Source organism: Rhizobium sp. AB2/73 (assembly GCF_020871915.1).
Taxonomy (GTDB): domain Bacteria; phylum Pseudomonadota; class Alphaproteobacteria; order Rhizobiales; family Rhizobiaceae; genus Rhizobium; species Rhizobium dioscoreae.
The window spans coordinates 288,357-346,027 of the sequence record NZ_CP067074.1 but is presented as its reverse complement, the minus strand read 5'-3'; the positions used below and the strand labels follow the sequence as shown (position 1 = coordinate 346,027).

50 protein-coding genes and 3 pseudogenes (2 of these 53 cut by a window edge) are annotated in these 57,671 nt (G+C 56.3%); 31 read left to right on the top strand and 22 right to left on the bottom strand.

Annotated elements, in window-relative coordinates:
• Both I8E17_RS32630 and I8E17_RS32625 read right to left on the bottom strand, forming a co-directional pair.
• Positions 1 to 193, bottom strand: partial view of a hypothetical protein gene (locus tag I8E17_RS32630; RefSeq protein ID WP_219256753.1) — the beginning only. Its footprint begins 347 nt before the window's first position; 193 of the gene's 540 nt are visible here — the first part of the coding sequence; its start codon is at positions 191 to 193; its stop codon lies off the left edge, out of view.
• A gap of 142 nt (positions 194 to 335) precedes the next feature.
• Entirely contained in the window at positions 336 to 1,313 is a 978-nt protein-coding gene (locus I8E17_RS32625; RefSeq protein WP_209159785.1) for a class I SAM-dependent methyltransferase, read from the bottom strand.
• A 257-nt stretch (positions 1,314 to 1,570) separates the two neighbouring features.
• Between I8E17_RS32625 and I8E17_RS32620 the strand changes: the two genes are divergently transcribed.
• From I8E17_RS32620 to I8E17_RS32580, 9 genes are all read left to right on the top strand, one after another.
• Positions 1,571 to 2,452: an AraC family transcriptional regulator gene (locus I8E17_RS32620; RefSeq protein ID WP_209159784.1), complete on the top strand. Its 882-nt coding sequence runs from the start codon at positions 1,571 to 1,573 to the stop codon at positions 2,450 to 2,452.
• 83 nt (positions 2,453 to 2,535) lie between these two features.
• Positions 2,536 to 3,723 (top strand): MFS transporter, encoded by a 1,188-nt coding sequence (locus I8E17_RS32615; RefSeq protein WP_209159783.1) that lies wholly within the window; start codon positions 2,536 to 2,538, stop codon positions 3,721 to 3,723.
• Positions 3,724 to 4,091: 368 nt separating this feature from the next.
• The gene (locus I8E17_RS32610) at positions 4,092 to 4,565 is read left to right on the top strand and encodes a helix-turn-helix transcriptional regulator (RefSeq protein WP_229002284.1); all 474 of its coding nucleotides are present in this window, start codon (positions 4,092 to 4,094) and stop codon (positions 4,563 to 4,565) included.
• A gap of 554 nt (positions 4,566 to 5,119) precedes the next feature.
• Positions 5,120 to 6,004: an AraC family transcriptional regulator gene (locus I8E17_RS32605; protein WP_209159782.1), complete on the top strand. Its 885-nt coding sequence runs from the start codon at positions 5,120 to 5,122 to the stop codon at positions 6,002 to 6,004.
• A gap of 138 nt (positions 6,005 to 6,142) precedes the next feature.
• Positions 6,143 to 6,904, top strand: a complete 762-nt coding sequence (locus tag I8E17_RS32600) for an ATP-binding cassette domain-containing protein (protein WP_209159874.1) — start codon at positions 6,143 to 6,145, stop codon at positions 6,902 to 6,904.
• 1 nt (position 6,905) lies between these two features.
• Positions 6,906 to 7,595: an ABC transporter permease gene (locus I8E17_RS32595; RefSeq protein WP_209159781.1), complete on the top strand. Its 690-nt coding sequence runs from the start codon at positions 6,906 to 6,908 to the stop codon at positions 7,593 to 7,595.
• Positions 7,595 to 8,332, top strand: a complete 738-nt coding sequence (locus I8E17_RS32590; protein ID WP_209159780.1) for an ABC transporter permease — start codon at positions 7,595 to 7,597, stop codon at positions 8,330 to 8,332. The genes I8E17_RS32595 and I8E17_RS32590 overlap by 1 nt, the downstream gene beginning before the upstream one ends.
• A complete protein-coding gene (gene alr / locus I8E17_RS32585) occupies positions 8,332 to 9,480 on the top strand; it encodes an alanine racemase (protein WP_209159779.1) in 1,149 nt (382 codons plus the stop codon). Before I8E17_RS32590 ends, alr begins: the two co-directional genes overlap by 1 nt.
• 26 nt (positions 9,481 to 9,506) lie before the next feature.
• Entirely contained in the window at positions 9,507 to 10,349 is an 843-nt protein-coding gene (locus I8E17_RS32580; RefSeq protein WP_209159778.1) for a transporter substrate-binding domain-containing protein, read from the top strand.
• A gap of 144 nt (positions 10,350 to 10,493) precedes the next feature.
• Here the strand turns inward: I8E17_RS32580 and I8E17_RS32575 are convergent.
• The 3 genes and pseudogenes from I8E17_RS32575 to I8E17_RS32565 form a co-directional block, all read right to left on the bottom strand.
• A protein-coding gene (locus tag I8E17_RS32575) for an IS3 family transposase (RefSeq protein ID WP_104679491.1) occupies positions 10,494 to 11,596 on the bottom strand; the annotation gives its coding sequence in 2 pieces (ribosomal slippage) (positions 10,494 to 11,335 and positions 11,335 to 11,596; 1,104 coding nt in all).
• Positions 11,597 to 12,031: 435 nt separating this feature from the next.
• A pseudogene (locus tag I8E17_RS32570) lies at positions 12,032 to 12,511 on the bottom strand (efflux RND transporter permease subunit); the annotation flags it as partial.
• Positions 12,512 to 12,550: 39 nt separating this feature from the next.
• Positions 12,551 to 12,760: pseudogene (locus I8E17_RS32565) on the bottom strand (recombinase family protein); the annotation flags it as partial.
• On the opposite strand from I8E17_RS32565, the gene I8E17_RS32560 reads away from it, so the two are divergent.
• The 10 genes from I8E17_RS32560 (at position 12,671) to I8E17_RS32515 (ending at position 24,854) form a co-directional block, all read left to right on the top strand.
• Complete coding sequence (locus I8E17_RS32560) at positions 12,671 to 13,384, top strand: IS110 family transposase (RefSeq protein WP_247750051.1); 714 nt, start codon at positions 12,671 to 12,673, stop codon at positions 13,382 to 13,384. The pseudogene I8E17_RS32565 and the gene I8E17_RS32560 overlap by 90 nt on opposite strands.
• Before the next feature lie 502 nt (positions 13,385 to 13,886).
• Complete coding sequence (gene sbnA / locus I8E17_RS32555; RefSeq protein WP_209160445.1) at positions 13,887 to 14,900, top strand: 2,3-diaminopropionate biosynthesis protein SbnA; 1,014 nt, start codon at positions 13,887 to 13,889, stop codon at positions 14,898 to 14,900.
• A 39-nt stretch (positions 14,901 to 14,939) separates the two neighbouring features.
• On the top strand, positions 14,940 to 15,983 hold the full coding sequence (gene sbnB, locus I8E17_RS32550; protein WP_209160443.1) for a 2,3-diaminopropionate biosynthesis protein SbnB: 1,044 nt from the start codon (positions 14,940 to 14,942) through the stop codon (positions 15,981 to 15,983).
• Positions 15,984 to 16,078: 95 nt separating this feature from the next.
• Positions 16,079 to 17,746 (top strand): IucA/IucC family protein, encoded by a 1,668-nt coding sequence (locus I8E17_RS32545; RefSeq protein WP_219511832.1) that lies wholly within the window; start codon positions 16,079 to 16,081, stop codon positions 17,744 to 17,746.
• Positions 17,747 to 17,750: 4 nt separating this feature from the next.
• Entirely contained in the window at positions 17,751 to 18,923 is a 1,173-nt protein-coding gene (locus I8E17_RS32540) for an MFS transporter (protein ID WP_209160439.1), read from the top strand.
• A complete protein-coding gene (locus tag I8E17_RS32535) occupies positions 18,910 to 20,628 on the top strand; it encodes an IucA/IucC family protein (protein WP_209160437.1) in 1,719 nt (572 codons plus the stop codon). Before I8E17_RS32540 ends, I8E17_RS32535 begins: the two co-directional genes overlap by 14 nt.
• Complete coding sequence (locus I8E17_RS32530; protein WP_209160435.1) at positions 20,625 to 22,424, top strand: IucA/IucC family protein; 1,800 nt, start codon at positions 20,625 to 20,627, stop codon at positions 22,422 to 22,424. The genes I8E17_RS32535 and I8E17_RS32530 overlap by 4 nt, the downstream gene beginning before the upstream one ends.
• Positions 22,418 to 23,227, top strand: a complete 810-nt coding sequence (locus tag I8E17_RS32525; protein WP_209160433.1) for an aldolase/citrate lyase family protein — start codon at positions 22,418 to 22,420, stop codon at positions 23,225 to 23,227. The genes I8E17_RS32530 and I8E17_RS32525 overlap by 7 nt, the downstream gene beginning before the upstream one ends.
• The gene (locus tag I8E17_RS32520) at positions 23,224 to 24,447 is read left to right on the top strand and encodes a type III PLP-dependent enzyme (protein WP_209160431.1); all 1,224 of its coding nucleotides are present in this window, start codon (positions 23,224 to 23,226) and stop codon (positions 24,445 to 24,447) included. Before I8E17_RS32525 ends, I8E17_RS32520 begins: the two co-directional genes overlap by 4 nt.
• Positions 24,444 to 24,854, top strand: coding sequence for a ParB N-terminal domain-containing protein (locus I8E17_RS32515; protein WP_209160429.1), 411 nt, complete (start codon positions 24,444 to 24,446; stop codon positions 24,852 to 24,854). The genes I8E17_RS32520 and I8E17_RS32515 overlap by 4 nt, the downstream gene beginning before the upstream one ends.
• Here I8E17_RS32515 and I8E17_RS32510 read toward each other — a convergent pair.
• The 6 genes from I8E17_RS32510 to I8E17_RS32485 all read right to left on the bottom strand — a co-directional run bounded on the left by I8E17_RS32510 (position 24,826) and on the right by I8E17_RS32485 (position 32,470).
• The gene (locus I8E17_RS32510; RefSeq protein ID WP_229002283.1) at positions 24,826 to 26,847 is read right to left on the bottom strand and encodes an iron ABC transporter permease; all 2,022 of its coding nucleotides are present in this window, start codon (positions 26,845 to 26,847) and stop codon (positions 24,826 to 24,828) included. The two genes, I8E17_RS32515 and I8E17_RS32510, sit on opposite strands and share 29 nt — an antisense overlap.
• Positions 26,844 to 27,761: an iron-siderophore ABC transporter substrate-binding protein gene (locus I8E17_RS32505; protein WP_209160425.1), complete on the bottom strand. Its 918-nt coding sequence runs from the start codon at positions 27,759 to 27,761 to the stop codon at positions 26,844 to 26,846. The genes I8E17_RS32510 and I8E17_RS32505 overlap by 4 nt, the downstream gene beginning before the upstream one ends.
• Complete coding sequence (locus tag I8E17_RS32500; RefSeq protein WP_209160423.1) at positions 27,758 to 28,612, bottom strand: ABC transporter ATP-binding protein; 855 nt, start codon at positions 28,610 to 28,612, stop codon at positions 27,758 to 27,760. Before I8E17_RS32500 ends, I8E17_RS32505 begins: the two co-directional genes overlap by 4 nt.
• Positions 28,606 to 30,762 (bottom strand): TonB-dependent receptor, encoded by a 2,157-nt coding sequence (locus I8E17_RS32495; RefSeq protein WP_219511839.1) that lies wholly within the window; start codon positions 30,760 to 30,762, stop codon positions 28,606 to 28,608. Before I8E17_RS32495 ends, I8E17_RS32500 begins: the two co-directional genes overlap by 7 nt.
• Positions 30,763 to 30,790: 28 nt before the next feature.
• The gene (locus tag I8E17_RS32490; protein ID WP_196379981.1) at positions 30,791 to 31,399 is read right to left on the bottom strand and encodes a nitroreductase; all 609 of its coding nucleotides are present in this window, start codon (positions 31,397 to 31,399) and stop codon (positions 30,791 to 30,793) included.
• Positions 31,400 to 31,708: 309 nt separating this feature from the next.
• Positions 31,709 to 32,470 carry a hypothetical protein gene (locus tag I8E17_RS32485; RefSeq protein ID WP_209160419.1) on the bottom strand — a complete coding sequence of 254 codons (762 nt, stop codon included), beginning with the start codon at positions 32,468 to 32,470 and terminating at the stop codon, positions 31,709 to 31,711.
• 448 nt (positions 32,471 to 32,918) lie between these two features.
• Between I8E17_RS32485 and I8E17_RS32480 the strand changes: the two genes are divergently transcribed.
• On the top strand, positions 32,919 to 34,175 hold the full coding sequence (locus I8E17_RS32480; RefSeq protein ID WP_209160459.1) for an ATP-binding protein: 1,257 nt from the start codon (positions 32,919 to 32,921) through the stop codon (positions 34,173 to 34,175).
• 373 nt (positions 34,176 to 34,548) lie between these two features.
• Here the strand turns inward: I8E17_RS32480 and I8E17_RS32475 are convergent, their stop codons facing one another.
• Positions 34,549 to 35,712: an epoxide hydrolase family protein gene (locus I8E17_RS32475; RefSeq protein WP_209160417.1), complete on the bottom strand. Its 1,164-nt coding sequence runs from the start codon at positions 35,710 to 35,712 to the stop codon at positions 34,549 to 34,551.
• Between the two features lie 220 nt (positions 35,713 to 35,932).
• Here I8E17_RS32475 and I8E17_RS32470 point away from each other — a divergent pair, with 220 nt between their 5' ends.
• The 6 genes and pseudogenes from I8E17_RS32470 (at position 35,933) to I8E17_RS32445 (ending at position 42,591) form a co-directional block, all read left to right on the top strand.
• Entirely contained in the window at positions 35,933 to 36,088 is a 156-nt protein-coding gene (locus tag I8E17_RS32470) for a hypothetical protein (protein WP_209160461.1), read from the top strand.
• A gap of 458 nt (positions 36,089 to 36,546) precedes the next feature.
• Positions 36,547 to 36,928, top strand: a pseudogene (locus I8E17_RS32465) (NAD(P)(+) transhydrogenase (Re/Si-specific) subunit alpha); the annotation flags it as partial.
• Between the two features lie 339 nt (positions 36,929 to 37,267).
• Positions 37,268 to 38,461 carry an efflux RND transporter periplasmic adaptor subunit gene (locus I8E17_RS32460; protein WP_209160415.1) on the top strand — a complete coding sequence of 398 codons (1,194 nt, stop codon included), beginning with the start codon at positions 37,268 to 37,270 and terminating at the stop codon, positions 38,459 to 38,461.
• Between the two features lie 11 nt (positions 38,462 to 38,472).
• Positions 38,473 to 41,625: an efflux RND transporter permease subunit gene (locus I8E17_RS32455; RefSeq protein WP_209160413.1), complete on the top strand. Its 3,153-nt coding sequence runs from the start codon at positions 38,473 to 38,475 to the stop codon at positions 41,623 to 41,625.
• A 106-nt stretch (positions 41,626 to 41,731) separates the two neighbouring features.
• Positions 41,732 to 42,100, top strand: coding sequence for a hypothetical protein (locus I8E17_RS32450; RefSeq protein WP_209160411.1), 369 nt, complete (start codon positions 41,732 to 41,734; stop codon positions 42,098 to 42,100).
• 299 nt (positions 42,101 to 42,399) lie between these two features.
• A complete protein-coding gene (locus tag I8E17_RS32445; RefSeq protein WP_209160408.1) occupies positions 42,400 to 42,591 on the top strand; it encodes a hypothetical protein in 192 nt (63 codons plus the stop codon).
• Between the two features lie 48 nt (positions 42,592 to 42,639).
• Here the strand turns inward: I8E17_RS32445 and soxR are convergent, their stop codons facing one another.
• The gene (soxR, locus tag I8E17_RS32440; RefSeq protein WP_209160406.1) at positions 42,640 to 43,086 is read right to left on the bottom strand and encodes a redox-sensitive transcriptional activator SoxR; all 447 of its coding nucleotides are present in this window, start codon (positions 43,084 to 43,086) and stop codon (positions 42,640 to 42,642) included.
• A 106-nt stretch (positions 43,087 to 43,192) separates the two neighbouring features.
• Here soxR and I8E17_RS32435 point away from each other — a divergent pair, with 106 nt between their 5' ends.
• The 4 genes from I8E17_RS32435 (at position 43,193) to I8E17_RS32420 (ending at position 45,184) form a co-directional block, all read left to right on the top strand.
• Complete coding sequence (locus I8E17_RS32435; protein ID WP_209160404.1) at positions 43,193 to 43,795, top strand: superoxide dismutase; 603 nt, start codon at positions 43,193 to 43,195, stop codon at positions 43,793 to 43,795.
• 107 nt (positions 43,796 to 43,902) lie between these two features.
• Entirely contained in the window at positions 43,903 to 44,238 is a 336-nt protein-coding gene (gene fdxA / locus I8E17_RS32430) for a ferredoxin FdxA (protein WP_209160402.1), read from the top strand.
• A gap of 12 nt (positions 44,239 to 44,250) precedes the next feature.
• On the top strand, positions 44,251 to 44,826 hold the full coding sequence (locus I8E17_RS32425; RefSeq protein ID WP_209160400.1) for a flavin reductase family protein: 576 nt from the start codon (positions 44,251 to 44,253) through the stop codon (positions 44,824 to 44,826).
• Positions 44,827 to 44,830: 4 nt separating this feature from the next.
• Positions 44,831 to 45,184, top strand: coding sequence for a DoxX family protein (locus tag I8E17_RS32420; protein ID WP_209160398.1), 354 nt, complete (start codon positions 44,831 to 44,833; stop codon positions 45,182 to 45,184).
• A 98-nt stretch (positions 45,185 to 45,282) separates the two neighbouring features.
• Here the strand turns inward: I8E17_RS32420 and I8E17_RS32415 are convergent, their stop codons facing one another.
• The 5 genes from I8E17_RS32415 to I8E17_RS32395 all read right to left on the bottom strand — a co-directional run bounded on the left by I8E17_RS32415 (position 45,283) and on the right by I8E17_RS32395 (position 51,669).
• Positions 45,283 to 46,263, bottom strand: coding sequence for an ABC transporter ATP-binding protein (locus I8E17_RS32415; protein ID WP_209160396.1), 981 nt, complete (start codon positions 46,261 to 46,263; stop codon positions 45,283 to 45,285).
• 3 nt (positions 46,264 to 46,266) lie between these two features.
• Positions 46,267 to 47,091: a carbohydrate ABC transporter permease gene (locus tag I8E17_RS32410; RefSeq protein WP_209160394.1), complete on the bottom strand. Its 825-nt coding sequence runs from the start codon at positions 47,089 to 47,091 to the stop codon at positions 46,267 to 46,269.
• A complete protein-coding gene (locus I8E17_RS32405) occupies positions 47,088 to 47,951 on the bottom strand; it encodes a sugar ABC transporter permease (RefSeq protein WP_209160392.1) in 864 nt (287 codons plus the stop codon). Before I8E17_RS32405 ends, I8E17_RS32410 begins: the two co-directional genes overlap by 4 nt.
• Positions 47,952 to 48,005: 54 nt before the next feature.
• The gene (locus tag I8E17_RS32400) at positions 48,006 to 49,280 is read right to left on the bottom strand and encodes an extracellular solute-binding protein (protein WP_209160390.1); all 1,275 of its coding nucleotides are present in this window, start codon (positions 49,278 to 49,280) and stop codon (positions 48,006 to 48,008) included.
• A gap of 67 nt (positions 49,281 to 49,347) precedes the next feature.
• On the bottom strand, positions 49,348 to 51,669 hold the full coding sequence (locus I8E17_RS32395; protein ID WP_229002318.1) for an alpha-L-rhamnosidase: 2,322 nt from the start codon (positions 51,667 to 51,669) through the stop codon (positions 49,348 to 49,350).
• 135 nt (positions 51,670 to 51,804) lie between these two features.
• On the opposite strand from I8E17_RS32395, the gene I8E17_RS32390 reads away from it, so the two are divergent.
• Positions 51,805 to 52,827 carry a LacI family DNA-binding transcriptional regulator gene (locus I8E17_RS32390; protein ID WP_209160388.1) on the top strand — a complete coding sequence of 341 codons (1,023 nt, stop codon included), beginning with the start codon at positions 51,805 to 51,807 and terminating at the stop codon, positions 52,825 to 52,827.
• 3 nt (positions 52,828 to 52,830) lie between these two features.
• On the opposite strand, the gene I8E17_RS32385 is transcribed toward I8E17_RS32390, so the two are convergent.
• The 4 genes in view from I8E17_RS32385 to I8E17_RS32370 are tightly spaced (at most 11 nt apart) and all read right to left on the bottom strand, a layout consistent with a single transcriptional unit that may run on beyond the window.
• Positions 52,831 to 53,985 (bottom strand): mandelate racemase/muconate lactonizing enzyme family protein, encoded by a 1,155-nt coding sequence (locus tag I8E17_RS32385; RefSeq protein WP_209160386.1) that lies wholly within the window; start codon positions 53,983 to 53,985, stop codon positions 52,831 to 52,833.
• An 11-nt stretch (positions 53,986 to 53,996) separates the two neighbouring features.
• On the bottom strand, positions 53,997 to 55,205 hold the full coding sequence (gene manD / locus I8E17_RS32380) for a D-mannonate dehydratase ManD (RefSeq protein ID WP_209160384.1): 1,209 nt from the start codon (positions 55,203 to 55,205) through the stop codon (positions 53,997 to 53,999).
• Between the two features lie 3 nt (positions 55,206 to 55,208).
• The gene (locus I8E17_RS32375; RefSeq protein WP_209160382.1) at positions 55,209 to 56,909 is read right to left on the bottom strand and encodes an ABC transporter ATP-binding protein; all 1,701 of its coding nucleotides are present in this window, start codon (positions 56,907 to 56,909) and stop codon (positions 55,209 to 55,211) included.
• Positions 56,906 to 57,671 carry the 3' portion of an ABC transporter permease gene (locus I8E17_RS32370; RefSeq protein WP_209160380.1) on the bottom strand. 389 nt of this gene lie beyond the right edge of the window, so 766 of the gene's 1,155 nt are visible here — the last part of the coding sequence; the start codon falls outside the window, past its right edge; it ends in the stop codon at positions 56,906 to 56,908. Before I8E17_RS32370 ends, I8E17_RS32375 begins: the two co-directional genes overlap by 4 nt.

Genomic DNA, 57,671 nt, shown 5'->3' with positions numbered 1-57,671 from the left:
AGCCGAAGCGGACGTCTTTTTGACGAAGTTGCTGTAGCATCTGGACAAAGATGGTGTTGATGTCTCCGAGCGTGAAATCTCTGGGAGGGATAGATCGTCTCAAAAGGATGCCATCTCTCTCGAAAATGACGAGGCCTCTCGAACCGATTTTTCGGAATGTGCACTCAATGGTATCCATCGGCAGACGATCCAAGCTGGGACACGTTCGTTATTCAGAAATATGAGTGTCCGAAGAGTCACATTTCTGACCAGTTGATTGCGACCCTCCAATATTCACGAGCGGAATAGATATGGCTGTCCAGAACATGCGCGAGTGTTTGGTGAGGAAGCTAATTTTAGCGGACGGGAAGAAAGGGGGCGGGCACTTCGCCATACGAGTATTCAGACGGAATAGCCGCAGGTCCGAAGCAGGAGACAAACAAATCCAGATTTCTCAGGCTGTTGCTTGCCGCAATCGAGTAGAAGTTTCCGCTGTTCCAGATGATATATGCGTATGAGAATACTTCTCTCAAAACGGAGCGCATTTCGTCGAGAGTGACTTCATTGAGGTTCATGGTTTCCAAAACATTTATCTTTTTGCGGTTTATTTCGGCCTCGCTGAAATATCGGACCTTAAAGCCGTGATCCTTTTGAAGTTCTCTCCTTCGATACTCTTCGACATCTTGGCTGCGGAACTTCTCAAGAAAAATCATCAATCCTTTTGCCTTGAGATTACGTCGGACAAAAGCGATCTGCTGCTGGCGGTTCGGCGAGTACATTTGAAATGTGGTATCTTCGAAGATAATATCAAAACCTGACGCAAAGTCCTGAAGCCCAGGTGTATGGCTGAGCGATTCCGGTGACAGTTTATTAAAGGGGCCAAGGAAGAATTGGGCATGCTTTGGGACGCCCCAAGCGTAGAAGCTTTCCTGGTTTTCGATGGTTGGGCTGCAGGACAGCGACAGGATTTGCCCGTCGGCAAGCTCGCTGATGGTTCGCGCCATCGTTCCTTCCGCCGTTCCCAAGCTATAGAGGGTTAGGGGAGACTGACGTGCGGACGAATATCGGAGTATGGCCGTCCCTAGTCTTATCTCCTCTTCATATCGGTAAGGAATGCTGCTCAGGTAATGCTGATCGAACGGTCCCTGTCTGACTGCGTGTAGCGCGGCAAACCGCTCAGTCTCGGGGTTGCGTTCCAAAAGCCGGAAATCAAGAGAGGGCCGGCGAATAGGAACTCCCGCCCGCCCTGCTGCAGTGGACGAAAAGAAATCGGCCAATTCGTTTAAGCGGGCTCCCCGCTCGCACTCTTCGTGAAACTGCGCGAAGTCTTGCATCTAATGCCTCTCGATAGCATTGCCAATCCAGTTCTGCAGGATCCGGTCAGTTGACGATTCCACGGAACCGTGAGACGCAAACCTGACTGCTGGGCTCAGCTATCGTGCGGGGCTAGGCGCAAACGTTCATTCAGAAATTTGATATGTTTTCAAGAATATGATGCATTTTTCTGCTTGCGATTAGATGTGTTTGCCTGACCTCTTTGGGTGGCTTACTCTTTTAGCTGAGTAACAAGTTTGTGCGGGAGATAATGGGATTGCCATTACTTAGCCACCGACGCATTTTGCCGGAAAATTCCGAAAGTGCGGTCGTCTCACAAAAGCAAGCGCAATGGGATGAATTCTGTGTCGGGCTCGTTCGAAGAAAAGGTGTCAGACGCCAGCAGATCGATTTCAAAAGCCACACGCATTCGCTTTTCCTTAACCTGGAAGGGGCAGCGAGATCCGGAGAGACATTTCTCGACGGTCGTCGGTATGCGTTCGCAGCGCGGCCACAAGGATCATTGGTCTACATCCCGCCCGGCGTCATGTGGCATGGATGGGATGAAGGCGACCAAAACGCGGCCTATCTCCTGATTTCCGCCGAAGAAAGATTTGCTGACAAAGTTTTTGGCGATGACCCAGTCCCCGCACTATTTGTCCCGAATATGTCGTTTCAGGACGTAGGGATTGAGCATGCGGCTCGAAAAATTTATTTGGAGCTTGCCCAGTTGGATTCCGCAAGTGGACTCATAGTTGAAGGGCAGCTCACCACTATCTTCGGGCACTTATTGCGGCGTTCAAGGCTCTTCGACAAACACCGCAAAGGCGGCCTCGCGCCTGCTGTGCTTAAACGCATCACTCAGCGTATTGACGCGGCGCTGGAGGAGAAAGTCAGCTTGGCAGCGATCGCGCAAGAGTTCGGGTATAGTGCGGCGCACTTGTCCCGCGCGTTCAAGCAGTCGACCGGTCTTTCTCCACAAGCTCATTTCAACAAGGTGCGCCTCGACCGGGCGAGCGAGTTGCTGCGTACAACAAGTAAATCGGTGACCGAGATCGCACATTCTTGCGGTTACTCCAGCGGCAGTCATCTCTCATCGAGCTTTCACAAGGCTTTTGGTATCTCTCCGATCGCGTACCGCGCTCTTTGGGCAGAATAAAAATATCAAAAACATGAAAGCCTGGATGCTTTTGGGGCCTTAGAATCTTGATGCTGCGGTTAAGGCAGACTCGAGGGAAGTCCATGAGCATGACGACACCGCGTACGTCACATTGTCATTATCTTTTATGCGTGACGGCTTCGGCGGTCGGACGCAACATATACTTCATCGTTGTCGCCTGGCTGATGATGAAATACACTGCGGATCCGTCCGCCATCGCGATGTTGCTCGCGGCCGGGAGTTGCGCCGAGTTCTTGACAACGAACCTTGGTGGGGTAGTCACTGATCGCTATCGGCCGCAACTGACCTGCCTAGTCTGTGACGGATTTCGTATCCTAACCATGGCAGCGGCGACTGCCGGAATAATGTTGGGTTACCCGGTCCAGTCGCTCGTCGCGTCTTGGGTGCTATATGCTGTATTGGACCGAACGTATCTCACTGCGCTGCAGGCCATGATACCCGGAATGGTGGATGCGGCGCGGCTCCTATCCTTCAATTCTACGGCATATGTGTGGATGCAGATCGGTAATTTCTGCGCCGCCGTCGCCGGAGGATTGCTGCTGGCCTTCACACCGGACTACCTGAGCCTCATGGCACCGCTGTCATGCTTTTTATTGTCGTTCGGCTCATCCTTTGCCAGAAGAGAGGTATATTTTGATCGGCCTGGGAATGCCGAGCCGGTCACCTTCCTGCGGCGCGAATTGTTTCCCGGGTTGCCGCAGCGAAGTCTTGTGCTTCCCTCTGTTGTTTACGCCTTCATTTACGCGGCCGGAATGATGGTAAGCGTTCTTGGTTCGGCTCTTGTGATGGGAGAATTTGGGAGAAGCGCCTTGGCCTTCGGCTTTGTGGAGGCCGGATGGGCTGCTGGGTCCGTCCTGGGATGTCTGTGGCTGCTGTGTCGGTCAGCGAAATCAGATGCCCTTTTGTGGCACCTTCTCGGGACAGGTGTGATCCTCACGAATTTCCTGGTGTTCCAGAATCTTTTTGCAGCGCTCCTTCAGATGATGGGACTTGGGCTAACCTACAACAGTGCACGGATTCTAATCGATGTTGAAATTCAGCGATCTTTTCCCATAAGCCAGCTTGGTCGGGCCAGGAGTCAGGTTCATACCGTGTGTATGGCAGTGTCTCTGTCGGTATACGGCGTCGTGGCGCTTATCGGAAATGCTTTGGCGCCGTCCGTCATTTTCGGCTGGTTTGGATTAGTAGCGCTGTTTACCGGAACTGTATTCTGGGCGTGCTTCCGGCGCGATCTGCTGGCTGTTAGGTAACAGGGCCGTAGATTGTAAAAACGTGAGCCTTGCCCACATAAGTATAACAACTTGCGGGAGCCGCTCGCCGGCGGACACGTGGTACATCTTGTGCGTACTCGATCTTGATAAATTGTGCTAGCGGCACTAGTTAGATTTTAAGGCAGTACGCGCTGCCTCGGGGCTTGATAACCCCTACGTGCGGTTGATGCTGGCCGAGACAGCATCACACTCCTTGACCTTTGGTCGGGGAGCCTGTGGCGTATGTCCAGGTTCGCCCGAACTAAAGGCCACAGGGCCGTCACGTACGGTTATCAACTCCCCGCCACGGGTTAAGTGAGTTCTTCAAGCGGGGGCGCACCGCTTGAACTCTTACCTCGGGAGTTCATATGGCGACGTCTACCCCACTGAAGGCGACAGAACCGAATGTTCCACCAGCTTATTCTCACGTTGACGCGCATGTGGGCAGGCAAATCCGCGTTTGGAGACTATTGGCCAGAAAGTCGCGAACCGAACTGGCTGCGGCCGTAGGTGTCAGCCGCCAGCAAATTCAAAAATATGAGACGGGTCGAAACTGTGTGCGAGCCTCGACACTTTACGCGATTGCCGGCGCGTTGAACGTAACTGTTGGCCAACTGTTCGATGGTCTTCCTCCGACAAAGGATCTCGGATCGCTCTTCGCTACAGAAGAAGTAACAGATCCGCCGAGCGAAGTGCGATTCCTGCTGGGCCACCTGATGCGGCTGTCGCCGCGTCTTCGTGGACGAGTAGCGGCGCTCATTCATGCGCTCGCACGAGATGAAGAGCGTAGCGACGGAGCTGGTAGCAGATTCTTTCCTCTGAGAAATCGCGCCTGCCAGTAATCAATCTCACAGGAGCAGAGAAGTCCTTAATCTCCGGCTGCGATGTACGGGCAACCAACTGGCGCGCTCGTTCCGTCAGAATCTGAATGAACTCGGACGTGTAGGCCCGACACTGTACGCTAGGTGCCTCACGCAGGCAGTCCGTTCTCCGAAAACAAAAATGAACGTCTTGGCAGTGACGACACACTTTTGGTTGTCGGTTCATTGTGTTCCGGGCGTGACCATGCCACGCCAATTTCGAGCATCTGGACAGGTGTTTTTATCCTTGACGCGGTACAAAAAACTAGCGAGCGCGCGTCTTATCCTCTATCCTAAGCGGTGAGGCAGCACGTACTGCCTTGGGGCGTGGAAACCCCTACGAGCGACTGATGTTGGTCGATTCAACATCATACTCTCTGACCTTTTCGGTCGGGGAGCCTGTGGCGTATGTCCAGGTTCCCCGGAACTAAAGGCCACAGGGCTGTCTCGTACAGTTTCCAACTCCCCGATCATTCGGAGGTTTAGTGAGTCATTCGCGGGGACGTACCGCGGTAACTCATTTCGGAGACTGGCCGTTGAAACTTCAACCCCATGTTTTTAAACAGGGTCAATGCCGGGTAACTTCTCATCAGCAGAGAACCTGGCGCACTGCCCGGGTCGACTTGGTCCGACGAACAGGGCTTGACAAGGAAGAGACGGCGATGGTCTCTGACCACCATCTGTTGCTTCTTAACCTACGTGGCAATTCAGAGCGCGGCGACTATTTTCTCGACAACAGGAGGGCCGGTTTCGTTGCGCGAAAGCCTGGCGCGATCCTGTTCATTCCAGCAGGTTGCAGTTGGCATGGCTGGGAAATTGGCGCGTCCACGGCGGCTTACTTGTCTATAATGGTTCAACCGGCACAACTTACCAGCCTTACGGCCTCGCCTATCACCTTGCCGACGTTGTCGCCGGATCTTGGCTTCGAAGATCAGGTCATCATGAATGCTGCCCGCGGGATAGGCGCTGAAATCTGCGAACGGAACTCCTTGAGCGGAATGTTGATCGAAGCTTACGTGGCAACGATTTTCGTACAAATGATGCGTCGGCAGGAGCGCTTTCAAAATTTCTTCAAAGGCGGACTGGCTGCGGCGGATTTGAGCCGCGTGGTTCAAAAGATCGAGGAGCGGCTGGCTGAAAATGTGACCCTGAGCCAGCTTGCGGCAGTCGCAGGCATAAGTGTTCCGCACTTTTGTCGTGCGTTCAAACGAAGCTTCGGCTGCCCGCCCTATGAATTTATCATCAGGCGGCGTATCGAGCGTGCCAAGGAACATCTCCGTCATTCCGAAATGACCATCACCGATATTGCCCTAGCATGTGGCTTTTCAACATCGAGCCATTTCGCAAACAGTTTTCGCCGGCAGGTCGGCACGACTCCGCAAATGTACAGGGCGGCCTGGTCGAACAAGGCTTTTGGTTGAATTTGCGATAAAATCGCGCACGATCATCAACATTCTGCAAGTTTTGCTCGGTACACCTCGACATTCTCGGTTTGGTAAGCAGCCGAGGACAAGCCATTGCATCCATACCAGCTCCCAGCGCAACATCCGCCTATCTGTATTGAGAAATCAGCCGCTCTGAAGGTTGTGGACCTCAAGAAGAGCTACGGGCACTTCGAAATTCTCAAAGGGATCTCCCTGACCGCCAACGCCGGCGACGTTATTTCAATCCTTGGGGCCAGCGGCTCGGGAAAAAGCACCTTCCTGAGATGCCTGAACTTTTTAGAAGAGCCGACAGACGGGCAGGTTTGGCTGTCGGGGCATCGTGTCGAGATGCGCCCAGGCATGGCTGGTCGAAAAGCGATCAACGCGCTGCGCGCCAGGCTTGGTATGGTCTTTCAGAACTTCAATCTCTGGTCCCACAAAACGGTTTTGGAAAACATCACGGAGGCTCCGATCCATGTCAGGGGCTTGACCAAGGCAGATGCCCGTCAAAGCGCGGAGGAACTGCTTGCAAAGGTTGGGCTTGCAGACAAGCGGAATTCCTATCCCGCCCATCTGTCCGGCGGGCAGCAGCAACGCGTAGCGATTGCCCGCGCCTTGGCTATGGAGCCCGAGATCCTTCTCTTTGACGAGCCGACATCCGCATTGGATCCGGAGCTTGTGGGCGAGGTGCTTAAGGTCATTCAGTCTCTTGCTGGTGAGGGTCGCACGATGTTGATCGTGACGCACGAACTTACCTTCGCGCGGCAAGTGTCGACCCGTACGATTTTCTTGCAGGAGGGTTCGATCGATGAAGAAGGCCCACCGGACGTTGTCTTTGGCAGCCCTTCTTCATCTTCGCTGAGACGGTTTTTATCCTCCCACATTGGAGGGCGATGAGATGCTTTCCGTCCACGGATTCGGTGAACAGATGCTGACCGGCGCCATCACAACCCTTCAAGTGGCATTCGCAAGTCTTGCTTTCGGCATCGTCGTTGGATGGTGCGGCGCCTTGGCGAAGCGCAGCCAAAGCAGGAGCGTCCGGTGGGTGGCGAATGGTTACACCACTGTTATCAGGGGTGTTCCCGAGCTGCTGCTCATTCTCATGTTGTATTATGGAGGCACTGTCGCGCTCACGGCGTTGTTTGGTCGATACGTTGAAATTGATGCGTTCTCGGCCGGTGTTCTCGCTCTGACGGTCGTGTTCGGTGCTTATGCAACCGAGGTACTCCGGGCGGCTATTCAGGCAGTGCCCGCGGGTCAAATTGAGGCAGCTCGCGCACTGGGGTTCTCAAATCTGTCCGTGTGGCGTCTTGTGATCATGCCGCAGATGTGGCGGCATGCTCTGCCCGGTCTTGGAAATCTATGGCTGACGTTATTGAAAGATTCGGCGCTAATTTCGGTTGTCGGGCTCGAAGACCTGATGCGGAAGGCGAGCATCGCCGCTGGCGCCACACACGATCCCCTGAAGTTCTATTCTGTGGCTGCGTGCCTTTATCTCATGTTCACCTCGATTTCGCTCGCGGCACTTGCTGCCCTGGAGCGTCGAACTGACCGCGGGCTGTGCATCTCCCCCAAAGGAGGTTTCTGATGGATGTGACGTTGATTGTGCAGACACTTCCGCAGCTTTTGAATGGCCTAGCTCTCACTGTTCTCCTGACGATAGCGTCGGTTGTCGCAGGGTCATTCATTGCGATCCCCCTGGCTCTCGCCGGGGCATCAGGTGGCAGAGTAATTTCCCTGCCGGTTCGGGCGTACGCATTCGTGTTTCGCGGCACGCCACTACTGGTGCAACTATTTCTGGTCTACTACGGCCTTGGCCAGTTGGAATGGGTGCGGGCAAGTGTGGCTTGGCCCATGCTCCGCGATCCGTTCTGGTGCGCGCTCGTTGCGTTTTCGCTGAACAATTCCGCCTACACAACAGAGATTCTACGCGGCGGCCTTCGCGCCGTACCACCAGGCGAAATTGAAGCAGCCAAGGCGTTGGGAATGCCGCTTCTCCTTCGTATCCGACGAATCATACTGCCGATCGCTTTCCGGCTTTCGCTGTCGGCCTATGGGAACGAGGTCATTCTGATGCTGAAAGCCAGCTCGCTAGCAAGCACCATCACCATTATGGAGTTGACAGGGGCCGCCAGAAAGATCGTTGCTCAGACATTCGCGCCCTACGAAGTCTTCGTAGCCGCCGCTCTTCTCTATCTCACCGTGACCTTTCTCTTCACAAGTGCCTTTGGCCTGATCGAGCTTCGCTTGTCGAAACATCATCGCCGTATTGACAAGCAGAGGAAGGCCGCCGAACCGGCGCGGCTGTCAAGGGAGTTGGCATAATGAGTATCACGGCTTTCCCACGTCCGCCTGTCAGCATCTCGTCGGCAGAATTACGCGGGAATTGGTATGAGATCGATCTAGAGGCCATTCGTCACAATTACCGGCAAATTCGGGCGCATCTTCACGAACACGTGGCGGTCTACGCATGCCTGAAACGCAATGCCTATGGCTGCGGAGCAGGTCTTGTTGCAAAGGCCTTGGCTGCCGAAAATGTGTACGGATTCGCCGTCGCGTCGTTGCTTGACGCGATTGCCATCCGTCGCGAAGGGATTTCGAATCCGGTACTCCTTTACCCCGGCGCTCTGCCTGTCGCAGCTGCCACGATAGAAGCGCTTGACCTGATTGTTACCGTATCGAGCATCGCGGAGTTAAGGCAATGGCGCACGAGCGTGTCAAATCTGCGGATATTCATCAAAGTTGATCTGGGTTTCTTTCGCGCTGGGGCAACGCCAGCGCAGTTGGTCGATTTGCTCGCTGAGGCCGCTCAGGACCGAACAGTTCGGGTTGAAGGCATCTACGCCCACTTGAGTGAACTGCCCGGCTCCGGTCCAGAACTCGCTCACAGCCAACGAACGAAGATGAACGACATTCTAAGACAAATGCGGTCGCTGGGCATCAGCGTTCCGGTCGTCATGATGTCAAGCACTGAGGGAGTTTTGAACTACCCGGACATGGACTTTGATGCAGTCGATCCCGGAGCACTGTTTGTCGGTATTTCTGACGTCGAGAAGCCCGTTCGTGACCTGCACCTGCGACCGGCGTTGACGGCGATCTCGACAACACTCATTTCCGTTAAACGTCTCGATCAATCTCTCGATCCACCCGACAGCATTTCGTGGATACGCCCGAACATGGTTCTGGGCGTGATTGGAATGGGATGGGGGGATGGTCTGCCCAGAGCTCTGCCGGAGCGGGCGGTCGGGCTGGTACGCGGCAAACGCGCAAAACTTCTTCCGCCGTCCCATCTTGAGCATATCCGCATCGACCTTAGTCATATCCCGGAGGCCCGCTTTGGGGATCAGGTAGTCCTGCTAGGACGCCAGGGCGCCGAACAGATCAGCATTGAGGAGCTCGCGAGCACCCGAGGCACCGACGCGATTGGGATTTATGGCGACCTTCGTGACCACATCCCACGCCTCTACATCTAAACCGAAAAGCAAAGAAGGGGAATAATATGAAAGTCTCGCAACTGCTGTGCTTCTTGCCGATTCTTGCGGTACTTGTTGGTCACGCAAACGCCCAAGAATCGAAGACAGTTACTATTGCTACCGAGGGGGCTTTCCCTCCCTGGAATTCCGTCAACTCCTCTGGCGAGGTTGAAGGCTTTGACGTGGATGTTGGGAAGGCGTTGTGCGAGCGGGCGGAAATCTCTTGCCGGTTTGTCGCTCAGGCCTGGGACGGGATCATTCCGGGACTGACGGTCGGCAAATATGATGCGGTCATGGCCGGAATGTCGATCACTGAAAAAAGAAAGAAAGTCATAGCTTTCTCCGAACCTTACGCGCTGACCTCCAACTATTTCGTTGTCGCGAACTCAGCTAGCCTTCCCGCGATGGACCCGGCTACCGTAGTCGATCTTTCCTCGGATGATTCCGCAAACAGACTGCTTCTCGAGACTCTGAGGTCGAACTTGAAGGGCCGAGTATTGGGTGTGCAAGGGGCAACGAATGCTGAGGCATTTGTGAGGGAGGTGCTCGGGGACAACGTCGAGATCAGGACCTATGACAAGCAGGATAATCTGAACCTAGATCTGCTTGCCGGCCGGATTGATGGCGGACTGGCGGATTATTCGGTTTGGAAAGCATTCCTTGACGCTGACGGCGGGAAGGTCGCATCGCTCTATGGTCCCCGGATTTCGGGTGGCGTCTTTGGCCCAGGTGTCGGTATCGGCCTTCGGAAAAATGACAGCAATCTAATAAGCCTCTTCAACCGAGCAATCCTGGCGATGAAGCAAGATGGGACATTAAAGTCTGTCAGCATCAAGTGGTTCGGCATTGACATGGTCTCAACGCCATAAAGGCTTGGACATAGCGAATTTTACTGGGGGCTGGTTGCCGATGACCTGCCACTGAAGTTTCATCCGGCTGCGATTAGAGCCTCGGCGGCGTTTGAACCGCCCCAGGTTTCTGGACCATCTGAGGCTAGAGTTTTCCGGCTTCATTCAGGGAGGCGGGCTGGTTGAGCCTCCTGATTTCATCAGCGAGATCGGTACCTTATTGCCGATCGCACCATGCGGCCGAAACTCATTATAGTCTATACGCCAATCCTCCATCTTTTCGCGGGCATCCGCAAGGGTCAGGAACCAGTGCTGATTCAGACATTCGGCGCGGAAGCGGCCATTGAACGCTTCAATGAACGCATTGTCGGTCGGCTTGCCCGGGCGTGAGAAGTCCAAGGTGACGCCTTTGGCGTAGGCCCAAAGGTCAAGATCGCGAGACACGAACTCAGTCCCCTGATCGACACGGATCGTCTTCGGGTAGCCAACTTTCCGGCATACCCGTTCCAAGGTTTGCACGACATCTTCACCTCGATAGCTGTGACGTGGATCAAGCACCGGCACATAGCGCGAGAAGGTGTCGACCACCGTGAGCACCCGCAGTTTCTTGCCGGTCGCGAGTTGGTCGTGAACGAAGTCCATCGCCCAGACATCGTTCGGTCCAACGGCCATTTGCCGATCTTCCCGCAGCTTGGCTTTGACCCGTCGCTTCGGCGTCTTGTTACGCAGTTGCAGGCCCAAGTCTCTGTAAATGCGATAGGTTCGCTTGATGTTGGTCCCCCAACCCTCGCGCTCCAACAATACATGCACGCGACGATAGCCGTAGCGAACACGTATCTCGCAGATCTCACGAATACGACGTTCCAGACCGGCCTGATCGGCACGGCGAGAGGTGTAATGGTAGGTCGACCGATCGAAGTTCAGTGCCCCACAGGCACGCCGGATCGAGATCATCCAATCCCGGCACATGCCTTTCACCATCTCGCGTTTCCGAGCAGGCCTTAGAGCTTTCGCCGAATGACATCCTGCAACATCTCACGGTCCAGCGTCAGGTCCGCGACGATCTTCTTCAACCGCGCATTCTCGTCCTCGAGCTGCTTCAGCTTCTTCATCTCCGGCGGCAGCATGCCCGCGTATTTTTTCTTCCAGTTGAAATAGGTCGCCTGGCTGATCCCCGCCTTCCGGCAGATCTCCGCAACCGACACTCCTTCATCACCCTGCTTCAGAATGAACGCCTTCTGTGCGTCCGAAAACTGTGATGCTTTCATCGTCTTCCGTTCCTTTCCCAGCCAGGAAAATGCACCGGAAAACTCTAACCAAAAACGGTCCAGTTTGAAGGGTTCAGATCAGCGCGATGGCACTTTGTTCGAAACATAAGATGAGGTAAAACCTGTTGCCAGCGGTGAAGCCGGATAGCTGATCCGAGGGCGGTGTCCTGAGAGGGAACGCAGGGACGAATGATCTGCGAAGGTTAGCGGATGGGCCAGAGAGCCCGCATCGAGTCAATGCAACATTCGACCTTGTGAAACCCGATACAGCACGATCGCTGCTTGCAGCCATCAGTGCGGACAGATCTTTGAAACCCTCAAGGGAAACACCGCCAAGCTCTGCAAATTACAGATCCGCGCCTTAGCTAAAGCGATCGCCCAGAAAGCGGAAGTTGCGCTTTCTGGGCGATCCACAGGCACGTTCCACAGGGCTGGCTATGCAGTGGCCGTCTTGCTTGCGCGATTGAAAATCTTGTTCACGACCACGAAAAACACCGGAACAAAAATTACGGCAAGTACTGTACCTGTCACTGTTCCAAAGAATGTTGCATAGCCGATTGCATGCCTGGCACCAGCCCCCGCTCCACTTGAGATGATGAGCGGTACAACCCCAAGACCGAACGCCAGAGACGTCATCAGAATTGGGCGGAAACGAAGCTTTGCTGCTTCAAGAACAGCGTCGACGGCATTTCCCCCAGTGTGTGCCATTCGCTCCCGCGCAAATTCTACAATCATGATGCCGTTCTTGCCTGTCAGGCCGACGACGGTCAAAAGTCCGACCTGAAAGTAAACGCCGTTTGTCTGATCGCCAATCACAGCGCCCAGGAGTGCTCCAAGAACGCCAACGGGCATCGCAAGCAAGACTGCAATAGGGATTGTCCAGCTTTCGTAAAGAGCGGCAAGGCACAAGGCGACCCCGCGTATCTTCAGATCCTCTACGATCCGGATCAGGTGGGAGAGTGACCGGCCCAGACGGTCGAGCTTCCAAACGACCAGCACGTCACCTTCGCACAATTCTGTAAGGCAAGCCTTCAGGCCCGGCCGATCGTCGCGCGCGCCCGAAGCACGATCCTGATGCAGGTGACGCTGATCGACCCCGGCCGCAAGCAGAGCATCGCGCTGCAAGGCAACCGACTGCCGCTCATCACCGCTCGATACCCGCATGTAACCGATCAACATGCACGACAAACCTCAAATTCCGAGTTGCCGCACAGTCTCACATTCGTTGCCCAAGGCCCTGCCAATCTCGGTGCGGTTGCAAGCATACTGGCTGAGGAAGCTGTTGATCTGCCGGATGGAGTTCGAGTGATAGGCCAGCTCTACCTGGATCAGATCGGGATGCTCAGCGAAAAGATCGACGAACTAAGCCTGAATCTTCGCGAGGCCACGAAGTCGAATGAGGACATGCGACGTCTCTGCACTGTTCCTGGCGTGGGCCCTGTGACCGCCGGCGCGATCCTTGCCTTCGCACCCGATCTTCGTGCTTTCAAGAGCGGCCGAAACTTTGCCGCCTGGCTCGGCCTCGTTCCAAGACAGCACTCGACGGGTGGAAAGACCCGTCTGGGCGGTGTCAGCAAAATGGGGCAAACAGATATTCGCAGATTACTGATCGTTGGGGCCATGAGCCTTATTCGATGGATCGTCCGCAAAGGCGTGTTTCCAGATAATTGGCTCGGCCACATTCTCGGGCGGAAACCGAGAATGGTTGCCGCCGTCGCACTCGCCAACAAGATGGCGCGCATCATATGGGCGATGATGACAAGAGAGCAGAATTACAGGATGGCGTGATCCGCTGCCTCCTTTGGGCGGCAATGCGGAAAATGCCTGGGGTGATGAGCCCCGGTGAGAAGATCGACTGACGGAACGATGCGGAAAGGACTTCAATGTTCACAATGGGGTAAGCCAGTCCCGGGGCTCGAGCCAACCAAGCTCTCTGAACCGATGTGGACCCTGTTTTTCGAACTGCATCCCGGCCCGTGGCTACTTCAGGCCACATTATGAGGCCTGACACACGACCGATAGAATTCCTCGTCCGCAGACAGTCGTTAGAAAATTCTTCTTGCCAAACCGGGGGCATCCACACACGACCCCAATACGCAATTCGTTTCTTAGCGACTGACAACAACATGTATCTCATTGAGACACGCTTAGGCGTTGATTAACGAAAAACTCAATGCAACACAAACATGACAATTTTACTCCTGTTAATTTCTCATTGTTGGTGCAATGATGAAATGCAACGTAAACATGTATTTTTCGTGCTTGTACGGTTGATAGTCAGGAGACGCGCATGAAGCCAAATCTTTCTGAATTTATTGGAAATACCCCCTTGGTTGAGCTGGAACTACCTTTTTCTAGCGACAAGCTTCGTATCTTTGCGAAGCTGGAAATGTTCAACCCAGGTGGAAGCATCAAAGATCGTCCCGCCCTGCATATGGTAAGCCAAGCTATCCAGTCCGGGAAAATCAATCAAAGCGTGCATCTTATCGAGAGCTCGTCTGGCAATCTGGCGATCGCGATGGCGATGATCGCGCAACAGATGAAGCTCAAGTTCACGGCGGTTATTGACCCCAATATCACCAGTACCAATCGAGCCCTGATAGAATCGTATGGAGCGTTCACAGAACTTGTCACGGAGACAGACGAGGAGGGTGGTTATCTTCATACCAGAATTCGGCGCGTTCAGACGTTGCTGCGAGAGGTGCCAAATTCGGTCTGGCTCAACCAGTATGCCAATCCCGATAACCCTGCTGCCCACTACCATGGCGCTGGAGCGGAAATCGTCGGCGAAATGCCTGTCGAACCGACGCATGCCTTCATATGCGTCAGCACCTGCGGTACTATCATGGGCCTTACCCGTCGGCTGCGCGAGGCCTGGCCGAAAATCCGGATCATCGCCGTGGACATTGCAGGTTCCGTCATTTTCGGTCCTTCGCGCGATCGCAGGCGCATTCCAGGGATCGGGGCCAGTCGTGTTCCTGAGCAACTGGAGCTCAGTGAGATAGATGAAGTCGTTCTCGTCAACGATTTCGAATCTGTCGAGGCATGCCGTCTCCTTGTTCGGGAAGAGGGCCTGCTCGCCGGAGGATCTTCGGGTTCGGTTATTGCGGCAATTCAGAAACTGGCTCCGCAGTTACCGAGTAACGCAGTTGTCGTGACCGTCCTGCCGGATCGGGGTGAGCGCTATCTTGACAGTGTCTACAATCCGGATTGGTTGCCCGCACGAGAACGGGTTCATCGCCCCCTTGAATCATCCCACGTCGTCCTGAGACGGGATCCGGTTCTCTTACAAAACGCCTCCTGACCGGCGGCATCTGCGTCCTAAATCTACCAGGAGACCAAAATGAACATGATTGAAACCATCCGGTCACGGGAGGGCGTCAGCGCTCGTCTTCGCTTCCTGTCACGACGGGATATTGCTGCGGTTGGCGGCGACCGCTCGGATCTTTATATGGAAGCCGTCGAAGAAGGCTTCCGCCTCCACGCCAAAGGTGACTACGCTCAACCTTTGAAACCTTATCTCCGCAACCCGAACTCCGGGCACATCGCCGATCGCATCATCGCCATGCCAGCCTGGATTGGCGGCGGAGATCCCATTTCCGGGCTGAAATGGATCGGCTCGAAACACGATAATCCATCTCGGCGCTCCATTGATCGGGCAAGTGCTGTGATTGTGCTAAACGACAATGAAACGCATTTCCCGATTGCCGTCCTGGAAGCGGCCCGCATCAGCGCGCTGCGTACCGCTGCGGTAACCGGGGTCGCTGCCAGGCATCTGGCGCGGCCGAATTTCACCGACGTGACGGTCATCGGTTGCGGACCAATCGGGCGTACGCAAATCCAGATGTTCTGCGAGCAATTCGCGAATGTCAGGCGAATCCATATCTTTGATCGTCAGCCTGAGGCAATGGCCGGATTGACCGAGTGGTTGGCCGAAGCTTTTCCTGTGGTGCAGGCCGTTCCGCATCCCGACGCACGCTCCGCGGTCGAGGCGGCCAACGTCGTCGTCACCGCGACGGTCACCGATCAGCCTTATCTCAGGTTCGAATGGCTTAGACCGGGTACATTTCTTTCCAATATCTCCATCATGGATGTTGAAAAGGAGGTCTTCTTACGCGCGGACAAGGTGGTCGTGGACGACTGGGACCAGTGTAATCGTGAAAAGAAGATCATCAACCAGCTTGTCGAGGAAGGCTCTTTCTCTCGCAAAAAGCTGCATGCCGAAATCGGGGAAATCGTCAGCGGCCACAAACCGGGCAGGGAAAATGATCACGAGATCATCCTTCTCAATCCGATGGGGATGGCGATCGACGATATCGTCTGCGCCCGCGCCATTCTGCGTCGGGCGGAGGTTGCCGATGCAGGGATACTGGTGGATCTATTTTGATGAACTACATAGCCCAGATTCCCAAACACAAAGAGGATCGCAATGCGATCCTCGACGATCTCCTCGATCTGCTCTGGACGGAAGATGTCGCCGGTTTGCGCAGCCACGCTCTTTCATCGCGGCAAGATCGTCATGCCACAGTTGCTATCGGCGGGAAGGAAATCACAATCCGCCTGCAACCCGATCGCTGGCGCGGCGGGTGGCGGCCGCTGAGCATTGAGCATGCGCAGACGTGCAACACCCTCGATCCCTGCGAGTTGCTCTGGCTGGTCCTGAACGCTCTTCCGGAAGTTGGTGTGCCGGTCCTTGACAGGACGATGAGGCAACTCAGCCAAAGTGAGAAGAATGCAGATCTCGTTCAGGCCACAGGTTCGTCCCTTTCAAATGCGGGCAGGCAGGCCGGTGCGCTGGAGAACGATCTCCTATGGGAGCGAATGGCAGCGTGGCGGGATCGCCCCTTCCATCCCCTGGCACATTGCCGCGGTCGCTGGGGAGCCCGAGAGATCGAGGACTATGGCGCCGAATTTGGCAGGTATTTCCCGTTGCGCTGGTGCGCCGTGGAGAAAAGTCATGTTTTTGCGTCGCCGCGTGTTGAGAGGGGTGGGCCTTCCGCCGCCCTTCTGGACGCCACCCAGTTGGCCCTGCTTGGTCTGGAACTGGCCCGTCTGGGAATAGACACGACACACGAAGCCTTACCACTCCATCCTTGGCAAGCCGACCATATCGTTCCGCGAGAATTTTCTGAGGAACTCGCCGATGGACGGATCACCATGCTGGATTTTCAAGGCCCCCTGGTTGCTGCGACGTCGTCGCTGCGGAGCGTCACGATTCCAGGCAAGCCCGGATGCCATCTGAAGCTCCCTCTTGATGTAGAAACCCTGGGTGTTCGCAGGTTGCTGAGCGCCCAGTCCCTTTGCAATGGCCTGAAGGGGGCGGACCTCCTGACCCTGGCGCTGGCAACCCGGCCCGGTCTTGGCCGGGTAGCGCGGCTTGCCGACGAAACGCAGTTCTGGACTTTCTCCGAATTGTCGGGAGATGTCCTGGAACCCAGGACCGCTTATCTTGGCTGTGCGGTCCGCATCTTCCCGATCATCGACGGTGCGAGTCTCATCCCCCTTGCCGCGTTTGCAGTTGCGCCAGCCGGCGGAATTCCTCCCGCTATCGAAGCCGTTCTGCAAGCCCGTCGCGACAATACGCTCGAGGGTTTCGTCATCGAACTCTTCGACCTCCTGACCGGGTTTGCAATTGAAGCGCTCGCCAGCGGCTTCATTCCCGAAATGCACGGGCAAAACGTGCTCGTGGAGATTTCGAACGGACGGCCCTCGGGAGTGATCCTACGCGATCACGATACAGTGCGGTGCCATGCCGCAGGTCTTGCAGAGTGCGGACTTCCGGTTCCCGATTACATCATTAAAGATCCACGCCGTGCAACCATGTTACTATCGCAGCCCGAAGACCTCATTGCATACGGTCAAACCCTGCTGTTCGACGTGGCCTTGCGTGCGATTTGTACGGAGCTGGACCGGACCGGTGCACTCGAACTCTCAAAATCACGCCGCCTGCTGCGCACGAGCGTAGAGCATCATCTCAAGCACATCGAAATGCCGTCCGAGATGCGGGATCGGCTGAGATTTAGCTTGCTCGAGCAGCCTGACTGGCCATTCAAGCAGATACTGACCCCATTGCTCGCGATGACAGAGCTCGGACTTGGCATGCCGAGCCGCCTGGGTCTCGCCGGCAATCCGCTTCGCGATTTCGAGTGAACCGATGATCGCAACCAGATTCAAGCGGGCATCCTGGTGGCTTGTGCTCGCCGTACAGTTTGCGACCGTCGCTGCGCCTCTGGCCGTGCTGCCGTTCCTGTCCCTGCACCTCCAGCGACTATCGGGGGCAGGGACCAAAGATATTGCACTCTGGGCCGCGGCGATCGCGGCCGCCCCCGCGGTCGGTGCAATTTTGTCTACGCCCGTCTGGGCTCACTTCGCCTCCTCCTATCCCCTCGGCAGACTGATGGGTCTGTCATGCCTGCTGAATGCGCTCAGCGCTTTCCTCCAGGCGCAGGCAGGCACTGTGGTGCTTTTTGCGCTAGGCCGCGGCATCCAGGGACTGACCGGGATCGGTGTCCTTCTGCTTCTTGCGGTTGAGCATAACCGTACGACCGGCCGAAAAGGCTATTCGGGTTTGCAGCAGGCATTGGCTGCAGGCTGCATAGCCGGACCCCTCCTGGGAGGATGGGCATTTGAGCATGATGCGCTTCAGGGTCTTTTGATGGGGTTTGGCATATTGCTTGTCGCCCTGAGCATTTTATGCGGACGTGCGTTCCATGATGCAGGACTTGTCGAGGATGACACGCGCTCCCCTGCTCTTAACGGGCGGCTGCCACCAACTGCCAGCCGTACGCTTGTCCTTTCCGGTCTTCTTGCAACCGCCGGCGCTTTCGGCTTCATGCCGTTTTTCGCCGACTGGGCGCTGGAGCGGGAAAGCGCGGTTCTGACGGCAAGCCTGGTCGGTTTGCTTCATGCCGGAAGCTGGGCAGCGGCATTTGTCGTGCTTCCGCTGTGGGGACGCTGGATCGATGCGGGCCGGGAAAGAGCGGTCATGCGCCTGTCCACCGCGGGCTCCCTGGTTGCGCTTCTCTCATTGCTTGCAGGATCGACCATTGTTTCGATCTTCATGTCGCGGATCGCTCACGGAGCCTTCAACGCGGGCCTGGCTCCGTCGCTTTTTTCTTCTCTTGGACGCTCCAGGCATCGCGTCCTCAATCTTGCGGCGGGGCGCACCGCCATTACTCTTGGCCAGGTCATCGGTCCGGCGATCTGCGGGCTCGCCGTATTTGCTGCCGGGAACGACGGCGCATTGCTCGCTGCGGCTCTACTTACTCTTCTCGCATCAATTCTTCTCTACCTACAGCCGGAGGCTAGACGCCATGACGTTGAATGACATGACGATCAGACTTGCAATGCACCGTGAGCGCAACAGGCTTCTCAACACGTGGTTACGGGAGTTTCGGCCCGACCTTCTCCAGACGATCCGCGTCGGGAACGAGGTCGAAATCGCCGCTGGCGATGTGGTGATCACCGCGAAATGCGAGCATTTCTCGCCGGCTGGTTTTCATCGCTTCGGCGAGCGGGTTACCGTCAACGACCAGAGCGGATTGCGAGTGATTGAAGACGCCTCCGAGCTCGCTGCCATTCTTTTGAAGACGCAGCGAGGCGCATCGAGCGAAGACATCGAAGATATCCTTTATCGGATCGGCCGCTCTTCGTTAGCAAGCCGCGAGCATGCGATCTTTCTGTCGACCGCAAAGGCCGGCATCTCTGCGGTCGCACTGGAGCAATCGCTGTGGTTTGGGCATCCGTTTCATCCGCTTGCGAAAAGCGTAGGTGGTTTCACGAAAGCCGACACGGAAAAATATGCGCCTGAGCGCGCAACCCGCTTCCAGCTTCGCTGGCTGCTGGTGAAGCGTCGTCATGTTGCGGAATTCGAGAGTGACCGCCAGCGCCTCGCTCCCATGGATTTACGCCTGCGGGCTGCCTCGGGCCTGTCGGCAAGCGACATGCGCGACGATATCCTCTTTCCATGTCATCCCTGGCAGGCAGCGCGCCTGGAAGGAAACCCGGACTTTGCAGACCGGATACGATCGGGGGAAATCAGGATCACGCAAGCCACGGGCGATGCGGCCGCTCCGACCTCTTCGGTGCGTACTGTTTGGTTTTCGGATCAAAATCTCTTCGTCAAACTGCCAATCGAGGCACGGATTACGAACTTTCCTCGTGTAAATACCGATGAGCAAATCGCTCGCAGCGTGGCAGGCGCACGGGCAATTGCAGCGGTCGGGCCAGCCGTCGCGCGGGCCGGATTAACTGTGCTGGACGAGCCGGTCGGGCGTATTGTGCAGAGCTGCAAGGCAGGTGGTGGTTTCCGGTATCATCCCGAGACGGGATATTTGCTAAGGGACGCTGATTTTGGCAAAGGCCCGTCCCCTCTAGTTGTTGCCGGCCTCCTGGAGGCCAACCCGGCTAACGGCAAGCCAAATCTGGCAGAAGTCAGCGGACATTACCTGCAGGACCGCGAAAGCACTCATCGCTGGCTGACGGCGTATATGCGGATATCGCTCATCCCCTTGCTGCGCCTTTTCAGCGATACCGGCATCGCGCTGGAGGCGCATAGCCAAAACAGTCTTGTGCGCTTCGTGGATGGTTGGCCAGACCATCTCTTCATCCGCGATCTGGAGGGTATCGCGGTCGATCGGAGTGCGTTCGAACGCCGCTTCAGCGGCGAAGACGCTGCGCTTTTGGATCATGCCCTCTTCTATGATCGCAAGACGGTCTGGAGACGGTTCCTCTACTACGTGGTCGTCAACCATTTCTCCCACGTCGTCGCAACGGCAGCCGAGGTTTCCGGCATTGACGAAAGCGATCTATGGGGCAAGGCGAGGCGGGTTCTGGAAGAGGTTTCCGACTTGGCGGCCATCGGCGAACTTCTGGCGAGCAGCCAACTCCCTGCGAAAGCCAACCTGTTGAGTTGCCTCGGTGGATACGCCGATACGCCGAGTTACGTCCCTGTACCCAATCCCTTGCTGACAGGGAAGACCACAGCACCTTCCGATATCCGTCACACTATATTTGAGGAGGCGACCCCATGACGATCCAGTTCCAGGCGAAAACAGCACAAGTCTCCGCCCATGCCTTGCCGGATGCCCTGCATGCTGCGGGGAGCCGGGTTGTGTCGCAGACGCTGAGCGCATTTCTCACCGAAGGCCTCTTGCCGGATGCCGCGATTTTAGTCGCTCCCGCAACCGGCGGGACAGGGGAAGTATCGATACAGGCTTCCGACGGGGTGATCGTCTATCGCGCTCTTGTCAGGAGAACCGTCGCCTATGACCGATGGCTGGTGGAGGACGGCAGTGTCTGGCGGCTGAAATCGCAAGACGGCACCCGCTGCGACGATCCTCTGCTGCTTCTGGATGACCTGTTGCCTCTCGTCGTCGGCGACGCTTCGACCCACGAACGCTTCCGCGACGAAATCCGCAGGACATTTCTCAACCACACCGAAGCGTTGATTGCCAGTCGGCGTCGGGGAGGAGCGCTTGCCTCGCAAAGTTATGACGCAGCGGAGGCCAATCTTACCGATGGCCATCGCTATCATCCCAGCTTCAAATCCCGAACAGGTTTTTCACCCAAGGAAAACAGAAGCTACGGTCCGGAGTTTGCCAACGCTATCAAGCCGGTCTGGCTGGGAGTGCACAGGGACTTTTGCGCCAGCTCGTCCATTGCTGTGCCTGGAAACCAGGACCGACTTTTGCTCGCTTCCGCAGATGCACCCATGCTTGATGAGGATTTTCACATCCTGCCGGTTCATCCATGGCAATGGGAACGGGTGATCGAAGCTGCAACGATTGTCGCACGTGCCACTGGCCAGATCGTCTTTCTTGGAGAAGCACGGCACGACTATCTGGCTCAGCAGTCGATCCGGACCCTTGCCGATCAGACTTTGCCGGGGGCTTCCTCCCTCAAGCTTGCGCTTTCCATTCGCAATACCTCGACGGCGCGGACGCTGGCCGCTCACACCGTCCTTAATGCTCCGATCATCAGCGCCTGGCTGGAAGATGTTTTGCGCGGTGATCCATATCTTGATGCTTCGGGCACGATTCTTCTGCTGGAGCGTATGGGGACGACGGTGACCGCGCCGCTTGTGCTGGACAGGGGCGGAGATCTTCGCGGCGGTATGGCGGCGATCTGGCGGGATCCGGTACATAAATATCTTCGCGTGGAAACCGAAGCGGCATCGCCCTTTTCGATGCTGACCCATCTCGACGTTGACGGTCGCCCCTCCATCAAGCCTTGGATTGACGCCTTTGGCATGGAGAACTGGACACGTGAATTGTTGCGTGTTTCGGCAGTCCCCGTTGTGCATCTGCTGACGGCCCATGGCATCGCCTTGGAGAGCCACCAGCAGAACATGCTCCTGGTTCATCGAAACGGCTGGCCCGTGAGAGTTGCTCTCAAGGACTTCCATGATGGTGTTCGCTTCATACCGGAACGGCTGCGTGCCCGAGCGCCGGCCCTGGTTGCGACGCCAGCCGAACATGCCATGGTCAATCCAAATTCATATGTCGAGGCAAAAGATCCCAGCGACGTGCGTGACTTCATGTTCGATGCGCTCTTCGGGGTCAATCTCGCCGAGCTGGCATTCTTTCTCGAAAGACACTTCGAATTTAACGAACGCGCGTTCTGGCGCATGGCTGCCGGTGTCATCCATGAACACCTTCAAAATAACGAATCGGCAGGCAAAGGTGCAGTTTCGTTTGGCCTGTTTGACGATGAAGTCCTTGTAGAAGATCTGGCGCGACGCCGGCTCGATACCGGACAAGTCCCCCCTCGAAGCGTTCCGAACCCACTGATCCATGCTGGTGCAAGCGGTGAGGACGCGCGATGCTGACCGGGCGAACAAGGTTGCGCAATCTCCTAGATAACGGCAAAGCGGCGGGCGGGTTGTTCCTGTCGGTCCCCGCACCGACCATCGTTGAGGTGGCTGCTGTCGCAGGATTTGATTTCGTCCTCATCGATCTCGAACATACGCTGATCGACGGTCGAGAGCTTGAATTCCTGCTGGCAGCAGCGGACCGATCGGGCATCAGCGCGTTGGTACGCGTTCCGGACGCGCGCTCGGATCGCATCTTGCAGGTTCTTGATGCCGGGGCGGCTGGGATCGTGGTGCCACGATGCTCCAGCGTTGAAGATGCCAGGTCGGCGGTGGCACGAGCACGCTACGCGCCGCTCGGCTCGCGTGGTCTCAATGCGGGCCGTCTGGGCCGGTTTGGAGATTGCGACCTCGTGGAGTTTATCAACAAGCTGGATCGCGAGACCTTGATCATCGCGATGATCGAGGACAGGTCGGGTCTGGACGCCGTGGACGATATCGCGCGGATTGAAGGCATCGACGCAATCCTTCTCGGGGCCGCTGACTATTCTCAATCCATCGGCCTTCCGTGGCAGACAACCGCTCCGGAAGTCATTGACGCCGAGGCAAAGGTGGCTGGCGCAGTGAAAGCCGCAGGCAAGCATTTCTTCGTCATTCCTCGCCGTGACGAGGACGTGGAGCGTCAACTCACCCAAGGCGCGCTGGGTATTGTCGCGGCCAATGATCGCGGAATTTTGCGCCAGGCATTGACGCGGTCCGATCGGAGTTGGCGCAGCAAGTGCCTCTCACAGGCTCAAATTTCCAAGGAGAACGTATCGTGACGTATTTCAACCCTTCGCTTCAGCTTGTCGAGTCGCTGGTCAGGCAGGACCTTCCCGCCTGCGCCTATATCCACGATCTGGACGGGCTGGCGAGGCACGCCCGCGACATCGTGTCGAACCTGCCAGCGCAGAGCGAGTTCTTTTACGCCATCAAGGCGAATAGCGATCCGGCGGTACTTTCGACGCTGGCGCCGATCGTCGCCGGCTTCGAAGTCGCTTCGGCAGGAGAAATCCGCAAAGTGCGGCAAACCGCCGGCCCAAAGGTCCGTATCATCATGGGCGGTCCGGGGCGAACGGAAACTGATTTCATCGCCGCAATCGATCATGGAGTCGAGCGGGTCCATATCGAGAGTCTTCATCTCCTCCATCTGGCGGACATGGTGGCGGCTCGGGCCGGCATAAGGCTTCCAGTTCTGTTGAGAATCAACATGGCCGGCCCCGTTCCGGGCGCCACGATTACGATGGGAGGGCAGCCGACGCAATTCGGCATCGATGAGGCGCAGGTCGATGAGGCGCTTCAGCTCGTCAAGTCATGCCGGCACCTGCGCTTCGATGGCTTCCATCTCCACACCATCTCCAACAATCTGGATGCCGATGCGCATGCCATCTTCTGCAAGGAGGCGTTATTGAGGGCGCGCGATTGGGCCATACGAAATGGGCTTGAGGCGCGCGTCATCAATCTCGGTGGCGGCTGGGGAGTGGACTATGCCAATCTTGACCGAAGATTCGACTTCCGCCACCTCACTGAACAGCTTGCCGGCAGCATCCCTGCCGATAACACCGTGCTGCAGTTCGAATGCGGGCGCATCGTCGTCGCCTATTGCACGGTCTACGTTGCCGAGGTCATAGATGTGAAGACAACTCATGGTGAAACTTTTGCGTTGCTGCGGGGTGGTTCACATCATTTCAGGCTCCCCTCGGCCTGGCAGCATCGCCACCCGCACAAAATTTTCAACGGTCGCGCCTGGCGACGATCATGGCCGCGTCCCACGACCGGGAAAGCAGTTGTGACGTTTACCGGTGAACTGTGCACGCCGAAGGACGTCTTGCTGCGAAATGAAGAGGTTCACGACCTTGGCGTCGGCGATATCGTCTGCTTTCTGGCCGCAGGTGCCTATGGTTGGGACATTTCCCACCATGACTTCCTGAGCAATGCTCATCCGGAAAGGATATTCCTGAACGAGTCTGTCTCCAACGGTGACGAAAGGCTGATTGCATGACCTATTCAGAGTTGCTCCTGGTGCCACCATCGACCCTTTCTCCCCATGAGGAAATCATTCCCGATCGCGTCGCTGAAGTGACCGATCTTCTGATCCGGGATCAAAGCTGGACCAGCCCGATCTGCATTGAGCGCACAAGCCGATGCATCATGGACGGGCACCATCGTCACGCCGCAGCGTTACGTCTCGGACTAGCGCTCGTGCCGGTCGTCACGTTCGACTATGAGAACGTGCGGCTGGGGAGCTGGCGGCCCGACATGTCATTCGAACCCGACGAGATCGTCGAGCGCGCCCGGCGCGGCATTCTGTTTCCGCATAAATCGACGCGCCATGTGTTTCCACCGGTTCGGGTCGTGCCGGTTCCGTTGCATCAGCTTGTCATGCCCGGCGTAGAACGAGCAATATAAAGGGAGCCCCAATGATGGCCGTCATCAAGCCGACGGGTATTTCGACCGGCGCAAACAGGGTCCGTCCGAGACAATCGGCGATGATCATCAATATGGCTCCGATGAGAGCGCTGGCGGCCATCAGGTCGCGATATCGCCCCGGACCGAGGAGGCGAGCCGCATGTGGCGCCATTAACCCAACGAACGATACGGGGCCGAAGACCGCGGCAACCGTGCTGGCGCACAATGCCCCGGCCAGGAGATGGGCCCATTCCGCCGCCCGAAAATTCAGCCCGAGACTTGATGCTTTCGGCCGGCCCAGTGCCATTATGTCCGTAAGCGACAACAGCAGATAGGAAACAGGCACGATACAAATCAGGGCGCCGGCAAGAACCGTCAGGTCAGTTTTGCCAATGCCATAAGTTGATCCGGCGAGCCAGGTCGCGGCCTGACTTGCCTGAAAACCAGCCATGATGACCAAGGCGGTTGAAGCGGAGGCCGCAAATGCCGCCAGCCCAAGACCGATGAGCGCCATCGCCGACGGGGCGAGATTTCGCCGAAGCCCGAGGCTGGCAACAAAAACCGTGGCGGCAAGACCGCCAGCGACTGCTCCTGCCTGAACGCCGGGAAAGCCAAGTTCGGGAAAAAAAAGCAGTACGGCGACAGCGGCAAGGCCGGATGTTTGTGTGATGCCGATCAGTTCCGGACTTGCGAGCGGATTGCGAACGACCCCCTGAAGAAGGAGGCCCGAAAGCCCGAGAAGCGCGCCACCCAATGCCGCGCCGGCAACGCGCAATGTGCGGAGTTCCAGGATGCTATGCAGGTCTGTGGAGGGCACCCCGGCGAGGAAGGTCAGGGCGCTCCACGGCGAGATGAAGCGATTACCGCTGACAAGCCCCGCAATGCCCGCAAGGAGGAGCAGGATGACAAGAAAGGCGGGATGAGATAATCCGCGCAGGGCAGGAGCTGCCTGGTATCTGCTGGAAAATTCCGATGTGGTGCGATTTTCCTGTGCATGGCGCCAGGCCAGCAAGATGAGAACCGGCGCCCCGACGAGCGCGATCGGCACACCGACCGGCAATTCGATTGTGCTGGCCGACAGGTTCAGCACAAGAAGATCGGCCCCGACTGTCAACGCTATCCCGACGATCACGGCTGCAGGCAGCAAAAGGAGGTGTTTGGATATTCCCGCCAGACGTAGCAAGTTGGGCGCCACCAGCCCGACAAATACGACTGGTCCGGCGAGCGTGACGGCGAGCGCGGACAACCAGACGCCGAGAGCAAGCGCTATTCCGCGTATCAGAAGCAGGTTCTGCCCGAGCATTCTCGCGGTATCATCGCCGAGGCTAAGAATATCGAATTGTCTCGCAAGCATTAGCGCCACCAGAAATACCGGACAGAAACCGGCCAGAGCGCTGATTGCTGCCTGCCAATCCGTTTGAATGAGGCTTCCTCCGCCCCAAAGATGAAGGCTCGCGCCAGCCGTTTCATTCAAAAGTGAGATCGCCGCTGCTATCGCTCCTGCCATCAGCGATACCGCCATCCCCGACAAGGCAATCCTGACCGGCCCGGAACTGGCCCCGGAAACTGTCCAGGTGAGCCCGCCTGCCAGAACCCCACCCGCGGTGGCTGCCACGGCGTGTGGGACGAAGAGGGCGAGGGCGGGCACAACAGTAACGAGTGCAACGAACAGCTGTGCACCCGCCGTCACACCAAGAATCCCCGGCGATGCCAGCGGATTGCGTGTGGCTGCTTGAAAGAGCGTTCCGGCTACCGCGAGACACGCGCCGGTCAAAATGGCCGCCAGTGTCCGAGGAAGCCGAAGATAGTGCAGCATCATACTCGCTGGATCATCGGCCGATGCAGATAAAATGCTACGGAGGATAGTCGATATCGACGCTTCGATGCCGACCGAAGCGTGTAGATGTACAAGCGCCAGCGCTATTGACACGCAGGTTGCGATCACAACTGCGGGCGTTACCAATAGCCACTTATTCTTTGAGGAAGCGATCATCCCTGCTTGAGCGTTTCTGCCACTTTCGCGGAAAAGGCCTCGGCCGCCGGAATGCCGCCGAAAGGCCAAACCACGTCGGTCAGGCCAAAAAATCTGCCAGCACGCACAAATGGCATGCTTTGCCAGAGCGGGTTTCTTTCAAGCCTCGTAAGGCTGTTATCCGCACCGATCGCGACACCCAGAAACGTTACATCACCAAGAGCCAGCAACCGCTCTGGACCGACTGTCGTGAAGCCAAAACCTTCCGATGGCCCGTTCCAAGCGTTCTGAAGTCCCAGTCGCTCCAGCAGGCGGACGGGAAGCGAGTTCGAGGTGAAAAGACGAATATTGTTAACCCCGGACGGAAACTGGGCAAATACGATCCGCCGCGACAGGTCAGGGACTGATGCGAGTCGTCCGGCCCCCTTGGCGAGGAAATCGTCAAGACCGCGAACCGCATTGTCTGCGGCATCGCGGCGTCCAACTTTTTCGGCAAGCAACCGTAGTTCGTCAATCATAAGGGAGAGCTGGTCGCCGTTCTCCTTGCCGGTCCGGGTATAGTCGTAAAGGACCGTTTGGGCGATCTTTGAAAGTTGCGGCTGGATGCGCTCGTGTCGAAACTTGACACCCAGGATAAGATCGGGTTTCGCCGCGATGATTGCCTCAAGAGAGGGTTCCTGCCGGCGTCCCATATCCGCCGTTCCGATTGCTGCCAATTCCTGCGCGTCGGATGAAGTCTGCCCAAGATACTCCGCAAGATCGGCGACACCGACGAGAGGCAATCCGAGCGAACGAGTATGATCAGCATAACGCCATTCAAGGGCGACGACACGCGGCAGCGCCATTTCTGCGATCAGTCGCCCGGGGCGGAAGGCCGAGGCACAGGCGGCGCAGGAAAGAGCGGAAATAAATTTGCGTCGATTGAGGGCGATCATGTCGTTTCTCTTGGATGATTGGGAGCCCAGCCACGCGACGGAACGAGGAGCGGCGCTCCGTCGACAGGGTGAGCAAGCCGCAACATGTCGATGCCGAAAACACCACGTATGAACTCGGGCGTCAGGATGCGCTGGGGCGACCCTGTTGCGACACAGCGCCCCTTCGAAAGAACAATGACGTCGTCGCTATAGGCCGCTGCCTCGTTCAGATCGTGCAGAACCCAGCAGACGGTTAACTGCCGTTCAATCTGAAGCTTGCGAACAAGCTCCAGTATCTGAATCTGATAACGAAGATCCAGGTACGTTGTCGGCTCATCGAGCATCAGGATCTGCGTCTCTTGCGCAAGTGCCATGGCAATCAGCGAACGCTGACGCTCGCCTCCCGAAAGCGCTCCTATGGGGCGGCTGGAAAGATCAATGAGATCGGTGACGACGAGAGCCTCCTCAATGACCTCTCTGTCTCGCTTGGTCTCGGGCCGCCATATGGCACGGTGAGGGTGCCTTCCGCAGGCGACAAGATCGCGGACAGATAGCGCTGCGGGCGGCTGCATATCCTGTGGAAGAAACGCCAGCCACCGCGCGAAGTCGCGGCGACTGAAGGACGTAACATCACGACCTGAAAGGGTAATTTGCCCGGTTGTGGGTCGCTCCAGGCGCACCAGAAGTCTCATCAGGGAACTCTTGCCGGAGCCGTTTGGACCGACCAGAGCCGTGATTTTCCCTCCCGGTATCTCGCAGATGACCTCATTGAGAATGGTGCGACCGCCGGCGACGAACGAAAGCCCGGAACCGACCAAAGACGCGCCCGAGGAACATTCGGCTGTGCTGACCTGATAAGATGCGGCTACCATTCAACCTCATATGCGATTTTGAACGTTGTACCCGGCGATTTGATATGGCTCGTGTTGTTCGAATTTCTCAACAGCTGCGCATAGACGTTGTAGTAATCTTCATTGAAGATGTTGTCGATACCGAGACTGAGCTTGCCGCGCTCCAGCTTAAAATCACTTGCAAGGTTGAAAATCGCAAAGTCTTCCACCTTCGCGCCGCCAAATGCCACGCGGTCGTTGAAAGCGTCGTCGCGAGATCCGCTGTAGACGCCGTCGAGGCGCAACGACCACCAATCTGTCGGCATGTACTCGACATAACCTGTAACCTTGATCGGCGGAATGCGGAAACCGTCCAAAGCGATCTCGCGTCCGGTTGCGGTCGTTCGTTCACCATGCGTGTAGGTAAACGTTCCCCCGGCCGACCAATGGTCGTTGAAGCGGTAACTGGCCGCCAGTTCGATGCCCCTGATTTCTTCGGGATCCCGGTCCTGGATGAGAATGAAGTTTTCCGTGCGCAGGGCGCCCAGCTCAGACTTGCTCAGGAAGGCTGCGGCACTCCCGGTGAAATCTCCGACCGACGCCCGAATACCGACTTCGTAGTTGTCGTAGCTGAGGGGATGGATGTTGCTGCCCGTGAGATTGAAACCGCGCGGGGCCTGGCGAAGCTGCAGGCCGATGTCCGAGAGATCGTAGGACTGGGAAAAATCGGCAAACAAACTTATGCCGTCGATGAACTCGTAATTCACGCCGATGTTATAGAGCGCGCTGGAAAAATCGAGGCTGCCGCCTGCAATCGGATCGCCGATGATCGTTGTAAAATTGTCTACGGAGAAATGGGCCCATTGTTGTCGCACACCGCCACGCACCGTGACGCGATCTGTCGGTTTGACCTCAAGCTGGGCAAATAGCGAATACTGGTCGAGATCGAAAGGCGGTGTCCAGAGCGTCGTTCGCGTGCGATTGAAGACAGTTCCCCTGCTAAGGTCAAAAGCCGTACCATCAAAAAGATCGGCTGGGCCGACGGAGCTTTCCAATTGCGCATCCATTCCCCACATCAGATTGACGGGAAGTTCGTCACTGAGAGGAATGGGCGTGTTGAAAACAACGCTTCCGCCGTAAATGTCACTTTCGAAATAGGATTGGATGATCGCCGCGCGATTGCGAATGGCGCGCGCATCGGAAGGATAAAATCGCGATTCCGCTCTGCGGGCGAAGGCCTGGGCATCCAGTGTTCCGCCGAGAATATCCTCGTGTCTGTAGTCTATCGTTCCTTGAATATTGAACAGTCCGCCCTGTTCGTCGAGTGACAGTCCTTTCACGGCGCGAGCAGGAACAGTACCGGGCGGCAAGCCTGCAACGGTTGTGTCGGCCGCATAATCGCTGTCCTGCCTGATTTTCTTGACAATCAGCGAAGCGCCAAGGGTCTGATCATCGAAATGATGGCGTACCCGCCCGAAAAAGCTGCCGGAGACAGTATCGAAAAGATCGCCCTGGCTGGGCTCAGGCGCTATGCGGTCACCCTTGGCGTCGAATAGCCCGCGGTTGAAGTCACCTGATGCCGAAAAAGCAAAGTTGGTGTCCCCCGAGCTTCCTTGCACAGATTGCGAAAAGCGCGCATTCGCCCCCTGACCGCCGAAATTGGTGAGGCTGTTGCCGGTCTCCAGGCGTGATTTAAACCGTGTCTCGCCGCCGCCCTGGAGCGTCGTAATGTAAATGATGCCGCCTGTCGCGCCATTGCCGTAGAGAGCGGAGCCCCCATGGACGACCTCGATCTTCTCGATGGCGGAAACGTCAACATTGAACAGATCGCGGGAGGTGTCACGGTTGAGTTTCTGGGGAACACCATCAATAACGACGAGGGCGCTGCGCCCGCGTAGACCTTGACCGTATGTGGTGAAGGCACCGGTATACAGCGCCAGACCAGGGACTGCTTTTCCCAGAAGATCCGGCAAACTGTGCGACGTCGTGAGGAGTTTTTCGATATCCTCTTTTTCCAGAATCGTGACGTTGCGGGTCAGGCTCTCGGGAGCATTTCCAACACGATCGGCCTTGATCGTAATTGGCGCAAGGACGGTGTCGCCGCCGTTATCTTGTGCGAATGCCGAGAAAGTTGCGCTGCACAAGGCAAGTGTGGATACCGAAATTGAAAACAAAAAAGTCTTGGATAGCAATGATAAGTCCCCCATAATTCGATGGCTGTTACGAGCGCCACTCGCTCAGTAGGTTATTTGCATTCGGCCTGGCTCGTTCGGCTGGCCTTCGCGTTGGAGTGCCCAAAGGAAAAAGACCGATCAGCCGTTCGTGTGGATCGAGACCCATGATCTGCCTGACCCGTTCCGAGGAGCAGGGCCAGCCAGTAAGCCAGATCGAGCCGAAGCCTTCCGCGTGGACAGCGTGTAAAAACGTCGTCGCGACCGCACCTGCGCAAAGCAGTTGGTCCAGTTCGGGGAATGGTGCCGCTTTATCGGGACGCCAAACCAAAAACACTGTAGCCGGCGGTCCGATCAGCCACGCCCTCAACCGGGAGATCATTGCCGATTTCACGCCTTCGTTCTGTTCTTCAGCATCGTGCGCGCGAAGAAACTCTTCCAGGAGATCGCTAGCCTGATGATCTCTTACAAGAATGAACCGCCATGGCACCAAATTACCGTGATCTGGGACGCGGCTCGCGAGCATCAGGATATCGTTTAGTTTTTCATCGGATGGGGCGGGCGCACGCAACAGGGCAGGCGGAACGGAGCGGCGATTGCCCATATCTGCTTTTGAAAGCTCACTTGGCCAACTTTGATTTTTGGTTGAAACTTCCATATGGCGCAGGCCCGTTTTTCAATTTGTGCGGGCGCATAAAAGAGACGGATGGTATCCATGTCAATAAACTTGATGAAAATAGTCGTGTAAAGATTCTCGCTCAAACGAATTGGTGAGGCGGAACTGCAACTGCCGAGCTTCCGGCGTATCTCCGGCAGATCCTTCCGTGCCTAGACGAATAATCAGATTGCTCTCATCAATGCCAATTTTCGGCGGTTCACGAAAGGCGTCTAGGCGCAGTCCGCACCCATCAAGATGGGATTGAGCCGGACGTAATCAATCATTCGGTGTATGTCGGGGTCGCAACGATTAAGCGTTCTTCATATCCCTGATCGTTTCTTGCATCTTTTCGATCTCCGCCGTGATCTTGTTCGGATCGGCCTCACCGAGGAACGGCATGCTGGGGAGAAAGAGTGAGTTTTTATCCGAAGCCATTTTCTCGACCGCCTGCTCGATTTGATGAAGCTGACGGCTGGCCCGCTCTGCATAGTTTTTCTGACAAACGTTGGGACGCCACGCGCGATTGAGGACTGGAGATCGCCTGTCGCGCTTGCGGAGGTCCTCTTTTGCTTCGTCGAATTCGGCGCATGCGGTTGCCGCCTCGGTGAGCCTCTTCGGCAAGTCATCCTTTATCGACGCCAACTGAGTCTGCGCATTCTTGATCGCCTCTGCGGCCTCCTGAATTCGCCTCCGCTGCTGGTCTTGTTCCTGCTTGGCAAGTTCGGCCTCACGGCGCTCGTTCTCACGCGCGGCAAATGCCTTTGCTTCTTCCTGTGATTTTGCGCGGACGGTGGTCAGCCGCTGGGCAAATTTTGCTGTCTCAACGTGTTCGAGCTTTAAGTTTTTAGGGTTCAGAGCTGGATCACGCAGGCGCTCGCTGATCGTCTGGCGGCATTCGGTCTTCAGTTGGCCAAGCATTTCCTGTGGCATATCTTTGAAGACTGCCTCTTCCAGCCCTGAAAGAAGGCGTACGCATTCCTCGGCCTTTTTGGGGATCGTTTTGGGCGCATCGGCACTTGTCGAGAACAGGGAGGTGGAAGAAAATAACAAGAGGATTTGATCATCGCTCATTTCCGGCGCGGATTCGGTGCAGCTGGAAAGAGATAGTCCCCAAAAAAAGAGTGATGGCGATTGTGGACACAAGGCGCTTCATATGCAGATCTGACCTCGAATTATTATTTTACTGCAGGTTGTATGAATTAGATGACCGACCAATGCCAGCCTCTTTTGAGATTTTGTGGCATGGGAACTCCGGAAGCTCCGTCGGTCGTTAAGCGGAAAGCATTTGCAACCGCGCCACGCCTATATCTGTATAGGCGACTAGAGTGAAGTATCCTGTTCTTTCCAATTCGGACGAGAACACCGTCTGTCGTGGGCGAGCGGGGCTGACAACGAGGATCATGAGCGATTTTGGCATCCTGCGTGAGTGCAGATCAATCACCCATCGGGGATGCATTTCAATGCATATTGGACGTTTTTCTGCTTTAAATTGGCCGAAGTGTGTATTAATAATAGACGGATGATGGACCGACTACGAACCAGCCGAATACTAATCGAGCGCAAAGCGTATTCTCTGGTTGAGACATCGCTATCCGATACGCGCGTCGTTCTTATTGCCGGCCCTAGACAAGCGGGAAAAACGACGCTTGCGCGGCAATTTGAAGGCCCCGACCGGGCCTATCTCACTTTGGATGACGCGGGTACGCTGCAGGCTGCGCGTGCCGATCCTGTAGGTTTCATAAGAGGCGTCGACCGCGCTGTGATTGACGAGGTGCAGCGGGCTCCGGAACTGATGTTGGCGATCAAGGAAAGTGTTGATCGTGACGAAACGCCAGGGCGTTTCTTGCTGACAGGTTCTGCAAATCTAACGGCCATCCCATCCATAGCCGACTCACTGGCGGGCAGGATGGCAGTCATTCCGCTGCTACCTCTGGCGCAGGCGGAGATTCAGTCTGCACCGGGTCGCCTTTTGGATCGGCTGTTCGCGGGAGAAGCGCCGGTTGTAGAGACGGCCGCCGCCATTGGGACGGATTTGATCGACATTGTTGTAAGAGGGGGATACCCTGAGGCAATACGCAGACCGACACCGCGTCGACGGACTGCCTGGCTTGAGGACTATGTTGCACTCATTCTGGACCGTGACGTGCGAGACATCGCCAATATTGATCAACTCGATCGGATGCCCCGTCTTCTGAACATATTGGCCGAGCACGCTGGACAACTGGTCAATCATTCCAGCTTTGGTTCGGCGCTCGGGCTATCGAGTGTCACGACACAGAAATACGTTGCGATCCTTGAACGATTGTTCCTGATAAAGACACTGCCTCCGTGGTCGAACAATCGACTTAGTCGTCTAATCAAGACGCCGAAGCTGCACTTCATCGACACGGGATTGCTGGCGAGTATGCGAGAAGACGAAGCCGAACGGTTGCGGCTGGACCGCTTACGCTTTGGTGCTCTGTTGGAGAGTTTTGTTGTGTCGGAGTTGATGAAATTGGCGTCATGGAGCGAGCGACGCGTTTCATTCTCTCACTACAGGACGAAGGATAAGGATGAGGTCGATGTCGTTATCGAAGATCGGCGCGGTCGTATTATCGGAATCGAGGTTAAGGCGTCGGCAACGGTGAGAGCGCAAGACTTCCGTGGACTGCGCCAACTGCAGGAGGCTGTTGGTGACCGGTTCGTGAGGGGGCTGGTGTTGCACGATCATGATCGCGTGACGCCGTTTGGTGAAAAATTGCAGGCAGCTCCCACGTCGGTTTTATGGACGATGTAGATCGCGTAATCTATCTTATGGAACTTTTTCCGCCGGCTTGCCTCGCGTATCACCAAACGGAATTTGTTGGCCGCGGCGCTCGACGCATTTCTTTGCATGCATCCGCCAGCCTTGAACTTCTCGGCCATCGCCATACAGGTCGGATCACAGGTGTCGCCTATAATGAACGTTCCCCAAACTTCACTTTGACTTCATTGATGTCCTCGCACGGGCAAAATTTTTGGCTGTTGTCATCGGGTAGGTGCTGGTTTTCCTTCACATTCAGCCGGAAGCTCCATGCTTTTTCTCAGAGGGTTTGTACACTCCGCAGGCACGACCTACACGAACCTTGCCACCCGTCGCTTGGAGCTGTACCTGGCCGCTGTTGGGGAACCTAGTTGGTTTCCCGGATGTGACTGAACGTAAACCTCACTGACTGAACAAACTCGGTTGGATTTTCAAGCGCTGCAAAATGGCCCCCGAACGACGCTTGACTGAAATGTAGGAGGTTTTCGAACCGCTTTTCAGCCCAGCGTTTGGAGGTGCTCATGATCTCGTCAGGAAAAGCTGCCACTCCAGCCGGAACAGGCATTGGGTGGGAAGGCATGCCGGCACGTCGAAGACTTTGAGCAGTTTCCCAGTAAATCCTAATCGAACTGGGTCCTGTATTGGTCAGCCAATACAACATGATATTGTCGATCATCTCATCTAATGAGATAAATCGCTCGAGGCTCTCGTCCGATCCTGAAAGGTCTTGGAAAAGAGTGTATATCCACGAGGCCAGGCCGACCGGGGAATCTGCTATTCCGTAGGCTAGCGACTGAGGCCGAGTGCTTTGAAGCATATTATATGCAGAGAGTTCCTCGTCGTACCGACGAGCAATCGCGAGTAACTTTCGCTCCTCTTCATCGGCTTCCTGACGCTCCTCATCTGTAGGTTTGAATAGCACCATGTTGAGATGCAGGGCTGCCAGACCTTCTGGAGCCATGTACCCCATAACGGTGGTCACTCCCGCGCCCCAATCTCCGCCTTGCGCTACCCACTTCGCGTACCCAAGTCTTTGCATAAGCTTGGTCCAAGCGTTGGCAATGCGGGCTATGTCCCAACCTTCCTCGTTAGGTTGATCTGAGAATCCAAATCCTGGCAAAGACGGGATGATCAGATGGAATGCGTCATTTGCATTTCCCCCGTGGGTAACAGGATCGATCAAAGGTCCAATTACTTTTCTGAACTCCAGGATGGAGCCTGGCCAGCCGTGAGTCATTAGCATCGGTATAGCTTCAGGTTCGGCTGATCGAATATGCAGGAAATGGATGGCCACTCCGTCGATGACGGTTCGGAACTGATCAAATTGATTGAGGAAGGTTTCGCACTTTCTCCAGTCGTAGTTCCGAGACCAGTGTTGAACGAGGTTTTTCATCGTGTCTAGAGTGGGTCCCTGACTTGCATCACGTGCAGTTTCAGACGAAGGCCACCTAACGTTTTCGAGCCGAAAAGCCAGGTCATCCAACTGTGACTGCTCTACAGCAATCTCAAACTTTTCAATCAAGTTTTGCATATTCATTCCTAAACATTCGCTTTAACCGCCGGCTCGACGCGCTTCAGCGAGAAATTTCAGCGTCGACACCCACAAAATCTAGCGCCTCAACCATAGTTTAGGTCAAGCTCTATCTGTTGCATTTTATAGCGGGTAAACAAAACGCTTGACCGTAAGCGGCAAGCTGAGACTGAACCGCACCGGCTTTGCCGGAGACCCCAACTCGTGAGAAGTAGGGTCTATGACAAGCAAGACGACGAACAAATTCTCCCCTGAAGTCCGCGCCCGTGCCGTGCGTATGGTGACGGAGCATGAAGCCGAACATCCCGAGATGGTAATTGATCGTAACTACGATTGCCTTTCCGCCTGCAACAAGAGCGCGGATATGAGGCAATAACTCTCAGTCTGGCTCAAGGTGCGCTTGTCGATCCCTAGGAGATTTTGAGTGTATGACCGAAATGACGCATGCATCCGATCATGCCTGATTGTCGACTTTGAAGACAGGGTGTCCGGACGGATTACACAGGCCGCCCCTTTCTCGCCGGTTGCAGTTGGCAACATGCTCATCAATCGCGCATTCCGAGTTGGCATATCTATTGCTCCCGGCGTTATCCGAACCCTCGCGGGGCAGATGAGGAGCACCAGCGCTCAAGTCGCTCACGCTCTCCGTACCGCATGACAAGATGCTTAGCGCACCTGGGCTCCCCGGCACGCTAATTATTTTGACGGCCGAGCAGAACAGGAAAGACGATACGATTGAGAATCGGGACACCTAAGGAATTATATGAGGGCGAGGCGCGCGTCGGTATGACGCCCGACCGCGCGCAAGCTTTGTAGAAACTCGGATATGATTGCATTCATGAAACCGGTGCAGGCAAGGCGGCGGGTTTTTCCGACGACGCCTTATCGCGCAGCAGGTGTGACGATCATCGACAGCGCCGATGCGCTTTACGCCGGTTCCGACATCATCGCCAAGGTTCGTCCGCCGGAAACATCGGAGATTGATCGCCTATCTGCGAACAAGACGCTGATCTCGTTTTTCTACCCAGCCCAGAACAAGGACCTTTTGGAGCAGGCGAAGGAAAACGGCGCAAATGTCATCGCCACGGACATGGTGCCGCGCATTTCCTGCGCCCAGAAGATGCACGCGCTCTCCTACATGGCCCAATATCGCACGGTCATCGAGGCGGGCAATAATTTCGGCCGGTTCTTCACCGGCCAGGTCACCGCCGCCGGCGGCTCTTGCATTTGTTGACGCCACAGGGACCCGAAGTCCGCAGTAGTAACAACTGGGTGCTTTTGTAACTAACAAGCGACGGCGCGGCAGTGCCGGTTCGCGCTGCCAGAGGGTCACATCGGGGCTGGCCAATGTGCCTTTCGGTTTCCAATCGGATATTTCTACTTTGCTGATCGGCGGACATCCCCACCTTGCCGTCATAGCTTTTCTTGCAGTTCGGATTTAATAGGTAACCCCTTGACCTAAACTATGGTTGAGGTTGTATGAACGTTTCCGGGCCATTTTTTCAGCTCCGCTGCCGTGCGTTTGCCGGCGGGTCAACTCAATCCGGATCAGATCATGTATTTTCGCTTTCGCCTATCCGTACTCCTGCTTCCCTTGTCGACATTGATGACCTCATGCGACGATTCATCATCAGGCTCGCAAGCTGCCTATCCCCCTCCCTTGGTTAAAACCGTTTCCATGCAGACGGAGGATCTACCGCTCACGAAAGAATATCCAGGTCGTCTCCTGCCGATCAGACTCGCTGAGGTCAGGGCGCGCGTCAGCGGCATTGTGCTGCAACGCACTTTCGCGGAAGGATCGGATGTCACGGCGGGGGAAACCCTTTTCCAGATTGATCCCGCAAAGTTCGAAGCGGCGGTAGATGCTGCAAAAGCGCAACTCGCCCGCGCCGAAGCATCATTCTCACTCGCGTCGCAGCAAGAAGGGAGAGCTGAAAGTCTCCTGCAAAAAAATGTTGCCAGCAAGGATCAATACGACGTTGCTGTTGCCACACGCCAACAGGCCCAGGCAGAAGTCGCTGTCGCCAAAGCGAATCTCAAAACGGCCGAGCTTGACCTCGGCTACGCGTCGGTCAGGTCTCCGATCAATGGGCGAATAGATGCAGCGATCGTAACGGCCGGCGCATTCGTACGGCAAGAAGATGGGACACATATGGCTACCGTACGTGATCTCAGCTCGGTGTACGTGGACTTCATAGCGCCGCTGACAGATCTTACAGCGGTACAGAAGCTGTCCAGTGATGGTGCGCCAGGAGAGCAGGACAACAGCGCTTTCGTTGAGCTTATCACCAACAACGGTACGACATATGGGGAGCGAGGGAGGCTATTGTTTTCTTCCGCTGTGGTCAACGAAACAACCGGACAAGTATCGCTTCGCGCCGAGTTCCGCAATCCAAATCGATCCCTTCTACCAGGTACATATGTCCGCGTGCGTATGGCGCAGGGAACCGTCCACCAAGCTCTTTTGCTGCCACAGCGCGCTGTCCAATGGGACACGCTGGGTCAGGCCAAGGTTATGATTGTCCAGGACGGCAAAGCCGTTCCGCAACCCGTTATAGCAACGCGTTCCGTTGGTAGTCGTTGGCTTGTCACGGAAGGCCTGAAGGTCGGCGATCAGGTGATCGTCGATGGAGCTGAGAAAGCTATGGCCGGGGCACCCGTCACGGCGCAACCCATTGCTGCAGCGAGCACGGCGGTAACGCCCGATGCTGACTGCGACGGCGTGTGCACTCAGCAAGCAAAACTTTAAGGGGTCGAGCTATGCCTCAATATTTCATCGAGCGCCCGGTTTTTGCATGGGTCATCGCCTTGGCAATTGCCTTGGCTGGCGTCATTGCAATTCCGTTTCTTCCGATTTCGCAGTACCCTAATGTGGCTCCGCCGACGATTGCGATCACAACCAGCTATCCCGGAGCAACGCCGCAAAATCTCTACGACAGCGTTACCAAGTTGATCGAACAGGAGATGAACGGCGCCACGGGAATGCTGTATTATGACTCCGTCAGTGATAACCAGGGTAGTGTGACAATCAACGTCACATTCCAGTCGGGTACCGATCCACAGACTGCCACGGTTGACGTTCAAAACCGCATCAGCCGCATTGAAGCCCGTCTCCCTCCATCGGTCCTACAGCAGGGTATCCGTGTTGAAGAGACAAGCAGCGCCTTTCTGCTGTTCGTCGGACTGACCTCCACAGACGGTCGTCTGGGCCCCATCGATCTCGGCGAGTTCGCCGCACGCAATGTCATCGATGAACTGCGACGTCTTCCAGGCGTCGGCAAGGCGCAGCTCTTCGCAACCGAGCGCGCCATGCGTGTCTGGATTGATACCAAAAAACTAGTCGGGCTGAACCTGACGGCCCAGGACGTATCCAACGCCATCGCCGCGCAGAATGCACAGGTCTCCTCGGGCAGCATTGGCGCCCAACCGAGCGCAAACGGGCAGGAAATCACCGCCACCGTCTCTGCGACGGGACAATTGTCCACTGTCGATGATTTTGCCGAGATCGTTTTGCGTGCGAACCAAGACGGGTCCGTTGTGCGGCTCGCCGATGTGGCAAGGCTCGAATTTGGAGGCCAGAGCTACGCGCTGTCTTCGAAAATCAACGGAAAAGACGCGGCGCAAATCGGTATCCAGCTCAACTCGACGGGGAATGCGCTCATCACTGCACAAGCCGTCAAGACACGCATGGCTGAGCTTGCGGAGACATTCCCTTCGAGCATCAGTTACGAAATACCCTACGACACGACACCTTTCGTATCCATTTCGATCGAGAAGGTGATCCACACTCTGCTCGAGGCAGTCGCACTCGTGTTCGTGATCATGTTCCTGTTTCTCCAAAACTTCAGATACACGCTCATACCGACGCTCGTGGTGCCGGTCGCGCTGCTTGGAACCTGCGCGGCACTCTACATTTTCGGCTTCTCGATTAACGTCCTGACGATGTTTGCCATGGTCCTGGCAATCGGCATCCTAGTCGACGACGCGATCGTGGTCGTCGAGAACGTAGAGCGTATCATGCATGAGGAGGGACTTCCCCCCAAAGCTGCAACGGTGAAGGCTATGAAACAGATCACCGGCGCGGTGATCGGGATCACGGTTGTGCTGATCGCAGTTTTCGTGCCAATGGCCTTCTTCCCCGGCGCGATTGGAATCATCTACAAGCAGTTCTCATTGACGATTGTTATGTCGATGGTGTTTTCGGCGTTGATGGCGCTGACCCTCACGCCAGCTCTGTGCGCAACCATATTGAAACCAATCCCGCATGGCGGGGAGCACAAGAAGAACTGGTTTTTCCGCGGCTTTGACCGGGTGATCAATAAGACCACGTCTGGATACGGATGGCTGATCGTTGGCACTGTGAAACGCAGTCTCCGCATGATGGTCATCTATCTCGCGATCTTCGCCGCACTTGGGTACACCTACGTCAGGCTGCCGACCGGCTTCCTTCCACTCGAAGACCAGGGATACGCCATCGCAGTCACCCAGCTTCCTGCGGGTGCGACGACGGAACGGACCGATGCTTTGCTTGGAAAAGTCGACGAATTCTTCGTCAATCGTTCCGGCGTTGATAAGGTGGTCACGATTCTTGGCTTCGGCTTTAACGGCAATGGCCAAAATGCCGGTATCTCCTTCGCCACTTTCAAGGACTGGTCGGAAAGAGGCCCGGCAGATTCCTCAGATGCAATTGTCGGATCCGCTCTTGGTGCACTCGCCGGGCTACCAGAAGGCTCAGTGTTTACTTTGACGCCCCCGCCAATCGCAGCGCTCGGTAATGCCAGCGGTTTCAGTTTCCGGCTTCAGGATCGCGGTAATCTCGGAAACGCTGCGTTGGTAGAGGCAGCCAACAGCCTGCTGATGAAAGCATGGCAGAGCCCAGTCTTGCAATATCCCTATATTGAGGGCCTGCCGCCAGCCGCACAAATCGTACTGGACATCGACCGGCGGAAGGCGAATGCATACGGAGTGACGTTTGATGAGATCAACGCCGTTCTCTCAACCTCGATTGGGTCGCGCTACATCGGTGACTTCCCCAACGCAGGCCGCATGCAGCGCGTCATCGTTCAGGCGGAAGCAGCCGAGCGCATGGATGTCTCAAGCCTGCTGGAACTGAACGCCCGCAATTCGCGCGGCGAAATGGTCCCCCTTGGATCGTTTGCAACAGCCCGGTGGGCTTTGGGCCCAACGCAGGTCGTTGGCTATAACGGACTTCAAGCGGTTAAGATAAGCGGAAGTGCCGGCCCGGGTTACACCAGTGGTGATGCGATGGCCGAAATGGAGCGACTCGCTGGCGAACTGCCTCCGGGCTTTGGTTTCGAATGGACGGGGCAATCCTACCAGGAAAAAGCGTCGGGTAGTGCAGCACCATTCCTGCTTGGACTGTCGCTTGTCTTCGTTTTCCTTTGCCTTGCGGCCCTCTATGAAAGTTGGTCTATCCCGATTGCCGTCATGCTTGTTGTGCCGCTAGGTGCAATAGGCGCTGTGGTGGCTGTCATGCTGCGCGGTATTCCGAACGATATTTATTTCACGGTCGGCCTCATCACGATCATTGGTCTTTCCGCGAAAAATGCCATTCTTATTATCGAGTTCGCTCGGGAATTAAGAGCTGAGGGACGCCCTCTGCTGGAGGCGACGGTTGAGGCAGCAAAGCTACGTTTTAGACCGATCGTGATGACCTCTTTCGCTTTCATTCTGGGCGTGGTGCCGCTTGCCTTTGCGACAGGCGCGAGTTCCGCCAGCCAGCGCGCAATTGGGACGGGCGTCTTGGGCGGGATGATTTCTGCGACAGTCCTCGCCGTTTTGTTGGTGCCGACATTTTTTGTCGTGGTCTCGAAGCTTGCGCGCCACAGATCGGACCCCCTAGCCGTGTCGGCGGAAGACGCATCAAATGCCGCCACGGTATCTAGTCACTAAACCCATCTTGGGCTGCGTCGTCCGCAGCCCAAGAATCTTCTTGTGCCCTTCCGCGAGAGCGGAGTCGCATAGGCCAAGCCAACGGATATTGCAGCATGCGTAGGTCATGAAAATACAAATTCCTGAAAATTCGGAACTGAAGATTCTAAGACTAGGACAGGGATCACGTTACGTCGTCGCGCTTCAAACAAAGGACGAAGTGATTGCCAAGCCGTTCTGGACGGAAGCTCAGGCACTTACGTCCGAAAACGTCCCAATCTCCGAATGGGTCAAGGTCACAACGGAAGTGTTTGCTGCGATTCACGTGGATGACACGCCGCCTGATGTCCAGTTGTTCGCGAAGTCAACGCGACGCGGTCGCGTCCACGGCGTTGTTGTCTGGTCGAGGTCGGGGATTCACCCAAAGATTCTCCCCAACTTGGCAGAGGCAGTAGCGGTGACGCGGGCGTCATGCCGGAAACCCACTTTAGGATGAGGGCCACGTCGTCCGGCTTTAGCCGGCGTGCGGACAAATCGACAGGATCGAAGATGTCATTAGATATTTACGGAAAGGTTTCGATCACCTGTATTTCAGGAACGATAGAAACCGCGTTCCCGAGGAGTAAGGGTGAAGATTTGGCAAAAAATGCAGTTTCACTTCAGCGGAAGTTTACTTCCTAAACTGCAACTCGCGATCTGGTGACGCTACAGGTTTTCAGTTTCTTGGCTGACACAGCCTCCTCGTCTGACGGAACAACTCACGCTTCGAACTCAATGGTCAGAAATGGAATCATAATGATGGCACTGACCATCTTTCTCGGCCGCGCGGATTGTTTTGGAGAGATACTAAAGGCGCTTTTATCAGGTTCCGATTTAGCGACCGTTCTTCGCGGCGACTATGCTTCGGTGGTGATCGAAAGGACAGATTTTCGGAAAGAAATATCATTCAAACTGAGTGAGCAGACAACAGAAAGTAGGTTACAGTAATTTTGCGTAGCAGTGCCGGAGATCAAGCCAATTGGGCAGTGATCCCGATCAATCTTCGTGCTGCAGAAGAACGGCCCCTGTCGCACCCTGACCAAGTTCGTCCCTTGGATTCCTGAGAGGACATTCGCGCAGGGAAAGACACCCGCAACCGATACATCCGGCCATCTCGTCACGGAGTTGCGTCAGGGCTCTGATGCGTTCTTCCAGACTTTTATTCCAACTTGATGCAAGTTTGCGCCAGTCGTCAGCATTCGGCGTTCGCTCGGCAGGCAGTGCGGAAAGGGCACTCTTAATCTCTGCGAGCGAGATCCCTGCCCGTTGCGCGATACGTATTATTGCCACGCGACGCAGGAGGCTTCTTGAGTAGCGCCGCTGGTTACCGCTGCTCCTGCGGGGACTGATCAAGCCTTTCGTTTCATAAAAGTGCAGCGTCGACACTGCGACGCCAGCTCTCTTGGCAAGCTCTCCCACCGACAATTCATTTTCCAGACGCATAGAGATAAAAATCCTTGACCAAAACTATACTTGAGGTTTTATAACGGTAGTCACCTTGTTTTTCAAGGACTTTTTAGTCGAAACAACCGTGACAAAGGAATGCCCAATGGCACTCGAACTGCCTCATCTCGCTTACTCGTATGATGCCCTCGCCGACCTGGGAATGTCCGAAGAGACACTACGAATCCACCATAGCCTCCATCACAAAGCGTATGTCGACAACGGCAACAAGGCCCTCGCAGGGACAGAGTGGGAGGCCCTGAGCATCGAGGATATCGTCGTTGGTACCTACAACAGCGGCGCTGTTGCACAATCCCCGATTTTCAACAATGTTTCCCAGCATTGGAACCATACTCTTTTCTGGGACATTATTGGGCCTGGCAGAAAGACGATGCCTCCCGAGCTTGCCAAGGCTTTTGCTGAAGCATTCGATTCCCCAGATTCTTTCCGCGATGAATTTATTGCGAGCGGCGTCTCGCAATTCGGCTCGGGCTGGGTGTGGCTCATCCAGGATAAGGATAGCGGCACCTTACGGATCGTAAAGACGGAAAACGGCGTAAATCCGCTGTGCTTCGGTCACAAGATTCTGCTTGGTTGCGATGTCTGGGAACACAGTTACTACATCGATTTCAGAAACAGACGTCCTGCGTACCTTGAGAACTTTCTGGACAAACTCGTGAATTGGGAAGCTGTTGCCGCACGCCTGTAAGTCGCCGGCTTTTTCCCTTGCTGGTTGCCCCACATTCCCTGCGGCAACTAGCGGAGCAGTCGGGGGTTCCCACCGCACCCGGCTGGTCCATAGCCTTGGAGAATATGATGACTTATGTCGTGACCGAGAACTGCATCGCATGCAAGTACATGGATTGTGTGGAGGTTTGTCCGGTAGAGTGTTTCTACGAAGGCGAGAATATGCTGGTCATTCATCCAGACCAATGCATCGACTGTGGCATCTGTGAGCCTGAGTGTCCCGCCGCCGCCATTGTGCCTGATATTAAGCCAGGACTTCACCAATGGCTTGATCTCAATCGCTACTACGCGGGAATTTGGCCGCGGATTCATCATAAGCGAACCCCGCCTGCCAACGCCGATCTCATGAACGGCGCCGCCGCTAAATTATCGATATTTTCCAAACTCCCAGGAGGGGGCGACTAACGCCGATCGATCATGCAAAACAACATCATCGAAATAGCAGCCATGACTGCACACACTCACCTACCTCTTTCAACAAGCACTTCCCCGGCGATTTCGGCAAAAGAGTTCAAAGACTCGATGGCGAGCCTCGCGTTTTCTCTGTCCATCGTGGCTACCCGACATGGTGACGAACAGTTGGGGCGGACCGTAACCTCTTTCATGCCGTTGAGCGCGGATCCTCCGCACTTTATGATATCCATTGACGTAAGGAGCAGGATCATTGACCTTATCGGGGCAAGCAAAAGATTCTCTGTCTCGTTTCTTTCCGCTGGACAAGAATCCATTGCTGACGCTTTCGCCGCGAAGGGGAACCATGACAATCGCTTCGCTATCGATCATTGGGATGTCTGGCCCTCGAGTAACCCGAGACTTGTAAACTCAAGCATTGCTTTCGATTGCGAACTCGTAGGGTCGATTGATGTGGGAGACCATATGCTGTTTGTTGGAGCTATTGTCGAGACTACGTCAGCCCCTGATTTGCCCCTCCTTTGGCTGCAGCGAGACTATTGCCTGCCCTCCCCGCAAACCGCAAACAATGATCAAGGCTAGAATCATGGGGAATTCAAAGCTGTTATTATTTCGAAATTTCGGTTCTTGGGCCCTTGCCTTGTTTTTCATTGTCGGCGGGTCTATAAATTTTTTAGCAACTGATCAGATACGTTCTGATTATGTACACTGGGGATATCCAATCTGGTTCCACTATGTAACTGCTATATTGGAGTTTTGCGTGGCATTTCTCCTCGCGCGCAGGGAAACCCGGTTGCTCGGGTCGGTGTTGGGTGCTTTCGTTATGTTTGCTGCCGCCGCTACCGTTTTGCGAAGTGGTGACCCCATTCATGCCTTGCTTCCTCTGATCGTGCTTTCGTTGGTAGCTGTAAATGCTTGGTTTAACCTGCGGGAAAGTTAGTGGGTCGTGGACAGCGACTCGCGGTATGCCTGCTTTAAGCCATCCTTCGCTTTCAACAGGAGCGCACGTTAGGGACATCCTTCCAGACTGAGACAGCCTTACTTGAAGCGATGTTCCTTTCCCTGGACAGGTGAAGCATAGACCGTTTCACCCATTGAAATCTGACTGTCCCCGTCCGTGCGGACGATCAGAGACCGAAGCTGTAATATATCCAGATGCACAACGGTATCCGAACCCAACCTCTCGATGTGGCGCACCGTGCCGTGCCATTTTCCCTCGTTTGAAGACAGGGTGATATGCTCGGGCCGGATGCCATAGGTCTCGCAGCCCTCTTTCGCCGCGACCGCGCCTTCAAACAGGTTCATCTTGGGAGAGCCGATGAACCCTGCGACAAAGGCCGTAGCCGGATTGTTGTAAAGCCCGAGCGGCGTCCCGATCTGCTCGATGCGTCCGCCATTGAGAACGACGATCTTGTCGGCCATGGTCATGGCCTCGACCTGATCATGCGTGACATAGATCATCGTCGTTCCCAATTTTGCGTGGAGGTCGGTCAGTTCCACGCGCATCTGGGAGCGAAGCGAGGCATCGAGGTTGGAGAGCGGCTCATCGAACAGGAAAACCTTGGGATTGCGAATAATGGCGCGACCAATCGCGACGCGCTGCCGCTGCCCGCCCGAGAGTGCTTTTGGTTTCCGGTCCAGAAGATGCGTAAGTTGCAGCGTTTCGGCGGTTTTTCTCACTTTTTCCGTAATTTCCGTCTTCGGACGGCCCGCCAGTGACAGGCCAAAACCGATATTCTCGGAAACCGTCAAATGGGGGTAGAGCGCATAGGACTGGAACACCATGGCAATGCCGCGTCTGGAGGGTTCGGCCTCCGTCACGTCCTCTCCGCCGATGGATATCCTTCCCGAACTGGTGGTTTCCAGACCGGCAATCATGCGCAGCAGGGTGGATTTGCCACAGCCGGAGGGACCGACGAAGACACAGAACTCACCCGCTTCGACGGTCAGTTCGACATCTTTCATCACTTCCAGACTGCCGAAACTTTTGGAGAGTTTTTCAAGAACGACGCTTGCCATGAACTAGCCTTTCACCGCGCCAGCGGTCATGCCTGCTACGATTTGCCGGTTGAAGAAAATGAAGACGATCAGGGGCGGAATAGTGACGAGCAGAATGTTCATGAACAGCAGGTTGAACTGCGTCTGGAACTGCCCCTGAAAATTATAGAGCGTCAGCTGCACGGTCACATTTTCGCGGCCCGGAAGATAATAGAGCGGATTGGTAAAATCATTGAAGATGGTGATGGACTGCACGACGATGACGGTGACCGTGACCGGCTTCAGCAAGGGAAGGATCACGCGGAAGAATATCTGCCACGGCTTTGCCCCGTCTATGATCGCGGCCTCATCCAGATCCCTCGGTATTGTCGCAATGAAGCTGCGAAACAGCAGAATGGTGAAGGCGAGACCGTAAGCGATCTGGATCAGTATCATCCCGGAAATCGTCTTGAACAAACCGACCGATTGCAGGACCCATATGGTGGGAACGACGGCGGGCGGTATCATCAGGCCCGTCAGCGTCAGCGCATATATCAGCTTGTTCCAGCGGGAATCCCGCCGTTGCAGGATGTATCCCACCATCGCCCCGAACAGGACGAGGAAGACCACCGAGACGACCGTTATCAGGATCGAATTGAAATAGGCCAACATCAGCATGTAGTTGCGGGCCTGAATGACGTCCATGAAGTTTTCCCACAGCCGCCATTCTCCCGGCAGGGTAAATGTTAGTTCCGCCGCATCCTGACGCGTCTTCGCGGCGGTCAGAAATATGAAGAGGAAGGGGAGGATGAAAATGACGAAGCATAAGCCAAGCGCCACAACGCCCGTACAAAGCTGACGTCTGCTCATAGGTCCACCTCCTTGCGATTGAACCATGCCGTCATGGGCAGCACGATGAGGGCGATGAGGAGGAAGAGGATGACGTTACCGGCGGTCGACAGGCCGTAGAACCCTGCCTGATATTGCTTGTAGATAACGCTGGCCAGAACGTCGGATGAAAAGCCGGGGCCTCCCCGCGTCATTGCCCATATCAGGTCGAAGCTACGCAGGCCGCCGATCAGCGAAAGGGTGACGACGGTAACGGTTGCTGGCCGCACGAGCGGCACCGTGACCCGAAAGAACATTTGCCTGCGGGTTGCCCCGTCTATCTTCGCCGCCTCGTAATATTCCTGCCCGATGGAAGCGAGCCCGGCGATGAAGATGACGGTGGCGAGCCCGATGCCCTTCCACAGATCAACGAGGATGACGGAATAGAGAGCCCAGCCGGGATCGGTCAGCCAGCCCGGACCATCGATGCCGATAGCGGCAAGCGCCACATTGATGGTGCCGCGCGTGGGATGCATCAGAACCGAGAAGGTTATTCCAACGCCGATCGTGGAAACGAGCACCGGGAAGAATACGGCTGTCCGAAGAAAGCCTTGCGCCCAAATTCCGGACGTCAGCAGGACGGCTAGCAGCAACCCCAATATCGTCTTTGCCGCCGAAGTCAGCAGGGCATAGATGACGGTGTTGACGAGGCCCTGAATGAGAAAGGGCTCACGGAAGAACTGCTCGTAATTTTCAAGACCGATAAAATCGGCGTTGAACAGATCCCAGCGCGTGAGGCTGAACCAGAAAGAAGCTGCCGTCGGCACCAGAAACAGTACGGTGAATATGACCGCGGCCGGCAGGACGAACCAATAGGGATAAGGTGATGAACGTCTGATCATGGATGCTCCGAATGTCCCCCATTCGTCATTGCGAACGGGGGACCGGCTGGGAGGTTACCAATTCGGCAAGCCGAGTTGCTTTGCCTGTTTCTGCACATCCTGGTCGTAGAGCGCCGCCGCCTCCTTTGCGGGGCGTATGCCCGTTCCGACCTCGACGGTGATCTGCTCCAGGGCTGGCCCCTTCACGGGAGACAGAAACTCCAGCGCGGGGGTGGCGCGGCCCTCTGTCTGGAAGTAAGGCAGCATATCCGCAACGGCTGGCGGGATGTCTGCGGGAAGCTGGCAATCCTTGATGAGATAAGGACCGGACGGAACGACCTTCGCCATGATCTTGCACGCTTCCTTCGTCCCCATCCAGTCGACGAACTTCTTCGCTTCTTCCGCATGGTCCGACTTGGACGAAATATAGAGCGCGGCTGGCATCCACACCGTCAGGCCGTTCTTGGATGCATCAATGCCGGGCTGGCCGAAGAAACCGAGATTGTTTAGGAGGTCCGGGTAATTCTCGCGGACGCTTCCCAGACCGGATGTGATGGTCGGGTAGTGAGCCGCCTCCCCGGCAGCCACCATATGCATTCCCTCTTCATAGGTCGCCGCACCGAAATCGGCATTGAATATTCCGGCTTTCGCGACCTCTTCCAGATGCTCGAAACCGCGAAGAGCAGCGGGCGTCGTCGCATATTTCGCCTTGTTTGCCGTATAATCGGCGGCGAAATTCGGCACCTCCGCCTGCACATTGTGGAAGTCACCAAGGATCATGAGCTGCGAGGTCCATGTGGTGCCATAGGTCTGGGCGAGAGCGACCTTTCCGGCAGCCTTGATCTTTTCGTTATTGGCCATGAACTCGGCCCAGGTTTTGGGCGGGGTCAAACCCAGTTCCGCATAGATGGGGCGGCTGTAGAATATACCGCCAGCCATGGCAGGACCGAACGGAATACCACGGAGTTTGCCGCCCCCGTCCTTGACCACCGATTTGAAGCTGTCCAGCACATTGGCCTGAGACGGCAAATCGGTGACGTCCGCCATCGTCTGTTCCGGCTTCAGCGCCTGAAAAAGCGATCCCGTATTATATTGAAAGATGTCCGCCATTTCGCCGGTGGCAAGGCGTGTCTTGACGATGTTGTCACCTTCGGAACCGCCGGGGCGCAGTTCAACATCAAAGGTAACGTCGGGATGCTTTTCCATATAGGCCTCGGAGGCCGCCTCGAAAGCCGAGATGGATTCGACATTGTTGTCGATGAGAACGCTGAGCGTCACCTCTGAATGGGCAACGCCCGAAGCAAGCGCCAGGGTCGCTGCTGCAAGAATGCTGCACTTCATCATTCGCATGGTCGTTTCCTCCTTTGACCGGAATGAGTTAGGCTATTTGCCCGCGGCATTGCCGCAGGCATATTCTTCAGATCTGAAATGTAACGTTGTGCGTCCCGGCCTCCAGCCGAACCTGCTGGCTCTCTGCAATGGAAGCACCTCCCACCTGCAGATTCCTCCGGCCAGCCTTTGCCGACAGTTGCGCCGTCACACCCTTTGGCACAACAAGGGTGCATGAAACGTGGTCCCCTTCAATGCTCCATCCAGCCTCGATACGTCCGAAATGCGTATCGTGCCATGCCGAGACCGGCGAAAGAGCGGGCAGGATGGATGGGTCGAAGTCGATTTCCTCGAAACCCGGCTTGTCCTGCACGGGCTTGATACCCGCGACATCCTCGAACAACCACTGGCAAACCGCGCCATAGGCATAGTGGTTATAGCTGTTCATCAGCGGATCATAGATGGTGCCGTCCTCGGCAATCGCGTCCCAGCGCTCCCAAATGGACGTCGCTCCACGCTCCACCTGATAAAGCCAGCCCGGCACCTTCCTGTTCAGGAACATCTTCTCCGCAAGATCAAGCATGCCGAGCCGCGTCAGCGCGGGCAGCAAGGCCGGAGTGCCGATGAAGCCGGTTCCGATCACGCCGTCCGTTTCTTCCGCCACGCGGCGGAAATAAGCTTGGCCTGCCTCTTCATATTCTTCCGGCACAAGACCGTAGAGATAGGCCAGCGCCCAGGATGTTTGATCATTATGGGCAATGCGCCCGGACGGCGAGAAGAACTCGTGCTTGAAAGCAGCTTTTATCTGTTGCGCCTTCGCGGCAAGCCGGTCCGCCTCTTGCGAACGGCCGAGAACAGCGGCGATCCGCGCCGTCAGATCCGTCGAGATGAAATGATAGATCGTTGCGGCGCAATCATCTGCAATTGTCGGGCGCGGCTTTCTGTTGTCGCCCACAGGCTGCAACCAGTCACCGAAGGTAAAGCCATAAGCTCCCCATGCGGCAGGCGGACTGATCAGCGGGCCATCGGAAATGCCCCAAAGATAATCCAGCCATTTCAGCATGGCCGGAAAACACTCCTCAAGAGCGGACTTGTCTCCGTAATGCAGGTAAAGCTGCCAGGGAATGATAACGATGGCATCGCCCCAACCCGTGGACCCGGCCCAGTCACCGCGATCCTTGGTCGGGTGCATGCGGGTGGGGTCTGGCGAGAAGTGCGGCACTGCGCCGTTTTCACGTTGATCATGCATCACATCGCGCAGATATTTCTTCAGAAAGCTATGGCTGTCGGCCAGCCAGCAGGCGGTTCCGGCAAACACCTGCGCATCACCCGTCCAGCCCAGACGCTCGTCACGCTGCGGGCAATCCGTGGGTATCTCGATGAAGTTCGAGCGCTGCGACCAGATGGTGTTTTCAACCAGACGATTGACGGCCTCGACACCGGAGGTGAAGCCACCAGCCACGACCGGCACCGAGGAAATCGGCACCATCTCTATGTCGAGCAACTCTGCATTTCCGGTGATCGTCACCCGCGCATAGCGAAAACCCATAAAGGTGAAGAGCGGCGCATAGGTTTCCTCACCGTTGCCAGAGAGCGTATAGACAAGTTCGGCACGCGCGCTTCGGTAATTCCGGTTATCGAAATGACGATCATTGCCGACGATTTCCGAATGCTCGACACGGATCGTCGCACCTGCCTCACCCTTGACCTTAAAGCGGATATAAGCGCCCGCATTCTGGCCGAAGTCGAAGACGTGGCGACCGTCCGCCTCCGTCCACCGATCAACAGGCGCGATCGGCGACAATTCTTTTACAGCACCGGTTTCATGCGGCACCAGCAAATTCTTGTCGAAGGCGAGCGGCTCGACACCGTGATCGGACTGAAGGGCGATGCGGTTGTCGTAATCCTCGCCATAATAGATGCCGTTCTTGACGGCGGGCGTGAGGCCGCTCTTCCAGCTCTGATCGGTTTTCAGCGTCGGCAAACCGTCCGTTACCAGCTCGGCTATGGCTGCGATGCGTGAGCCCCAGCAATCGACAATCGGGTCTGTGGCCCACATCAACTGGCTGCGATACCAGCCATTGCCCAGCCAGATTTCGATGTGGTTTTGACCCTGCAAGAGATACTGCGCAACATCGTAGCTCTGGAACGCGATGCGGTCGTCATAGCAGGTCCAGCCCGGCGTCAGCAGATCGTCACCCACCCGATGGCCGTTGATGAAGGCTCGGTAGAGGCCAAGGGCGGAGATATGCAGCACCGCGCTGGACGGCACCTTCGCCAGATCGAATTGCTTCGACACGAATGAACCGGGGCCATCCCTCCCGCTGTCGCAGAGCGGCGCAACCATTGCGGCGGTGAACTGAAATGCGTGACCGGCAACGACGCCAGTCTGCCCTGAGACTACGTTCATTCATTCCTCCTCCCGGTCCGCCTCCCAGCAAAACCGTTAACGTGTATCGTTATACGTATATCATTCTACAAGACTGATTGCCGTGCAAGCATTTTTTGAATATGATTTGCTAACACAAGGATCGTTGACCGGAATATGAATAAAAATCAGAGCGTTGAACTGACGAGAGATCGTGTGACCATCCGCCATGTCGCGGAAGACGCGGGTGTTTCGGTCGCTGCCGTCTCCAAAGTTCTGAGAAATGCCTATGGCGTCAGCGAGGTATTGCGGACGAAGGTGCAGAACTCCATCGGCAAGCTGAATTACCGTCCCTCTACCGCAGCAAGGGCGATGCGCGGGCGCACCAATACCTTCGGCGTGCTGGCAATCGAGCTTTCGAACCCGTTCCTGCCCGGCGTTATCGAAGCGGCGAATGCTGCGCTGCTTGAATATAACTTCAAGTCGCTGATCGGACTTGGCCATTCCGCCACCATGATCGAGGCAACGATGATCGAATCCATGATCGACAACCGGATGGACGGTGTTCTGATCATTGCTCCGCGTATTTCAAGCGACGTATTGGAACGTTACGCCAAGGATATTCCAATCGTCGTCATCGCCCATCATGAGCCCCATGCGGAGACCTTCGATACGGTAAACTCCGATGACAGGCAGGGTGCCGTTCTGGCAGTCGAGGCAGCCCTGGCGGCAGGATATTCCGAACTCGCGATGCTGAGCTATGAAAACGCGGAGCTGCCCAGCGCCGTCGTGGCACGGCAAAGAGAGTGGGGTTATCTGGAGGCCATGCAACGGGCGGGGAAGGAAGCGCGCATCCTTCGCCTGCCGCCGATGGAACTGGATAGAACTGAGGAGATCGCAAGGTTTATCGCCTCCCCTGATCGTCCCCGCGCCGTTTTCGTCTGGTCGGATCTCGATGCGGTGCCGCTCATCAATGCGGCGAGAGTTTCAGGCGTTCGCGTTCCAGAAGATCTCGCGATCATCGGATATGATAACTCCCCCGTTGCCCGCCTTCCCCTTATCGGTCTCAGCAGCATAGATCAGAATGCCGAACTTCTCGGCAGAACCGCGATCAAGCTGCTTCTGGAACGGATAGACGGTCGCACCTCTGCGCGACACGTCCTGATCGAACCCCACATGGAAATCCGCGGCAGCATCTGATCCTCACCAGTTCGTCACCGAGCCATCCCTACGCTTGAGGTGCGGTGCTTCCCAGAATTCGAAGCTTTGCTTTGCGATCAGCTCCTCGTTGACCTCGACCCCGAGGCCGGGCGCGCCAGAGACCGGGTAGTACGGCCCTTCCAGTTTCGGCTGAACCGGGAAGAATTCCGAATTATCAAACCCAAGATGCGTTTCAGCCGGGCTGTTTCGCGTTTCAAGCCAGGAGAAGTTCGGAACCGCCGCCGAGAAATGAATGGTTGCCGCCGTGCAGATCGGTCCCAGCGGATTATGCGGCATCATGTCCACGTAATGCGTTTCGCTCCAGGCCGCGACCTTCATGCTTTCCGTCAGGCCGCCGACATTGCAGACGTCGAGACGGTTGAACTGGTGGATATCCCGCTCGATATAAGGCTGGAACTGCCACTTGGATGAGAACTCCTCACCGATGGCGAAGGGTACATCGGTCAGGCGACGCAAGGCTTCGTAAGCGCCGGGGGACTCGTCACGAATGGGTTCTTCGAGGAAATCGAGCGTGCCTTTCGGCATCTTCTGGCAGAAACTCGCCGCTTCCGCCACGGTCAGGCGGTGGTGGTAATCGATACCAAGCACCACATCGTCACCCAGCATCTCGCGCGCCTTGACGCACCATTTCGCGGTCGTCGCGATATGTTCACGCGGCTCATAAATCTCCTTGTTTTCATGGCCATCTGGAGACAGGCGCATCGCCGTCCAGCCGTGTTCGACAAGCATCTGCGCCTGTTCGATCATCGCTTCACCGGGGGCGGCGAAGGTCGTGGCGAATGTCGGAATGCGATCACGCTGCTTGCCGCCCAAAAGGTCACAGACCGGAACGCCGAGCGCCTTGCCCTTGATATCGAAGAGAGCGATATCGATAGCGGAAATCGCCGCCTGCAATACTCTGCCGCCTTCGAAATACTGGCTGCGATACATTTCCTGCCAAAGCGCGCCGATCTTGAAGGGATCGCGCCCGCGCAGGAATTCGGCATAATGCTCCAGCACACCGACGACCGCCTTCTCGCGCCCCGAAAGGCCGCTTTCGCCCCAGCCGAAAATACCCTCGTCGGTTTCGATTTTCACCAGAAGCTGGTTGCGAATGCCGACCTTGACGGCGTAGCTTTTGATCGCTGTGATCTTCATGTCGCCTCTCCTTACCAGTGCCAGAGCGTGCCGTCTTCAAGACGGTTCACCGGCAGATAGGCCCGCTGATAGGGATACTTTTCCGCAAGCTTCTCATCGATATCGACACCATGACCGATGGCATCACCCGGATGCAGATAGCCATCCTTCAGGCTCCACGCGCCGGGGAAAACTTCGAGGATTTCCGGCAGGTAGCCGGAATATTCCTGAATACCGAAATTCGGCACCCACAAATCAAGGTGGAGATTGGCACCGAGGCAGATGGGCGACATGTCCATCGCGCCATGGCAGGCAGTGCGGACGTTGTAGATGCCTGCAAAATCCATCACCCGGCGTAGCGCGGTGATGCCCCCGGCATGGACTGAGGTCATGCGGATATAGTCGATCAGCTGTTCTTCGATCAGCAGGCGGGCATCCCAGATGGTATTGAACACCTCACCAACGGCCAGAGGCGTCGTCGTATGCTGACGGATGATGCGGAAACCCTCCTGATGCTCGGCGGCAACCGTGTCTTCCAGCCAGAACAGGCGGGCGAATTCCAGATCCTTGCCAAGCCGCGCCGCCTCGATCGGCGTCAGGCGATGATGCGTATCGTGTAGCAGTTCGATGTCGTCACCATAGGCATCACGCACCGCTTCGAAGAGTTTCGGAACATGCCGCATATATTTCGAGGTCGACCAGACCTCCTCATGCGGAAAGGCGTCATCGACGGCGTTGTTGGTGACGGATTTCGCACCGGTGCCGTAGACACCGGGCAGACCCGGAATACCGACCTGCACGCGGATGGCCTTATAGCCCTGCTCGATCCGCTTGCCGACGGCCTCTATCGCTTCATTGATATCCGTGCCCTGCGCATGGGTGTAGCACAGCACCTTCTCGCGGCTTGCGCCGCCGACCAATTGATAAAGCGGCATGTTCGCGGCCTTGGCCTTGATATCCCACAGCGCCGTGTCGATGCCTGCAATCGCCGCCATCGTCACCGGGCCACGACGCCAGTAAGCGCCCTTGTAGAAATACTGCCAGATATCTTCGATCCGCGAAGGATCGCGACCGATCAGCAGCGGTGCCAGATGATCCTGAAGATAGGCGACGACAGCCTTTTCGCGTCCGTTGAGCGTGGCGTCGCCAACACCCGTCAGTCCCTCGTCGGTGAATATCTTGACCGTCACGAAATTGCGGCCGGGCGAGCAAACGATGATTTTAACGTCGGTGATTTTCATGGCTTATCCAATAGCGGAAACAGTACGGGTGGGATCGTAGCGGAAGCGCTGGGAAAGGCGTCTGTCACGCGGATCGGGATGAGGAATGGCGGAAAGCAGCGAGCGCGTGTAATCGTGCTGCGGATTGTTGACGACCTGATCGGTGTCGCCCATCTCCACGATCTTGCCGCGATACATGACGCCAACGCGGTCACACATGTATCGGATGACCGACATGTCGTGGGAGATGAAGACATAGGACAGCCCGAGCTGGTCCTGAAGGCTCATCATCAGGTCGAGCATCTGCGAACGCAGCGAAACGTCGAGCGCAGAGGTCGCCTCGTCGGCAACGATGAGCCGGGGCTTGACCGCAATCGCCCTTGCAATGCCGACGCGCTGGCGCTGGCCACCGGAGAAGGCATGCGGGTAGCGTTCACGCCATGTCGGGTCCAGCCCCACCTGTTGCATCAGTTCCGCAACACGGTCCTCGACTTCCGCGCCCTTCATGCCAGCAAGCTTGAGAGGTTCGGCAATGATCTGGCCGACGGTCTTGCGGGGGCTCAGCGAACCGACCGGGTCCTGGAAGATCATGCGGACTTCGCGGCGCACGTCCTTCAACGTACCCTTGTCGGCGGTGCGAAGATCGACTGCCTCCCCATTCGGGCGGCGATATGCCATGGTGCCTTCCTGCGGATCGTAAATCCTTAGCAGGCAACGTCCCATCGTCGTCTTGCCTGAACCGGACTCCCCTACGATGCCAAGGGTTTCGCCGGGACGAACCGCCAGGGATACATCATCCACAGCCTTCAGGCCGGACGGGAAGGTCAGAGATAGGTTTTTGACATCGAGAAGCAGCGGCGTTTCAGCCGGGATAGGCGGACGGCTGAGCCGCACCTCGGCCTTCTTTTCCAGCTTCACGACGGAACCGATCAGGCGGCGCGTATAGTCGTCCTGCGGGGCATGAAAGATTTGCTCGACCGAGCCCCTCTCCATCACCTTGCCGCGATACATCACCAGCACTTCGTCGGCGATTTCCGCCACCACGCCCATGTCGTGCGTGATGAAAAGCACGGCCATGCCGTGGCTCTTCTGAAGCTTCTTGATGAGGTCGAGAATTTCCGCCTGCGTCGTCACGTCTAGCGCGGTCGTCGGTTCGTCTGCAATCAGAACGGATGGATTGCAGGCCAGCGCCATGGCGATCATCACGCGCTGACGCATGCCACCGGAAAACTCGAAGGTGTAGCGGTCGAATGCCGTTTCCGGTCGCGGAATTTCCACCTGCTTGAGCAGTTCGATGACGCGGGCGCGCTGTTCCTTCTTCGGCGTACCGAAATGGATGCGCAGCGCCTCGCCGATCTGCGTGCCGATGCGATGGACTGGAGACAGCGAGCTCATAGGCTCCTGAAAGATCATGGCGATCTCTTTGCCGCGCACGGAGCGGATCTCCTTGCCGCGCGGGTCGAGTGTGGCAAGATCGGTGACGCTGCCATCCAGCCTTTTGAGCAAAATATGGCCGTCTTCGATGCGACCGGGCCTGTCGACGATCTGGAGGATCGAGCGCGCCGTCACCGATTTGCCGGAACCGGATTCACCGACGACGCAAAGCGTTTGCCCACGCTTCAGTTCGAAAGAAACGCCGTCCACCGCCTTGAAGATGCCGGTGCGGGTGGGGAAGTAGGTCTTGAGATTATCGACCTTGAGGATCGTTTCGTCACTGCTGGTCATGATACGGACTCATATGGGTCTGCGGCATCGCGAAGGCCGTCACCGAGGAAGTTGAGGGAAAGCACAGAGATCACAATCGCGGCGGCGGGCGTAAACAGCAGCCATGGCGCTTGGGCAACGGCACGGATGTTCTGCGCTTCCTGAAGAAGCACGCCCCAGGAGATGATCGGCGGCTGAAGGCCGACACCGAGGAAGGACAGCGCGGTTTCAGCGAGGATCATCGAGGGAATGGCAAGCGTCAGCGTCGCGATGATGTGGCTCATGAAGGACGGCACCAGATGGCTGAAAATGATGCGGAACTCGCTCATTCCATCCAGCCGTGCGGCAATCACGAAGTCCTCGTTTCGCAGGGACAGAAACTTGCCGCGCACCTCGCGCGCCAGACTGGTCCAGCCGATCAGCGACACGATGAGGGTAATGATGAAATATGTGCGCAGCGGCGGCCAGCCGATTGGAATTGCCGCAGCAAGTCCCATCCACAGCGGGATTGTTGGAATGGAGCGAAGCAATTCGATAGCGCGCTGGATGATCAGATCGATCCAGCCGCCAAAGAAACCGGAAATGCCACCGATGGTGACACCCAGAATGAGGCTCATGAACACGCCGACGAGACCGATGGAGAGTGAAATCTTCGCGCCATGCACGACACGGCTGAAGATATCGCGTCCGAGACGGTCCGCGCCGAAGATATAGAGGCTGTCGCCGGGCTTCGGATCGGTCAGGCCGAACAGCTTGATTTCCATGGGAATGAAGCCGAGCAGA

Coding starts and splice junctions, on each gene's coding strand:
- manD (WP_209160384.1), bottom strand. CDS start 55,205: ATGAAAATCACCGACGTTAAAATCATCGTTTGCTCGCCCGGCCGCAAT.
- I8E17_RS32485 (WP_209160419.1), bottom strand. CDS start 32,470: ATGAGCGATGATCAAATCCTCTTGTTATTTTCTTCCACCTCCCTGTTC.
- fdxA (WP_209160402.1), top strand. CDS start 43,903: ATGACTTATGTCGTGACCGAGAACTGCATCGCATGCAAGTACATGGAT.
- I8E17_RS32525 (WP_209160433.1), top strand. CDS start 22,418: ATGCTGACCGGGCGAACAAGGTTGCGCAATCTCCTAGATAACGGCAAA.
- I8E17_RS32535 (WP_209160437.1), top strand. CDS start 18,910: ATGACGTTGAATGACATGACGATCAGACTTGCAATGCACCGTGAGCGC.
- soxR (WP_209160406.1), bottom strand. CDS start 43,086: ATGCGTCTGGAAAATGAATTGTCGGTGGGAGAGCTTGCCAAGAGAGCT.
- I8E17_RS32460 (WP_209160415.1), top strand. CDS start 37,268: ATGTATTTTCGCTTTCGCCTATCCGTACTCCTGCTTCCCTTGTCGACA.
- alr (WP_209159779.1), top strand. CDS start 8,332: ATGAGTATCACGGCTTTCCCACGTCCGCCTGTCAGCATCTCGTCGGCA.
- I8E17_RS32400 (WP_209160390.1), bottom strand. CDS start 49,280: ATGCGAATGATGAAGTGCAGCATTCTTGCAGCAGCGACCCTGGCGCTT.
- I8E17_RS32560 (WP_247750051.1), top strand. CDS start 12,671: ATGCAGGTGACGCTGATCGACCCCGGCCGCAAGCAGAGCATCGCGCTG.
- I8E17_RS32540 (WP_209160439.1), top strand. CDS start 17,751: ATGATCGCAACCAGATTCAAGCGGGCATCCTGGTGGCTTGTGCTCGCC.
- I8E17_RS32530 (WP_209160435.1), top strand. CDS start 20,625: ATGACGATCCAGTTCCAGGCGAAAACAGCACAAGTCTCCGCCCATGCC.
- sbnB (WP_209160443.1), top strand. CDS start 14,940: ATGAACATGATTGAAACCATCCGGTCACGGGAGGGCGTCAGCGCTCGT.
- I8E17_RS32415 (WP_209160396.1), bottom strand. CDS start 46,263: ATGGCAAGCGTCGTTCTTGAAAAACTCTCCAAAAGTTTCGGCAGTCTG.
- I8E17_RS32580 (WP_209159778.1), top strand. CDS start 9,507: ATGAAAGTCTCGCAACTGCTGTGCTTCTTGCCGATTCTTGCGGTACTT.
- I8E17_RS32480 (WP_209160459.1), top strand. CDS start 32,919: ATGATGGACCGACTACGAACCAGCCGAATACTAATCGAGCGCAAAGCG.
- I8E17_RS32385 (WP_209160386.1), bottom strand. CDS start 53,985: ATGAAGATCACAGCGATCAAAAGCTACGCCGTCAAGGTCGGCATTCGC.
- sbnA (WP_209160445.1), top strand. CDS start 13,887: ATGAAGCCAAATCTTTCTGAATTTATTGGAAATACCCCCTTGGTTGAG.
- I8E17_RS32455 (WP_209160413.1), top strand. CDS start 38,473: ATGCCTCAATATTTCATCGAGCGCCCGGTTTTTGCATGGGTCATCGCC.
- I8E17_RS32395 (WP_229002318.1), bottom strand. CDS start 51,669: ATGAACGTAGTCTCAGGGCAGACTGGCGTCGTTGCCGGTCACGCATTT.
- I8E17_RS32475 (WP_209160417.1), bottom strand. CDS start 35,712: ATGCAAAACTTGATTGAAAAGTTTGAGATTGCTGTAGAGCAGTCACAG.
- I8E17_RS32470 (WP_209160461.1), top strand. CDS start 35,933: ATGACAAGCAAGACGACGAACAAATTCTCCCCTGAAGTCCGCGCCCGT.
- I8E17_RS32515 (WP_209160429.1), top strand. CDS start 24,444: ATGACCTATTCAGAGTTGCTCCTGGTGCCACCATCGACCCTTTCTCCC.
- I8E17_RS32500 (WP_209160423.1), bottom strand. CDS start 28,612: ATGGTAGCCGCATCTTATCAGGTCAGCACAGCCGAATGTTCCTCGGGC.
- I8E17_RS32615 (WP_209159783.1), top strand. CDS start 2,536: ATGAGCATGACGACACCGCGTACGTCACATTGTCATTATCTTTTATGC.
- I8E17_RS32425 (WP_209160400.1), top strand. CDS start 44,251: ATGCAAAACAACATCATCGAAATAGCAGCCATGACTGCACACACTCAC.
- I8E17_RS32435 (WP_209160404.1), top strand. CDS start 43,193: ATGGCACTCGAACTGCCTCATCTCGCTTACTCGTATGATGCCCTCGCC.
- I8E17_RS32505 (WP_209160425.1), bottom strand. CDS start 27,761: ATGATCGCCCTCAATCGACGCAAATTTATTTCCGCTCTTTCCTGCGCC.
- I8E17_RS32595 (WP_209159781.1), top strand. CDS start 6,906: ATGCTTTCCGTCCACGGATTCGGTGAACAGATGCTGACCGGCGCCATC.
- I8E17_RS32490 (WP_196379981.1), bottom strand. CDS start 31,399: ATGGAAGTTTCAACCAAAAATCAAAGTTGGCCAAGTGAGCTTTCAAAA.
- I8E17_RS32420 (WP_209160398.1), top strand. CDS start 44,831: ATGGGGAATTCAAAGCTGTTATTATTTCGAAATTTCGGTTCTTGGGCC.
- I8E17_RS32625 (WP_209159785.1), bottom strand. CDS start 1,313: ATGCAAGACTTCGCGCAGTTTCACGAAGAGTGCGAGCGGGGAGCCCGC.
- I8E17_RS32590 (WP_209159780.1), top strand. CDS start 7,595: ATGGATGTGACGTTGATTGTGCAGACACTTCCGCAGCTTTTGAATGGC.
- I8E17_RS32375 (WP_209160382.1), bottom strand. CDS start 56,909: ATGACCAGCAGTGACGAAACGATCCTCAAGGTCGATAATCTCAAGACC.
- I8E17_RS32390 (WP_209160388.1), top strand. CDS start 51,805: ATGAATAAAAATCAGAGCGTTGAACTGACGAGAGATCGTGTGACCATC.
- I8E17_RS32610 (WP_229002284.1), top strand. CDS start 4,092: ATGGCGACGTCTACCCCACTGAAGGCGACAGAACCGAATGTTCCACCA.
- I8E17_RS32450 (WP_209160411.1), top strand. CDS start 41,732: ATGAAAATACAAATTCCTGAAAATTCGGAACTGAAGATTCTAAGACTA.
- I8E17_RS32445 (WP_209160408.1), top strand. CDS start 42,400: ATGATGGCACTGACCATCTTTCTCGGCCGCGCGGATTGTTTTGGAGAG.
- I8E17_RS32405 (WP_209160392.1), bottom strand. CDS start 47,951: ATGATCAGACGTTCATCACCTTATCCCTATTGGTTCGTCCTGCCGGCC.
- I8E17_RS32410 (WP_209160394.1), bottom strand. CDS start 47,091: ATGAGCAGACGTCAGCTTTGTACGGGCGTTGTGGCGCTTGGCTTATGC.
- I8E17_RS32510 (WP_229002283.1), bottom strand. CDS start 26,847: ATGATCGCTTCCTCAAAGAATAAGTGGCTATTGGTAACGCCCGCAGTT.